The 56,018-nt window shown below is 70.5% G+C and carries 57 protein-coding genes (2 of these 57 running past the window's edge); 28 read left to right on the top strand and 29 right to left on the bottom strand.

The window, feature by feature from the left end; genetic code table 11:
- The 3 genes from OG456_RS14115 to OG456_RS14105 form a co-directional block, all read left to right on the top strand.
- Positions 1-479, top strand: partial view of an ABC transporter permease gene (locus tag OG456_RS14115; protein ID WP_266560855.1) — the end only. It extends 811 nt beyond the left edge of the window; only the last 479 of its 1,290 coding nucleotides appear in the window; its start codon lies off the left edge, out of view; the stop codon is at positions 477-479.
- A complete protein-coding gene (locus OG456_RS14110; protein ID WP_266560853.1) occupies positions 476-865 on the top strand; it encodes a cytidine deaminase in 390 nt (129 codons plus the stop codon). The genes OG456_RS14115 and OG456_RS14110 overlap by 4 nt, the downstream gene beginning before the upstream one ends.
- A 93-nt stretch (positions 866-958) precedes the next feature.
- On the top strand, positions 959-2,236 hold the full coding sequence (locus tag OG456_RS14105; protein WP_266560851.1) for a thymidine phosphorylase: 1,278 nt from the start codon (positions 959-961) through the stop codon (positions 2,234-2,236).
- Positions 2,237-2,295: 59 nt separating this feature from the next.
- Here OG456_RS14105 and OG456_RS14100 read toward each other — a convergent pair whose 3' ends face one another.
- A complete protein-coding gene (locus tag OG456_RS14100) occupies positions 2,296-3,219 on the bottom strand; it encodes an AEC family transporter (RefSeq protein WP_266560849.1) in 924 nt (307 codons plus the stop codon).
- Between the two features lie 187 nt (positions 3,220-3,406).
- On the opposite strand from OG456_RS14100, the gene OG456_RS14095 reads away from it, so the two are divergent.
- Positions 3,407-3,778, top strand: coding sequence for an STAS domain-containing protein (locus OG456_RS14095; RefSeq protein WP_266560847.1), 372 nt, complete (start codon positions 3,407-3,409; stop codon positions 3,776-3,778).
- Here the strand turns inward: OG456_RS14095 and OG456_RS14090 are convergent.
- On the bottom strand, positions 3,680-4,672 hold the full coding sequence (locus tag OG456_RS14090) for a sigma-70 family RNA polymerase sigma factor (RefSeq protein ID WP_266560846.1): 993 nt from the start codon (positions 4,670-4,672) through the stop codon (positions 3,680-3,682). The genes OG456_RS14095 and OG456_RS14090 overlap by 99 nt on opposite strands.
- Before the next feature lie 149 nt (positions 4,673-4,821).
- The gene (locus OG456_RS14085) at positions 4,822-6,111 is read right to left on the bottom strand and encodes an MFS transporter (protein WP_266560844.1); all 1,290 of its coding nucleotides are present in this window, start codon (positions 6,109-6,111) and stop codon (positions 4,822-4,824) included.
- A 62-nt stretch (positions 6,112-6,173) separates the two neighbouring features.
- Here OG456_RS14085 and OG456_RS14080 point away from each other — a divergent pair, with 62 nt between their 5' ends.
- Complete coding sequence (locus OG456_RS14080; RefSeq protein WP_266560842.1) at positions 6,174-7,145, top strand: LysR family transcriptional regulator; 972 nt, start codon at positions 6,174-6,176, stop codon at positions 7,143-7,145.
- On the opposite strand, the gene OG456_RS14075 is transcribed toward OG456_RS14080, so the two are convergent.
- Positions 7,146-7,904 carry an alpha/beta hydrolase gene (locus OG456_RS14075; protein ID WP_266560840.1) on the bottom strand — a complete coding sequence of 253 codons (759 nt, stop codon included), beginning with the start codon at positions 7,902-7,904 and terminating at the stop codon, positions 7,146-7,148. It abuts the gene before it with no gap.
- A 113-nt stretch (positions 7,905-8,017) separates the two neighbouring features.
- Here OG456_RS14075 and OG456_RS14070 point away from each other — a divergent pair, with 113 nt between their 5' ends.
- Together OG456_RS14070 and OG456_RS14065 are read left to right on the top strand one after the other, a co-directional pair.
- Positions 8,018-9,175 (top strand): adenosine deaminase, encoded by a 1,158-nt coding sequence (locus tag OG456_RS14070; protein WP_266560838.1) that lies wholly within the window; start codon positions 8,018-8,020, stop codon positions 9,173-9,175.
- Positions 9,176-9,317: 142 nt separating this feature from the next.
- Complete coding sequence (locus OG456_RS14065; protein ID WP_266560836.1) at positions 9,318-9,662, top strand: ATP-binding protein; 345 nt, start codon at positions 9,318-9,320, stop codon at positions 9,660-9,662.
- 98 nt (positions 9,663-9,760) lie between these two features.
- Here the strand turns inward: OG456_RS14065 and OG456_RS14060 are convergent, their stop codons facing one another.
- The 5 genes from OG456_RS14060 to afsQ1 form a co-directional block, all read right to left on the bottom strand.
- Positions 9,761-9,961, bottom strand: coding sequence for a PspC domain-containing protein (locus OG456_RS14060; RefSeq protein ID WP_266560834.1), 201 nt, complete (start codon positions 9,959-9,961; stop codon positions 9,761-9,763).
- A gap of 108 nt (positions 9,962-10,069) precedes the next feature.
- Positions 10,070-10,612, bottom strand: a complete 543-nt coding sequence (locus OG456_RS14055) for a VanZ family protein (RefSeq protein WP_266560832.1) — start codon at positions 10,610-10,612, stop codon at positions 10,070-10,072.
- Positions 10,613-10,689: 77 nt separating this feature from the next.
- Positions 10,690-11,301 (bottom strand): hypothetical protein, encoded by a 612-nt coding sequence (locus OG456_RS14050; protein WP_266560830.1) that lies wholly within the window; start codon positions 11,299-11,301, stop codon positions 10,690-10,692.
- A complete protein-coding gene (locus OG456_RS14045; protein WP_266560828.1) occupies positions 11,301-12,878 on the bottom strand; it encodes a HAMP domain-containing sensor histidine kinase in 1,578 nt (525 codons plus the stop codon). The genes OG456_RS14050 and OG456_RS14045 overlap by 1 nt, the downstream gene beginning before the upstream one ends.
- Positions 12,875-13,552, bottom strand: coding sequence for a two-component system response regulator AfsQ1 (afsQ1, locus tag OG456_RS14040; protein ID WP_030682803.1), 678 nt, complete (start codon positions 13,550-13,552; stop codon positions 12,875-12,877). The genes OG456_RS14045 and afsQ1 overlap by 4 nt, the downstream gene beginning before the upstream one ends.
- A 238-nt stretch (positions 13,553-13,790) precedes the next feature.
- On the opposite strand from afsQ1, the gene OG456_RS14035 reads away from it, so the two are divergent.
- Complete coding sequence (locus OG456_RS14035; RefSeq protein WP_266560825.1) at positions 13,791-14,564, top strand: SigE family RNA polymerase sigma factor; 774 nt, start codon at positions 13,791-13,793, stop codon at positions 14,562-14,564.
- Between the two features lie 161 nt (positions 14,565-14,725).
- Here OG456_RS14035 and OG456_RS14030 read toward each other — a convergent pair whose 3' ends face one another.
- The gene (locus OG456_RS14030; RefSeq protein ID WP_266560823.1) at positions 14,726-15,361 is read right to left on the bottom strand and encodes a uridine kinase; all 636 of its coding nucleotides are present in this window, start codon (positions 15,359-15,361) and stop codon (positions 14,726-14,728) included.
- A 155-nt stretch (positions 15,362-15,516) separates the two neighbouring features.
- On the opposite strand from OG456_RS14030, the gene OG456_RS14025 reads away from it, so the two are divergent.
- Positions 15,517-15,933 (top strand): hypothetical protein, encoded by a 417-nt coding sequence (locus tag OG456_RS14025; RefSeq protein ID WP_266560821.1) that lies wholly within the window; start codon positions 15,517-15,519, stop codon positions 15,931-15,933.
- A 268-nt stretch (positions 15,934-16,201) separates the two neighbouring features.
- Here the strand turns inward: OG456_RS14025 and OG456_RS14020 are convergent, their stop codons facing one another.
- The 3 genes from OG456_RS14020 to deoC are packed head-to-tail and all read right to left on the bottom strand — an operon-like array spanning position 16,202 to position 19,504.
- Positions 16,202-17,098, bottom strand: coding sequence for an aldehyde dehydrogenase family protein (locus OG456_RS14020; RefSeq protein WP_266560819.1), 897 nt, complete (start codon positions 17,096-17,098; stop codon positions 16,202-16,204).
- Positions 17,099-18,550, bottom strand: coding sequence for an aldehyde dehydrogenase family protein (locus tag OG456_RS14015; protein ID WP_266560817.1), 1,452 nt, complete (start codon positions 18,548-18,550; stop codon positions 17,099-17,101).
- A gap of 3 nt (positions 18,551-18,553) precedes the next feature.
- Positions 18,554-19,504: a deoxyribose-phosphate aldolase gene (deoC, locus tag OG456_RS14010; protein ID WP_116513451.1), complete on the bottom strand. Its 951-nt coding sequence runs from the start codon at positions 19,502-19,504 to the stop codon at positions 18,554-18,556.
- Positions 19,505-19,976: 472 nt separating this feature from the next.
- On the opposite strand from deoC, the gene OG456_RS14005 reads away from it, so the two are divergent.
- Entirely contained in the window at positions 19,977-20,600 is a 624-nt protein-coding gene (locus OG456_RS14005) for a PH domain-containing protein (protein ID WP_266560815.1), read from the top strand.
- Between the two features lie 58 nt (positions 20,601-20,658).
- Here OG456_RS14005 and OG456_RS14000 read toward each other — a convergent pair whose 3' ends face one another.
- From OG456_RS14000 to OG456_RS13990, 3 genes are all read right to left on the bottom strand, one after another.
- Positions 20,659-22,302 carry a phospho-sugar mutase gene (locus tag OG456_RS14000; RefSeq protein ID WP_266569217.1) on the bottom strand — a complete coding sequence of 548 codons (1,644 nt, stop codon included), beginning with the start codon at positions 22,300-22,302 and terminating at the stop codon, positions 20,659-20,661.
- A gap of 39 nt (positions 22,303-22,341) precedes the next feature.
- A complete protein-coding gene (locus OG456_RS13995; RefSeq protein ID WP_266560813.1) occupies positions 22,342-23,178 on the bottom strand; it encodes a purine-nucleoside phosphorylase in 837 nt (278 codons plus the stop codon).
- Between the two features lie 92 nt (positions 23,179-23,270).
- Positions 23,271-23,708 (bottom strand): gamma-glutamylcyclotransferase, encoded by a 438-nt coding sequence (locus tag OG456_RS13990; RefSeq protein WP_266560811.1) that lies wholly within the window; start codon positions 23,706-23,708, stop codon positions 23,271-23,273.
- A gap of 116 nt (positions 23,709-23,824) precedes the next feature.
- On the opposite strand from OG456_RS13990, the gene OG456_RS13985 reads away from it, so the two are divergent.
- Together OG456_RS13985 and OG456_RS13980 are read left to right on the top strand one after the other, a co-directional pair.
- Entirely contained in the window at positions 23,825-25,273 is a 1,449-nt protein-coding gene (locus tag OG456_RS13985; protein WP_266560809.1) for an NAD(P)H-quinone dehydrogenase, read from the top strand.
- Between the two features lie 182 nt (positions 25,274-25,455).
- Complete coding sequence (locus OG456_RS13980) at positions 25,456-26,421, top strand: DeoR/GlpR family DNA-binding transcription regulator (protein WP_116510650.1); 966 nt, start codon at positions 25,456-25,458, stop codon at positions 26,419-26,421.
- Positions 26,422-26,494: 73 nt separating this feature from the next.
- Here OG456_RS13980 and OG456_RS13975 read toward each other — a convergent pair whose 3' ends face one another.
- Positions 26,495-27,100, bottom strand: a complete 606-nt coding sequence (locus OG456_RS13975; RefSeq protein ID WP_266560805.1) for a TetR/AcrR family transcriptional regulator — start codon at positions 27,098-27,100, stop codon at positions 26,495-26,497.
- A 144-nt stretch (positions 27,101-27,244) separates the two neighbouring features.
- Positions 27,245-28,999, bottom strand: coding sequence for a biotin carboxylase N-terminal domain-containing protein (locus tag OG456_RS13970; RefSeq protein WP_266560803.1), 1,755 nt, complete (start codon positions 28,997-28,999; stop codon positions 27,245-27,247).
- 356 nt (positions 29,000-29,355) lie between these two features.
- On the opposite strand from OG456_RS13970, the gene OG456_RS13965 reads away from it, so the two are divergent.
- Positions 29,356-29,829, top strand: a complete 474-nt coding sequence (locus OG456_RS13965; RefSeq protein ID WP_266560801.1) for a hypothetical protein — start codon at positions 29,356-29,358, stop codon at positions 29,827-29,829.
- 30 nt (positions 29,830-29,859) lie between these two features.
- On the opposite strand, the gene OG456_RS13960 is transcribed toward OG456_RS13965, so the two are convergent.
- The 4 genes from OG456_RS13960 to OG456_RS13945 all read right to left on the bottom strand — a co-directional run bounded on the left by OG456_RS13960 (position 29,860) and on the right by OG456_RS13945 (position 32,678).
- The gene (locus tag OG456_RS13960; protein WP_266560799.1) at positions 29,860-30,483 is read right to left on the bottom strand and encodes a nucleoside triphosphate pyrophosphatase; all 624 of its coding nucleotides are present in this window, start codon (positions 30,481-30,483) and stop codon (positions 29,860-29,862) included.
- Positions 30,484-30,593: 110 nt separating this feature from the next.
- Complete coding sequence (gene mmpB, locus OG456_RS13955) at positions 30,594-30,722, bottom strand: morphogenic membrane protein MmpB (RefSeq protein WP_264484688.1); 129 nt, start codon at positions 30,720-30,722, stop codon at positions 30,594-30,596.
- 79 nt (positions 30,723-30,801) lie between these two features.
- Positions 30,802-31,011 (bottom strand): acyl-CoA carboxylase epsilon subunit, encoded by a 210-nt coding sequence (locus tag OG456_RS13950; RefSeq protein ID WP_266560794.1) that lies wholly within the window; start codon positions 31,009-31,011, stop codon positions 30,802-30,804.
- A gap of 59 nt (positions 31,012-31,070) precedes the next feature.
- On the bottom strand, positions 31,071-32,678 hold the full coding sequence (locus OG456_RS13945; protein WP_266560792.1) for an acyl-CoA carboxylase subunit beta: 1,608 nt from the start codon (positions 32,676-32,678) through the stop codon (positions 31,071-31,073).
- A 170-nt stretch (positions 32,679-32,848) separates the two neighbouring features.
- Between OG456_RS13945 and OG456_RS13940 the strand changes: the two genes are divergently transcribed.
- The 5 genes from OG456_RS13940 to hutH all read left to right on the top strand — a co-directional run bounded on the left by OG456_RS13940 (position 32,849) and on the right by hutH (position 38,982).
- Entirely contained in the window at positions 32,849-33,730 is an 882-nt protein-coding gene (locus tag OG456_RS13940; protein WP_266560790.1) for a biotin--[acetyl-CoA-carboxylase] ligase, read from the top strand.
- A 488-nt stretch (positions 33,731-34,218) separates the two neighbouring features.
- Positions 34,219-35,331, top strand: coding sequence for an adenylate/guanylate cyclase domain-containing protein (locus tag OG456_RS13935; RefSeq protein WP_266560788.1), 1,113 nt, complete (start codon positions 34,219-34,221; stop codon positions 35,329-35,331).
- A gap of 39 nt (positions 35,332-35,370) precedes the next feature.
- Complete coding sequence (locus OG456_RS13930; RefSeq protein WP_266560786.1) at positions 35,371-36,162, top strand: enoyl-CoA hydratase/isomerase family protein; 792 nt, start codon at positions 35,371-35,373, stop codon at positions 36,160-36,162.
- A gap of 65 nt (positions 36,163-36,227) precedes the next feature.
- On the top strand, positions 36,228-37,379 hold the full coding sequence (locus tag OG456_RS13925; RefSeq protein ID WP_266560784.1) for a GGDEF domain-containing protein: 1,152 nt from the start codon (positions 36,228-36,230) through the stop codon (positions 37,377-37,379).
- Positions 37,380-37,443: 64 nt separating this feature from the next.
- Complete coding sequence (gene hutH / locus OG456_RS13920; RefSeq protein WP_266569215.1) at positions 37,444-38,982, top strand: histidine ammonia-lyase; 1,539 nt, start codon at positions 37,444-37,446, stop codon at positions 38,980-38,982.
- A gap of 56 nt (positions 38,983-39,038) precedes the next feature.
- Here hutH and OG456_RS13915 read toward each other — a convergent pair whose 3' ends face one another.
- Positions 39,039-39,323 (bottom strand): hypothetical protein, encoded by a 285-nt coding sequence (locus OG456_RS13915; protein WP_116513449.1) that lies wholly within the window; start codon positions 39,321-39,323, stop codon positions 39,039-39,041.
- 109 nt (positions 39,324-39,432) lie between these two features.
- Here OG456_RS13915 and OG456_RS13910 point away from each other — a divergent pair, with 109 nt between their 5' ends.
- The 6 genes from OG456_RS13910 (at position 39,433) to OG456_RS13885 (ending at position 48,017) form a co-directional block, all read left to right on the top strand.
- The gene (locus tag OG456_RS13910) at positions 39,433-39,777 is read left to right on the top strand and encodes a hypothetical protein (protein WP_266560782.1); all 345 of its coding nucleotides are present in this window, start codon (positions 39,433-39,435) and stop codon (positions 39,775-39,777) included.
- A gap of 290 nt (positions 39,778-40,067) precedes the next feature.
- On the top strand, positions 40,068-41,324 hold the full coding sequence (locus OG456_RS13905) for an Ig-like domain-containing protein (RefSeq protein ID WP_266560780.1): 1,257 nt from the start codon (positions 40,068-40,070) through the stop codon (positions 41,322-41,324).
- Positions 41,325-41,464: 140 nt separating this feature from the next.
- Positions 41,465-42,922 carry an ABC transporter permease gene (locus OG456_RS13900; protein ID WP_266560778.1) on the top strand — a complete coding sequence of 486 codons (1,458 nt, stop codon included), beginning with the start codon at positions 41,465-41,467 and terminating at the stop codon, positions 42,920-42,922.
- 48 nt (positions 42,923-42,970) lie between these two features.
- Positions 42,971-43,657 (top strand): ABC transporter ATP-binding protein, encoded by a 687-nt coding sequence (locus OG456_RS13895; protein ID WP_266560776.1) that lies wholly within the window; start codon positions 42,971-42,973, stop codon positions 43,655-43,657.
- A 151-nt stretch (positions 43,658-43,808) separates the two neighbouring features.
- Entirely contained in the window at positions 43,809-47,111 is a 3,303-nt protein-coding gene (locus tag OG456_RS13890) for a S8 family peptidase (protein WP_266560774.1), read from the top strand.
- Positions 47,112-47,246: 135 nt separating this feature from the next.
- Positions 47,247-48,017, top strand: a complete 771-nt coding sequence (locus tag OG456_RS13885) for a group II truncated hemoglobin (protein ID WP_266560772.1) — start codon at positions 47,247-47,249, stop codon at positions 48,015-48,017.
- Positions 48,018-48,119: 102 nt separating this feature from the next.
- Here OG456_RS13885 and OG456_RS13880 read toward each other — a convergent pair whose 3' ends face one another.
- Positions 48,120-49,052: a helix-turn-helix domain-containing protein gene (locus OG456_RS13880; RefSeq protein ID WP_266560770.1), complete on the bottom strand. Its 933-nt coding sequence runs from the start codon at positions 49,050-49,052 to the stop codon at positions 48,120-48,122.
- A 148-nt stretch (positions 49,053-49,200) separates the two neighbouring features.
- Here OG456_RS13880 and OG456_RS13875 point away from each other — a divergent pair, with 148 nt between their 5' ends.
- From OG456_RS13875 to OG456_RS13865, 3 genes are all read left to right on the top strand, one after another.
- Positions 49,201-50,241, top strand: coding sequence for an NAD(P)-dependent alcohol dehydrogenase (locus OG456_RS13875; protein WP_323136405.1), 1,041 nt, complete (start codon positions 49,201-49,203; stop codon positions 50,239-50,241).
- A 124-nt stretch (positions 50,242-50,365) separates the two neighbouring features.
- Entirely contained in the window at positions 50,366-50,722 is a 357-nt protein-coding gene (locus OG456_RS13870; RefSeq protein WP_266560766.1) for a DUF1330 domain-containing protein, read from the top strand.
- Positions 50,723-50,797: 75 nt separating this feature from the next.
- Positions 50,798-51,229 carry a helix-turn-helix domain-containing protein gene (locus OG456_RS13865; protein WP_266560764.1) on the top strand — a complete coding sequence of 144 codons (432 nt, stop codon included), beginning with the start codon at positions 50,798-50,800 and terminating at the stop codon, positions 51,227-51,229.
- A gap of 52 nt (positions 51,230-51,281) precedes the next feature.
- Here OG456_RS13865 and OG456_RS13860 read toward each other — a convergent pair whose 3' ends face one another.
- A complete protein-coding gene (locus OG456_RS13860; RefSeq protein ID WP_266560762.1) occupies positions 51,282-52,496 on the bottom strand; it encodes an IS110 family transposase in 1,215 nt (404 codons plus the stop codon).
- Between the two features lie 319 nt (positions 52,497-52,815).
- Here OG456_RS13860 and OG456_RS13855 point away from each other — a divergent pair, with 319 nt between their 5' ends.
- Positions 52,816-53,754 carry a hypothetical protein gene (locus tag OG456_RS13855; RefSeq protein ID WP_266560760.1) on the top strand — a complete coding sequence of 313 codons (939 nt, stop codon included), beginning with the start codon at positions 52,816-52,818 and terminating at the stop codon, positions 53,752-53,754.
- A 60-nt stretch (positions 53,755-53,814) separates the two neighbouring features.
- Here the strand turns inward: OG456_RS13855 and OG456_RS13850 are convergent, their stop codons facing one another.
- The 4 genes from OG456_RS13850 to OG456_RS13835 all read right to left on the bottom strand — a co-directional run.
- Positions 53,815-54,279, bottom strand: coding sequence for a hypothetical protein (locus OG456_RS13850; RefSeq protein WP_266560758.1), 465 nt, complete (start codon positions 54,277-54,279; stop codon positions 53,815-53,817).
- A 49-nt stretch (positions 54,280-54,328) separates the two neighbouring features.
- Positions 54,329-54,640 carry a hypothetical protein gene (locus OG456_RS13845; protein WP_266560756.1) on the bottom strand — a complete coding sequence of 104 codons (312 nt, stop codon included), beginning with the start codon at positions 54,638-54,640 and terminating at the stop codon, positions 54,329-54,331.
- A gap of 186 nt (positions 54,641-54,826) precedes the next feature.
- Positions 54,827-55,243, bottom strand: coding sequence for a hypothetical protein (locus tag OG456_RS13840; protein ID WP_266560754.1), 417 nt, complete (start codon positions 55,241-55,243; stop codon positions 54,827-54,829).
- Positions 55,244-55,418: 175 nt separating this feature from the next.
- Positions 55,419-56,018 carry the 3' portion of a hypothetical protein gene (locus OG456_RS13835; protein WP_266560752.1) on the bottom strand. Its footprint extends 510 nt past the window's final position, so only the last 600 of its 1,110 coding nucleotides appear in the window; the start codon falls outside the window, past its right edge — the gene reads right to left on this strand; the stop codon is at positions 55,419-55,421.

Raw genomic sequence — 56,018 nt, 5'->3', positions numbered from 1 at the left:
CCGTCGCCATCTCCGGCGGACTCGCGGGTCTCGGCGGCGCGTTCCTCGCGCTGGTCACCTCGCACAGTTACCTGGAGGGCCAGACCGGCGGGCGCGGCTACATCGGCCTCGCCGCCATGATCTTCGGCAACTGGCGGCCGGGCGGACTCGCCATGGGCGCGGGCCTGTTCGGCTTCTCCGACGCGCTCCAGCTGCGCAACGGCGGCGAGACCGTCCACGCGCTCCTGCTCCTGCTGGTCGTCCTGCTCGCCCTGCTTGCGGGCTGGAAGGCGTACCGCAAGGCCATGATCCAGGCCACGATCAGCGCGGTGATTGCCGTGGTCGTCCTGGTCTGGTACCTCCTGACGGATGAGGTGCCCGGCGACTTCGTCGGCGCCACCCCGTATGTCGTCACCCTCCTGGTGCTCTCGCTGTCCGCGCAGCGGCTGCGGATGCCGAAGGCCGACGGCATGCGCTACCGGAAGGGTCAGGGCAAGTGACGGAAGCCGACTGGGAAGCACTCAAGGAGGCGGCCCGCGAGGCCATGTCCCGCGCGTACGTGCCGTACTCGGCCTTCCCGGTCGGCGCCGCGGCCCGCGTGGACGACGGCCGCACCGTGTCGGGCTGCAACGTCGAGAACGCGTCGTACGGGCTCGGCCTGTGCGCCGAGTGCGGGCTCGTCTCGCAGCTTCAGCTGACCGGCGGCGGCCGCCTGACGCACTTCACGTGCGTGGACGGCAAGGGCGAGATCCTGATGCCGTGCGGGCGCTGCCGCCAGCTCCTGTACGAGTTCGGGGGGCCCGAGCTGCTCCTGGAGACGACGTCGGGGATCCGCCCGCTCGGCGAGATGCTCCCCGACGCGTTCGGACCCCAGCACCTCAACTGACCGAAGGCCCCGCCCTGTTGGGCGGGGCCGCTTTCAACGGGTCGCTCTATGCGCGTAGAGTCGGCCTGCTGCCACCTGCGGAAGGACAACGCCATGGACGTCATCTCCGTCATCCGGACCAAGCGGGACCGGGGCGAACTCAGTGACGAGCAGATCGACTGGGTCATCGACGCGTACACGCGCGGCGTCGTCGCCGACGAGCAGATGTCGGCGCTCGCCATGGCGATCCTCCTCAACGGCATGAACCGTACGGAGATCGCCCGCTGGACCGCCGCGATGATCGCCTCCGGCGAGCGCATGGACTTCTCGTCCCTGTCCCGCCCGACCGCCGACAAGCACTCCACCGGAGGCGTCGGCGACAAGATCACGCTGCCGCTCGCCCCGCTGGTCGCCGCGTGCGGCGCCGCCGTCCCGCAGCTCTCCGGCCGCGGCCTCGGCCACACCGGCGGCACCCTCGACAAGCTGGAGTCCATTCCCGGCTGGCGCGCCCTGCTGTCCAACGACGAGATGCTGAACGTCCTCGACACCGTCGGCTCCGTGATCTGCGCGGCCGGTGACGGGCTCGCCCCCGCCGACAAGAAGCTCTACGCGCTGCGCGACGTCACCGGCACCGTCGAGGCGATCCCGCTCATCGCCTCCTCGATCATGTCGAAGAAGATCGCCGAGGGCACCGGCTCGCTCGTCCTCGACGTCAAGGTCGGCACCGGCGCGTTCATGAAGACGATCGAGGACGCCCGCGAACTCGCCTCCACCATGGTCGAGTTGGGCACCGACAGCGGCGTGCGCACCGTCGCACTGCTCACCGACATGTCGACGCCCCTCGGCCTTACCGCCGGCAACGCCCTCGAAGTCCGCGAGTCCGTCGAGGTGCTTGCGGGCGGCGGCCCCGCCGACGTCGTCGAGCTCACCCTCGCCCTGGCCCGCGAGATGCTCGACGCCGCGGGCATCAAGGACGCCGACCCGGCGAAGGCCCTCGCCGACGGCTCCGCGATGGACGTCTGGCGCCGCATGATCGCCGCGCAGGGCGGCGACCCGGACGCGGCGCTGCCCACGTCCCGCGAGCAGCACGTGGTGGTGGCCGGGAAGTCCGGCGTCCTGACCCGCCTCGACGCGTACGACATCGGCGTCGCCGCCTGGCGCCTCGGCGCGGGCCGCGCCCGCAAGGAGGACGTGGTGCAGGCCGCCGCCGGCGTCGAACTCCACGCCAAGCCGGGCGACTCGGTGACGGAGGGCCAGCCCCTCATGACCCTGCACACGGACACCCCGGAGCGCTTCGGGTACGCCCTTGAGTCCGTCGAGGGCTCGTACGACATCGCGGCCCCGGGGACGACGTTCGAGGCCACGCCGGTCGTGCGGGAACGCATCGGCTGACCTGGGGTTTCCTCATTCGGGTGAACGGGATCGGTGGACCTCCGCCGGTCCCGTTCGGCTCACCCCAGCAACGCCGCGACCACCACCAGCGCCGGCACCGACGCCAGCGTGGACAGCAGGATCGACTCCCTCGCCAGCCTCTCCGCGACGTTGTAGCGCGAGGCGTAGGTGAAGAGGTTCTGCGCGGCCGGGAGCGCCGACGTCACCACCACGTCCAGGAGTGACGCGCCCCGCAGGCCGAAGACGCCCGCCGCGAGTACCCACGCCACCGCGGGCTGGCCCACCGACTTCAGGGCCACCGACAGCAGCACCGGGACCCGGTCGGAACCGCGCCGGGCCGGCAGCGAACTCCCGCACAGCGAGATCCCGTACGCGAGCAGCACCACCGGCACGGACATCTTGCCGATCAGATCGACCGGGTTGAAGACCGGCCCCGGCACCGTCCACCCCGTCGCCGCCACGATCACGCCCGCGAGCGCGCCGACCGCGATCGGGTTGCGCAGCGGTGTGACGAGCCGCCGCCACAGCGACTGCCTCTCCCCGGCCTCGGACAGATCGAGGACCGTCATCGCTACCGGCGTCACCACGATCTGCTGGAAGAGCAGCACGGGCGCGACCAGCGAGGCGTCGCCGAGGACGTACACGGCGATGGGGATGCCGAGGTTCCCCGAATTGACGTAGCTGGAGCACAGGGCGCCGATCGTCGTCCGCCCCACGCCCCACCGGCGCGCGACGCCCACCGCGATGAACACGCCGGCGGCCGCCGCCGTGCTCAGCGCCGTCACCAGCAGCCGCGGCGACAGGATCACCGAGAGGTCGGCCTTCGCGAGCGTCGTGAACAGGAGCGCGGGCGTGGCGACATGGAAGGCGAGCTTGGTGAGGACCTCGCGGCCGTTGTCCCCGAGATAGCCGCGCTTGCCGATCAGGAAGCCGACGGCGATGACCACCGCGATGACGGCGAACCCGTTCAGCACCCCTGCCACGATGCCCCCTGCCGGCGTCGTGCGGACGGCTGAGCAGGTACGCGATCAAGGAGCATCCCCATAGCGTCGGAGGGCACCCGACGCGGGGTCAACGTGATGCGTGCGACACATGGGGAACGTGACGCACGGCACTGGGCGCGCGGCCGGACCGCCGATGAGTTCCCGCCGCCGGGCAGGTCTCCCCTGCGTGGCTGTTTCCCGACGTCCCGACCTGGCTCTCGCCGGCCCCCTGCGCCGCGGCGACGTGCCGCACCTGTGCGAGCAGGTGCGCACGGCGTGCACCCGCGTCCCCGCACGCGACGTCGTCTGCGACGTCGCGGCCGTCACCACGGCCGACCTCGCCACCGTGGACGCGCTCGCCCGGATGCAGCTCGCCGCCCGCAGGGCCGGGTCAGGACTGCGGCTGCGCGATCCGTCCCCGGCCCTGTGGGCCCTGCTTCAGCTGGTCGGCCTGCCCGGCCTAGGCGGGCTGGTCGTCGAGATGGAGCGGCAGACCGAACAGCGGGAAGTAGCGGGCCGTGTCCAGGAAGCAGTGGAGTCCGGTGATCCGGCCCTCTGAGATCTCCAGGACCTGGACGGCCCACGGCGCGAACCCGCCCTTGTCCGGGTCGGGCTTGTAGTGGGCGAACGCGGGCGAGCCGTTGGCCTCGACGGGCACCAGCCGGCTGTCGGCACATGAGGCGCCGATCGTCGTCATGAAGCCCGTGATGTCCGGCGTGCCGCGCAGCCACAGGTCGAACGGCGGCATGGTCATGATGGCGTCCTCGGCGAGCAGCGCCGTGAGGGCCTTCATGTCGTATCCCTCGAACGCCGCGACATAGCGCTCCAGGAGCGCCTGGTGCTCCTCGTCCAGCTCGCTGTCGGCGCCCTTCGTCTCGACCGGGGCCTCGGCGAGCGTGGCGCGGGCCCGCTGGAGCGCGCTGTTCACCGACGCCACCGACGTGTCGAGGAGCTCGGCGACCTCCTGCGCCTTCCAGGCCAGGACCTCGCGCAGGATGAGCACGGCCCGCTGCTTGGCGGGCAGCTGCTGGAGCGCCGCCACGAAGGCGAGGCGCACCGACTCCCGCGCCACCGCCGCCTCCGCGGGGTCGTGCACGGTCGGCAGCACGCGCGCGTCCGGCATCGGCTCCAGCCACACGTTGTCCGGCCGGGGTGTGAGCGCCGCCTGCGCCAGCGGCGCCGCCGCCGTCAGGTCCATCGGACGGGCCCGCTTGTTGCCCGCGTTCAGCATGTCCAGGCAGACGTTCGTCGCGATGCGGTACAGCCAGGACCGCAGGCTGGAGCGGCCCTCGAACTTGTCGAAGCTGCGCCAGGCGCGGACCATCGTGTCCTGCACCGCGTCCTCGGCCTCGAAGGCGGAGCCCAGCATCCGGTAGCAGTACCCGGTCAGCTCGACCCGGTACTTCTCGAGACGGACGTCCAGCTCGGTGGTCGTCCCTGCGATGTCACTCATGTCCACACCCCGCCCTGCGGCTTCTGGCAAGTCCCGAAAGTCCATGCAAGTCCCAGCACTTCGGAAGCTACCGCAGGGCACTGACAACGGCCCCCGGACCGGCGAAATACACCGGTCCGGGGGCCGTTGTCAGCAAGATCCGGGCAGCGTCAGTGCGCCGCAACGAGCGTCTGCCGCTGCTGCACGCGCGCCGCGTGCGAGCCCCACAGGGTCACCGACACGACGCCGAGCACCGCCACCAGGCCGAGGGCCACGGTCCCGGCCCAGCCGCCCGCGTGGAAGGCCACCGCGCCGAGCGTGCCGCCCACGCTGGAGCCGATGTAGTACACGGACTGGTACAGCGCGGACGCCTGCGCCCGCCCGTGCGTCGCCGTGTGGCTGACCGAGGACGAGGCCACCGCGTGCCCCGCGAAGAACCCGGCCGTGATCAGGAGGAGGCCGAGCAGCACCATGGCGATCGAGTCGCCGAGCGAGATGAGCAGCCCGGACGCCGTCGTGCCCACCGCCAGGTACAGCGCCCCGCGCCGCCCGAGCCGCGCGACGAGCTTGCCGGCCGCGGCCGAGGAGACCGTACCCACCAGGTACACCAGGAAGATCGAGCCGATGATGCCCTGCGGGAGCGAGAACGGCGCGGCCGTGAGCCGGTAGCCGATCACCGTGTACACGGCGCCGAAGACCGTCATGAACAGGGCGCCGATCACGTACAGACGGCACAGCAGCGGGTTCGCGAGGTGGCCGCGCACCGTGCGGGCCAGCACCCGAGGCCGCAGCGAGCCGGGGGTGAAGTGCCGCGGCTGGGGCAGCAGCAGCCGGAACGCGACCGCGCACGCCACGGCGATCACGCCGATCGTGCCGACCGCCGCGCGCCAGCCCCACTCCTGCGCGACCCACCCGGTGATGACCCGGCCGCTCATCCCGCCGATGGAGTTGCCCGCCACGAACAGGCCGATCGCGGCGACCAGCGCCTTGGGCCGCACCTCCTCCGCGAGATACGCCATCGCGGAGGCCGGCAGACCGGCGAGAGCGGCGCCCTGGAGCGCCCGCAGCGCGATCAGCGCCCCGAGCGAGGGCGCGAACGGCACGAGCAGGCCGACCGCGACCGCCACCGACAGGGACGCCGTCATCACGGTGCGCCGCCCGAACCGCTCCGACAGGGCGCTCAGCGGCAGGACACACAGGGCGAGCGCGCCCGTCGCGCCGGACACCGTCCAGCTCGCGGCGCTCGCGCTGACGCCGAAGTCCGCGGAGACGAGGGGGAGCAGGGCCTGCGTGGAGTAGAGCAGGGCGAAGGTCGCGACCCCGGCCAGGAAGAGGGCGAAACTCATCCGGCGGTAGCCGGGTCCGCCCGGGTTCAGACGGGTGTCGGTGGCTTCGGGGGACGACGGCTTACGGGCGGCGACCGCGTGGGTGACGGTCGCCCCGCTACTGGCAGGAGGCATGTCTCGAACGTAGGCCTGCGTCTTTCATGCGTCCAATGCATGAAAACGCCATAATCGATCCTATGGCGCATAAGCAGAGTTCAGAGGCTCGTCTGTCACCGTCCAGTGACACAGAAGACATCGTGACGACGCTCGCGCCACGCCTGTCGTACTTCGCCGCGGTCGCCCGCACCGAGCACGTCACGCGGGCCGCGCACGAGCTGGAGATCCCCCAGTCGACGCTGTCGCGCGCCCTGGTCCGCCTCGAACAGGACCTCGGCGTGGAGCTGTTCGCGCGCCACGGCCGCACCGTCTCGCTCACCCCGGCGGGCCGCACGTTCCTCACGTCCGTCGACAAGGCGCTCGCCGAGGTCGGCCGCGCCGCCGAGTCGGTACGGGCCGACGCCGACCCCGCGTCGGGCAAGGTCGCCTTCGGCTTCCTGCACACCATGGGCTCCGAGACCGTCCCCGGCCTGATCCGCGCCTTCCGCGCCGACCACCCCGGCATCCGCTTCAGCCTCGTCCAGAACTACGGCGAGGCGATGCTGGAGCGCCTGCGCGCCGGCGAACTCGACCTCTGTCTCACCTCTCCCATCCCCGACGCGCCCGGCCTCGTCGCGCGCCGCCTCGACGAGCAGCGCCTGCGTCTGGTCGTCCCCGACGAGCACCGCCTCGCGGGCCGCAAGCGCGTCCGTCTCGCGGAGGCGGCCGACGAGACGTTCGTGACCCTCGAACCCGGCTACGGACTGCGCCGCATCACCGACGGCCTGTGCACGGAGGCGGGGTTCAGGCCGCGCATCGCCTTCGAGGGCGAGGAGACGGAGACCCTGCGCGGCCTGGTCGCGGCGGGCCTCGGCGTGGCGCTCCTGCCGCCACCGGCCGTACCGCGCCCGGGAGTCGTGGAGCTGACGGTGACCGGCCAGCGGGCGGTACGCGAGATCGGCGTGGCCTGGCTCGACGGGCATCCGGACACCCCGCCGGTCGCCGCGTTCAAGAAGTTCCTTCTCTCCCGGCGCGGCAAACTGCTCTCCGAGTGGACCCGCGCGGAGGAGTAGTCACCGCCCCAGGGACCTGCCGAAGCCCGAGGCCAGCGGCATCCGCAGCCCCAGCGGCGGCGGCGCGGCGAGCGCGTCCTGCACCGGGCGCGAGAACGCCCGGTCGAAGAGCGAACCGAGGACGAAGTCGCGGGCCAGGGCGTGGACTTCGGTGCGGTGCTGGTGGAGCGCGTGGCCGTCGGAGTGCACCTCGAAACGGCAGGTGTCGCGGTTGGACTTCTTCGCGCGGGCGGCCAGGCGGAACGACAGCTCGGGATCCGTGCGCTCGTCGTTCGTGCCGTGCACGATCAGGACGCGGCGGCCCACGAGCTGTTTCACCGGTTCGGGGGGCGCGGCGACGTCCTCCTCGGGCAGCCAAGGGGCAAGCGCGAGCACCGAGTTGACCGCGCTGTGCCCGCCCGCGTGCAGCGCCGCCCGGGCGCCCATGTCGACCCCGACGAGGCAGACGGGGACGTCGCCGTAGCGCCGCACGGCCTCGTCCGCCGCCCAGTCGGCGTCGCGTGCGAGCTGCGCCTGCGCGCCGTTCCAGCCGCGACTGCGGTAGTGCACGACATGCGCCGCAAGGCCGTCCCGCCGCCCCTCGCGCGCGAGAGCGCGCCCCAGGGGCCGTACGGTCGCCGAGGCCAGCGGTGACGGTCTGCGCGCGGAGGTCTCCGCGCCCGCGGGAAGCAGCAGGACCACACCGCTCACCGTCGCGGGGACGGGCCCCACCGCCTTCCCGAGCCGGGCCTCACGGACCGTCGTCGCTTGCTGTCCCATGACAGAACAGTGTCAGAAGGCACGGTGTACGCCACCCGTCCGCAGGGTCACTGTTACGTATCGACAGGCGGACGCCACCCGGTATCTACGCGCGTAGGCGTTAGAGTGCCGAAATGACGAGCCAGACCAGCGGAAACTCGCAGATTCCGACCCCCGAGCAGATCGTTCGCGCCCCCAAGGTGCTGCTGCACGACCACCTCGACGGCGGGCTTCGCCCCGGCACCATCGTCGAACTCGCCCTGGAACAGGGCTACGAGAACCTCCCGGAGACCGACCCAGACAAGCTCGGCATCTGGTTCCGCGAGGCCGCCGACTCCGGCTCCCTCGAGCGCTACCTGGAGACCTTCGCCCACACCTGCGCCGTCATGCAGACCCGCGAGGCGCTGTTCCGGGTCGCCGCCGAGTGCGCCGAGGACCTCGCCGAGGACGGCGTCGCCTACGCCGAGATCCGCTACGCCCCCGAGCAGCACCTCGAACAGGGCCTCACCCTCGAAGAGGTCGTCGAGGCGGTCAACTCGGGCTTCCGGGAAGGCGAGCGGCGCGCCAAGGCCAACGGCCACCGCATCCGCGTGGGCGCCCTGCTCACCGCCATGCGGCACGCGGCCCGCGCCCTGGAGATCGCCGAACTCGCCAACCGCTACCGCGACACCGGAGTCGTCGGCTTCGACATCGCGGGCGCCGAGGCCGGTTTCCCTCCCACCCGCCACCTCGACGCCTTCGAGTACCTCAAGCGCGAGAACAACCACTTCACGATCCACGCGGGCGAGGCCTTCGGCCTGCCGTCCATCTGGCAGGCGCTCCAGTGGTGCGGCGCCGACCGCCTCGGCCACGGCGTGCGGATCATCGACGACATCAAGGTCGAGGACGACGGCATGGTCAAGCTCGGCCGCCTCGCCTCCTACGTACGCGACAAGCGCATCCCCCTGGAGATGTGCCCGAGCTCCAACCTCCAGACGGGCGCCGCCGACTCCTACGAGGCCCACCCCATCGGCCTGCTCCGTAAGCTGCACTTCCGCGCCACGGTGAACACGGACAACCGCCTCATGTCCGGCACCAGCATGAGCCGCGAGTTCGAGCACCTGGTCGACGCCTTCGGCTACACGCTCGACGACATGCAGTGGTTCACTGTCAATGCGATGAAATCAGCATTCATTCCTTTCGATGAACGACTGGCCATGATCAATGACGTCATCAAGCCGGGATATGCCGAGTTGAAATCCGAATGGCTGTTCCGTCAGACCGCCTCGACCAGGGGTTCTGTCGAGCAGTAGCGCCTGTTTGTGCGAATTTGAAGCGGCCGGGAACATTAACTCCCGGCCGCTTCCGCGCGTATTTCGCTGTTTGCAACGCGCCCTGACGCGTGTTTACGGTCGTGGACCGCTCAAGCCCCCGTTCACGAGGACTCATTTCATAATGAAGCAGTCTGCCGTCAAGACCCTCGGTGTCGCCGCCCTCGGTGCCGCCTTCGCCGCCGCGGGCGCCGGTGCCGCGTCCGCCGCCCCCGCCCTCCCGGACGCGGGCTCCGCCCTGGACACCGTGACCAGCACGCTCCCCGCCGAGCAGGTCGCGCAGGTGCTCCCCGCCGGTGGCACCGATTCCCTGACCGCCGGCAAGAACGCCGTCACCGGTGGCCTGAAGGCCGCCGCGCCCGCCGTCCACAAGGCCCTCCCCACCAAGGGCCACGACCCGGTCTCCGGGCTCCTCGGCGGCCTGCCCGTCAACTCGCTGCCCGCCGGCGGCGCCCTGCCCGTCGGCTGACCCACCCGACACGCCACACGCGCGGACACACGGGAGGGGCGCACCCGCTCGCGCGGGTGCGCCCCTCCTTGTCGTACATCAGCCTGCGGACCCCGTCGTCACCACGCCTGGCGGACCTTGCCCTCGCCCGGCAGCAGGATCCACAGCGCGATGTACAGCAGGAACTGGGGACCGGGAAGCAGACACGAGAGCACGAAGATCACGCGCATCGTGGTCGCGGAGGTGCCGAAGCGCCGTGCCAGCGCTGCGCACACTCCGCCGATCATCCGTCCGTTCGTGGGGCGGGCAAGGGCGGTCATGGTGGGCTCCTTCGCGAACCGTAGCGGTGAGGCGCCCCCTTGGCCGGGATGGCCGGGACGTCTCCGATGGCTTCAAAGCTACGGTGACGAACCGGGCGAAGCGTCAGCTCACGGGGCGATGCCGACCCTGGAAATCGTCGGGGTCCGCCCCTGAGAGGGCTCCTCCCGGGGGAGGGCCGTGACCTCGGTCCTGCGGCGGAGTCTGCCCCTGAGGGTCGGCACCACGGCCGCGTGCGCGAGGGCCACGCCCAGCGTGTTCAGGAACAGCGAGTCGATGTCCACGACCTGTCCCGGCACCCCGGTCTGCAGCAGCTCGATGCCGAGCGAGAGCAGCGCTCCGGCGGCGACCGTACGCACCAGCGAACCCAGCGGCGAGACGACGAGCCGCCCCCCGGCGATCGGCAGGAGCACCCCCAGCGGGGCGAGCAGCAGCAGTTCCTTGCCGATCCGCCGCACCGCCTCCGCCGGGCCGAGCGCGAGATCCGCCCTGATCCCCGCGAACGGGTGCAGGTTCGCGGCGCTGACCCACGGCACGTCCAGTGGTCGCAGCGTGATCCAGCAGACGAGAAGCAGATGCGCGGCAAGGAGGACTATCCCTGCCGTACGGAAGCGGATGGCGGCCTTGGAGCCGCCCGGGCGATGGCGCTGCACGCCCCCCAAGACGCGGACGGCGGGACGATCGGTTCCGCGTCGCCGGCGTCCGCCCGCGACAACCGCGCCCGCCCCCGTCAGCCGACCGTCTCGGCGGGCGCCGGAACGAGCCCCGGCCGCGTCCGCATCTCCGGAGAACAGTCGTACGCGCGCAGAGCGTCGTTCCCCGGCCCGCCGAGCACGACCTTGTCGTCCTTTGCCGCGGCCCCGCCGTTCGCATACGTACACACGATCTGGGCCAGCGCGTATGGCGAGAGGTCGTCCGGCGGGACGCTCAGCCGCAGCGCGTTGTCCGGGTCACCCTTGCCCGGCCCCGAGACGGTCATCCCGGGCCGGACGTCCGTCGTGTACCCCGCCTGCCGCTCGGCGCCGCCCGGAGACTGCTCCAGCTCGTCGAGCAGCGCCTGCGCGAGCCGCACCCGGTCCGAGGCGCCCTGCCCCTTCGGCAGGGTCACCGACCGGTCGACGCTCACCAGCTGCGACGTACAGACCAGATACACCTGCACGGCGAACTCGCCGCCCGAGCGCGACTCCAGATCGGGCCCCGACAGCGTGCACGGCACCCGTGACGGCGCGGCCCCGAAGTCCGTCGGTACCTCCGTCGGCCTGATCCCGCACCCGGCGAGCAGCACGGCGAGAACCGCCGCGCCCAGCACCGCGTAACGCTGTCTTGTCTTGCGTGGGGTCATCACGCACCGCCCTCCTCACCGGAACCGCCACCGACAGCGCCCTCGTCATCGGGCGGCAGCGTCAGCGGTGACGCGTCGAGCGGCAGCCGGAACGTGAACACGGCGCCGCCCTCAGGGGAGTTGGCGGCCGTGATCTCGCCGCCGTGGATGTGTGCGTTCTCCAGGGCGATCGAGAGCCCGAGCCCGCTGCCCTCCGAACGCGGCCGCGACGCGCTCGCCTTGTAGAACCGGTCGAAGACATGCGGGAGCACGTCCTGCGGAATGCCGGGCCCGTGGTCACGCACCTCGATCACCAGCGCCGAGTCCGCAAGCCGCACGGACACCCGCACCGGCGAGCCGCCGTGCTTGAGCGCGTTCCCGATCAGGTTCGCCATGATGACGTCGAGGCGGCGCGGGTCGATGCGGGCCATGATGCCGCGCTCCGCGTCCAGGTCCACCGCGTCGAGCCAGGCGCGGGCGTCGATGCAGGCCGTGATCTGGTCGGCGATGTCGACGTGGTCGAGGACGAGCCGGGCGGTGCCGGCGTCGAAGCGGGTCACCTCCATCAGGTTCTCCACCAGGTCGTTCAGCCGGCGCGTCTCGCTCACCACGAGACGCACGGCCGGCTCGATCATCGGGTCGACCGAACCGGTCTCCGCGTCGAGCTCCTCCTCAAGGACCTCCGTCACCGCGGTGATCGCGGTCAGCGGCGTACGCAGCTCGTGCGACATGTCGGCGACGAAGCGCCGCGACGCCTCCTCGCGCGCACTCATGTCGGCGACCTTCTTCTCCAGATTCTCCGCGGTCCGGTTGAACGTCCGGGAAAGATCGGCCAGTTCATCCGTACCGGACACCCGCAGACGCGTGTCCAGCTTCCCTTCCCCGAGCCGCCGGGCCGCCCGCCCGAGCCGGTGCACCGGCTTGAGCACCGTCGTCGCCGCGGCCTGCGCGAGCAGCGCCGAACCGATCAGCGCGAGCGCCGTCGCGATCCCGAGCGACCAGGCAAGGGAGTTGAGATCCTTCGCCTCCGGCTCCAGGGACTTGAGCATGTAGCCCGTCGGCCCCCCGTCGATCACCCGCGCCCCGCCGACCAGATACGGCGTGTCATTGCTGACGATCCGCTGCCAGTACAGGTGGTACGGGTGCTTGTTGCCGTCCGTGAGGGGCTGCTCCCTGTTCACCGCGTCCCGCAGCGAACTAGGCACCTCGGCCAGCGTGATCGCGTCCAGGTCGGAGTTGCCCGCGATCCGCCGGCCGTCCTTGTCGTCGCTGATCAGCAGCACACTGAAGTGCTGACTGCTGCTCGCCATCAGGTTCGCGGCATGCTGCAACTCGCCCTGCGTCGGATGCTCGGGCAGCGCCGCGGCGCGGTTCTGCATCTCCTGCTGGAAGTCGCTGAGCGCCGCGTCCTGCGCCCGGGTCAGCACCGCCTCACGGTTCAGCCAGTACGCGATCCCCGACGCCGACACCGCCGCGGTCAGCGCCACCAGGGCGAAGACGACGACGAGCCGCAGCCGCAGGCTCGTGAAGCGCAGGCCGGCAAGTATCGCCTTCTTCGCCGCGGCCCACCCCCGCAGCCGGTCGTGCGCATCACTCACTGAGGCGTGTCCAGCCGGTAGCCGACCCCGCGCACCGTACGGATCAGCGTCGGCGAGGACGGCACGTCCTCGACCTTCGCGCGCAGCCGCTGCACACACGCGTCGACGAGCCGCGAGTCGCCGAGGTAGTCGTGCTCCCACACCAGGCGCAGCAACTGCTGCCGCGACAGCGCCTGGCCCGGCCTACGGCTCAGTTCGAGGAGCAACCGCAGCTCCGTGGGCGTCAGTTGGAGGTCCTCACCGTTCTTCGTGACCGTCATCGCGGCCCGGTCGATGACGAGACTGCCGAACGACGCCGCGTCGTTCGCCTCCCGCTCGCCCCGCCGGAGCACCGCGCGGATCCGGGCGTCGAGCACCCGCCCCTGCACCGGCTTCACGACGTAGTCGTCGGCGCCGGACTCCAGCCCGACCACCACATCGATGTCGTCGCTGCGCGCCGTGAGCAGGATGATCGGCAACTGGTCCGTGCGCCGGATGCGCCGGCACACCTCGAACCCGTCGATGCCGGGCAGCATCACATCCAGCACGATCAGGTCCGGCCGCTGCTCACGCAACAGCTTCAGACCGTCCTCGCCGGTGGCAGCGGTGGCAACCCGATGGCCCTGGCGCGTAAGGGACAGCTCCAGGGCCGTTCGGATGGCGTCGTCGTCCTCGATCAGCAACAGGGAAGGCACAGACGTCATTCTGTCCCATGGCACGGCTCAAGTTCGACCGTTGGAGCGCTCCCAAGCTCGTAATGAGGGGGCATCGGGCCCCATCCACACACGACTCGCACACGCCCGGGCCCTGTGACAGGTCTGTGACAGTCGACGGACACCGTCATGAAGTGGCCCGGGCAAGCTTTTGGACATCGCAAGGACGCAAGTCCTTACGAGCCACGGGAAACCGAGACTCCACGACGGGGGGCGCGAGATGAACACGCTGCACAGCACCACCACTGGCGCAGTTGTCACACGTCTTCATGACGCTCTGGTGCGGAGTCCCGGTTCCGGGAAGCACGAGTTGTCCGGTGCCGTGAGCGGGCGGGGGTGCGCTCGCGGCACCGGGCGTCAGCACACCACGTACATGACGGTGGTTGACGCGAACCAGGCGGTGTCCGACGGGGGAGCCGCGTACGGGGAGGAATCGGGGGAGCGGAAGAAGTCCCTGTCGGAGACCGCGGATGCCGAAGCGGCGTTCACGGCCTACGTCCAGGAACGCCGCGCCTCCCTGTACGCAACCGCCTACCACCTGACCGGTGACCGGTTCGAGGCCGAGGACCTGCTCCAGAGCGCTCTCTTCTCGACGTACCGCGCCTGGGACAGGATCAGCGACAAGGCGGCGGTAGGGGGCTACCTCCGCCGCACCATGACCAATCTGCACATCAGCGCGTGGCGCCGCCGCAAGCTGAACGAGTACCCGACCGAGGAACTGCCGGAGACGGCGGGCGACACGGACGCGATGCGCGGCACGGAGCTGCGCGCGGTTCTCTGGCAGGCCCTGGCCCGCCTCCCCGAACTGCAGCGCACGATGCTCGTCCTGCGGTACTACGAGGGTCGTACGGACCCCGAGATCGCGGACATCCTCGACATCAGTGTCGGCACGGTGAAGTCCAGCATCTGGCGCTCCCTGCGCCGGCTGCGCGAGGACGAGGTCCTCAGCTTCGGCCGTGACCTGGAGGAGTCCTTCGGCGAGCTGGTGGCCTGAAGGCAGGGGGCGGGCCGTCGCTCCGGGGGGACGCGACGGTGGTACGGGGGAAGCGGTACCGGGGGGATCACGGGGGATCTTCACGGGGGAATGAAGCGGGACCGGAGGGCCGGGGGGTCTCTCCGGTCCCGTTTCTCATGCGTACGGGGTGTGCGGGCCGCTCACGCCTGGGCGCGGGCCTTCACGCGGCGGCCCGCGGCGGCCGCGGCGAGGCGGCCGAGGGCTTCCTCCTTGCCGCACGCGTGCGCGCCGAGCGCCGTCTGGCGAGCCACGATGCCGCGCTCCGCGCGCATCAGGCGCCAGCCGCGGCGCAGCAGGAACGGCACGGACTTGCGGCCCTCCCTGAGGTCCCGCAGCAGCCGGCGGCGGAACGTCGTGGACGGGCGGCCGCGCAGGCACAGCGCGTCGGCGAGCAGGCCGAGGTCCCGGCAGCGCTCCACGATGTCCGCGGCGAAGATGCCCTCCGCGATGAACAGCGGTGTGCGCTCGATGTCGAACGTCTCCTCGCCCACCCGCGAGCTGGTCGCGATGTCGTAGACGGGAACGCGGGTGCGGCCCGTCCGGCACAGCTCCGCGATCGCGGCGACGGCCGTCTCCGTGTCCCAGGAGCGGGGCGAGTCCCAGTCGATGTCCGAGCTGCCCGGCACCTGCGGCAGTGTCGGGTCGTCACTCTCCTTGTAGAAGTCGTCCAGGCACAGCACGGGAAGCCCGGAGCGGGACGCGAAGGACGACTTGCCGGAGCCGGAAGGGCCTGCCAGCAGGACGACCCGGGTCGGTATCGAGGGATGGGAACTCACGAGACACCAGTGTGCTGCATCCTCCGCCCCCGGTGGACCCTGCGGGTCGGCCTTTGTGGCACAGTCACGTCTCAACTACTCTGCGTACGCGTACGATTACTCGATCTGCGGCGGCGGACCAACCGGCCGCCGGTACCGGAAACGGGCGGCACTTCATGGCACGACACTCAGCGAAGAAGTCCTCGGCGGCCCAGCGTGCGCTGCTGCGCGCGGGGCTCACCCTCACCGCCGCAGGGGCGGCGCTCGGCGGGGGTGCGGTGAGCGCCGGTGCGGCGGAGCCCGCCGCCGCGCCTCTCGCCTCGCCGGTCGGCGACCTCGACACGGCGGCGGCCGGGGGAGCGGTGGCGGGGGCGCTCGAGACCGCCGCGAACGGGGGCCTCGCCCCGGTCAAGCACCTGAAGCTCAACCCGCTCTCCGGTACCGGGGTCGATCCGCTCGACAACGCGGTCGGCACCCAGGTCGCCGACTTCAAGCCGGTGACCACGGCCACCGCGACCGGTCCCGTCGCCAAGGGCGGCGCCCTCGGCGACCTCCCCCTGGTCGGACCGGCCAGCTCTCTGCTCCCGGGCTAGGGCCTCTCGTCCGGCTCAGGCCGGGCCCGCCCGATCCGAACGAAGCCCCGATCGGCGGGCGCAGAGATCCGGCAGGCCCACCCTCGCCCCGCAGATGAACTGCCTGATGAGCAGGGGTCGTTATCCAGTTCGAGCTCGCCTCGACGGGATCGCTGCGCGGCTCGGGGTCTGAATCGTGCCGCCGACGGCATGACGAAACCCCGGCCCTCCTGGACGGAGGAGAGCCGGGGTCCCGGGTTTCGGGTTGGGTCCGGCTTCGGGTTCGGGCCTAGTACGAAGAGCCCGACGCGCCGAGTGAACCCGTCGGGTGCCACACCGTCTTCGTTTCCAGGAACGACGTGAGCCGGTCCGTGCCCGGGTCCGTCGTCCAGTCCGTGTCCACAGCCTGGGGACGGCGTACGCGCTTCAGGTTGTCCGCTGCCGCGATCTCCAGGTCACGGGCCAGGTCGGCGTCCGCCCCCGTCAGGTCGATCGCGTTCACGTCCTGGTGCGCGGCCAGCGGCGCGGCGATCTCCGCCGTCCTGCCGGACAGGACGTTCACGACGCCGCCCGGCACGTCGGACGTGGCGAGTACCTCGCCGAGCGACAGCGCGGGCAGCGGGGACGTCTCGCTCGCGATCACCACGGCCGTGTTGCCCGTCGCGATCACCGGGGCGATCACCGAGACCAGGCCCAGGAACGACGACTTCTGCGGCGCCAGCACGGCAACCACTCCGGTCGGCTCGGGCGTGGACAGGTTGAAGAACGGGCCCGCGACCGGGTTCGCCCCGCCCACGACCTGGCCGATCTTGTCCGTCCAGCCCGCGTACCAGACCCACCTGTCGATCGCCGCGTCCACGACGGCCGCCGCCTTGGACTTCGACAGGCCCTCGGCGTCCGCCACCTCCCGCACGAACTGGTCGCGGCGGCCCTCCAGCATCTCCGCCACGCGGTAGAGCACCTGCCCGCGGTTGTACGCCGTCGCGCCCGCCCAGCCGCCGAACGCCTTGCGCGCGGCCACCACCGCGTCACGCGCGTCCTTGCGGGACGACAGCGGGGCGTTCGCCAGCCACTTGCCCTTCGAGTCCGACACCTCGTACACCCGGCCGCTCTCGGAACGCGGGAACTTCCCGCCCACGTACAGCTTGTAGGTCTTCAGGACTGTGAGTCGCTCAACCGTGCTCATTTATCGCGTGCCCTCCGGGCTCGACGGGGCGAGGTATGCCTCCAGGCCGTGGCGGCCGCCCTCGCGGCCGTGACCCGACTCCTTGTAGCCGCCGAACGGCGAGGTCGGATCGAACTTGTTGAACGTGTTGGCCCAGACGACGCCCGCCCGGAGCTTGTTCGCGACCGCGAGGATGCGCGAGCCCTTCTCCGTCCAGATACCGGCCGAGAGCCCGTACTGCGTGTTGTTCGCCTTCGCCACCGCCTCCTCCGGAGTGCGGAACGTGAGGACGGACAGCACCGGGCCGAAGATCTCGTCCCGCGCGATCGTGTGCGCCTGCGTGACGTTCGTGAAGAGCGTCGGCGCGAACCAGTAGCCGCTGTCCGGGAGTTCGCACGGCGCCGACCAGCGCTCCGCGCCCTCGGCCTCGCCCGTGTCCGCGAGCGCCTTGATCCTCGCGAGCTGCTCCGCGGAGTTGATCGCGCCGATGTCGGTGTTCTTGTCCAGCGGGTCGCCCAGGCGGAGGGTGGTGAGGCGGCGCTTCAGCGCGTCCAGCACCTCGTCGGCCACCGACTCCTGGACCAGGAGGCGCGATCCCGCGCAGCAGACCTGGCCCTGGTTGAAGAAGATGCCCGTGACGATGCCCTCGACCGCCTGGTCGACGGGCGCGTCGTCGAAGACGATGTTCGCGCCCTTGCCGCCCAGTTCGAGCGTGACCTTCTTGTCCGTGCCGGCCACCTGGCGGGCGATCGCCTTGCCCACCGCGGTGGAGCCGGTGAACGCCACCTTGTTCACGTCGGGGTGCGCCGTGAGCGCCGCGCCCGCGTCGCCGTAGCCCGGAAGGATGTTCACCACACCCCTGGGCAGGCCCGCCTGGCGGCAGATGTCCGCGAAGAAGAGCGCGGAGAGAGGGGTCGTCTCGGCCGGCTTCAGGACGACCGTGTTGCCCGTCGCCAGCGCCGGGGCGATCTTCCACGCCAGCATCAGCAGCGGGAAGTTCCACGGGATGACCTGGCCCGCGACGCCCAGCGGCGCCGGGTTCGGGCCGAAGCCCGCGTGGCCGAGCTTGTCCGCCCAGCCCGCGTAGTAGAAGAAGTGCGCCGCCACCAGCGGGAGGTCCGCGTCGCGCGTCTCCCTGATCGGCTTGCCGTTGTCCAGCGTCTCCAGGACCGCGAGCTCGCGGCTGCGCTCCTGGATGATCCGCGCGATCCGGAACAGGTACTTCGCGCGCTCCGCGCCCGGCAGCGCCGACCACTTCTCGAACGCCTTGCGGGCCGCCTTCACCGCGCGGTCCACGTCCGCCTCGCCCGCCTGGGCGATCTCGGAGAGGACCTCCTCCGTGGACGGGCTGACCGTCTTGAAGACCTTGCCGTCGGCCGCCTCGGCGAACTCGCCGTCGATGAACAGGCCGTAGCTGGGGGCGATGTCGACGACGGAGCGGGACTCCGGCGCGGGTGCGTACTCAAAAGTCATGGGTCAGTCCACCGTGACGTAGTCGGGGCCGGAGTAGCGGCCGGTGCTCAGCTTCTGGCGCTGCATCAGCAGGTCGTTGAGCAGGCTCGAAGCACCGAAGCGGAACCAGTGGTTGTCCAGCCAGTCACTGCCGGCGGTCTCGTTGACCAGCACCAGGAACTTGATCGCGTCCTTGGTCGTACGGATGCCTCCGGCGGGCTTCACGCCTACCTGTACGCCCGTCTGGGCACGGAAGTCACGCACCGCCTCCAGCATGAGCAGGGTGTTCGCCGGGGTGGCGTTCACTCCGACCTTGCCGGTCGACGTCTTGATGAAGTCCGCCCCGGCCATCATGCCCAGCCAGCTCGCACGCCGGATGTTGTCGTACGTCGACAGCTCGCCCGTCTCGAAGATGACCTTGAGGCGCGCGGCGCCCGAGGCCTCCTTCACGGCGACGATCTCCTCGTACACCTTCAGGTAGTGGCCCGCGAGGAACGCTCCGCGGTCGATGACCATGTCGATCTCGTCGGCTCCGGCGGCGACCGCCTCGCGGACGTCCCCGAGCTTCACCTCCAGGGCGGCGCGGCCCGCCGGGAAGGCGGTGGCCACGGAGGCGACCTTCACGTCGCTCCCGGCCACGGCCTCCTTGGCCGTCGCCACCATGTCCGGATAGACGCAGACGGCGGCTGTGCGCGGAGTCGTACGGTCGGTGGGGTCCGGGTGCACGGCCTTCGCGCCGAGCGCGCGGACCTTGCCGGCGGTGTCGGCGCCTTCGAGGGTCGTCAGGTCGATCATAGAGATCGCCAGGTCGATGGCGTACGCCTTGGCCGTGGTCTTGATCGACCGCGTGCCGAGGGACGCGGCGCGAGCCTCCAGGCCGACCGTGTCGACCCCGGGCAGCCCGTGAAGGAAGCGACGCAGTGAACGGTCCGAGGCGACCGCGTCGGCGAATGCGGGTGCGGGTGCAGTGGGCATGGTCACGAGGGGAGCATATCTACGCGCGTAGCTGCTGTACAGGGGGAGGGGTGAGTGGTGGGTCTCTGTGACGGGTTCCGGTGGTGGCCCCTCGGGTGTGTTTTCCGGTGCGGCTGCGTGGCGCTGCGTGGGGGCGTTGTGATTTCGGGTGCGGGCTGCTGTGGCTTGTTTTTGGGTGCGGGCTCGGTGCGGGCTGCTGCGGCTTGTTTTTGGGTGCGGGGCCGCGGGGGCATGTACGTGCTCGCTGTTCTACGGGTGCTCGTCGGCTGGTTAATTGCCTGTACGTGGTGCTGGTGACTGCGCGCGCACATGCCCCCGCGTCCCCTCCCGTCTCGTCGGCGTCTTGCGGCCGGTGGGACTCGCCGTCTTCCGGGCCGCGTCTCGTATACGGCCAGTCGGTGGGGCTTTCGGCCTCTGTGGTTGTTCTCAGGCCGTAATCAACGTTCTTCCCTGCTTCAGGCATCATCGGGGTATGAAGACCCCGGACTCCCAGCCCTCCGTCACGGCACCCGTGGCGGCGGAGCGCGCCTACCGTTCTCCCGCCGGTATCGCAGGTGGCGTCCTGCTGCTCGTGATGGGGGCCTGGCTCGGTTTCGACGCCCTGGTCAACGGCGACGCCCGCACCGCCTGGCTGGCCGTCGCGGGGCTGCTTCTCGCCGTGCCGCTCGTCGTCGCGTTCACGATCCGGCCCGCGGTGTACGCGAATGAGGACCGGCTGCGCGTCCGTAATCCGTTCCGTGCGATCACCCTGCCCTGGGCGTCCGTCGCCGATCTGCGCGCCGGCTACTCCAGCGAGGTCTTCACCGAGGGTGGGGACAAATACCAGCTCTGGGCCATCCCGGTCTCCATGCGCGCCCGTAAGAAGGCCGATCGGCGTCCGGGTGGACGTAAGGACAAGGGGCTGAGTGGGGCCGCCGATTTCGTGCCCCGTAAGGCCGCCGGCGATCAGTCGTTGGACGAGATTCGCGAGCTGGCCCGGGACCGCGCCGACAAGCCGTCAGCGCAGGGCGAGCCTTCGATCCGCTGGGCCTACGAGATTATTGCGCCCGCGGTTGTGGGAGCGGTTCTGATGGCCGTTCTGCTTGTGACCGGTTGAGTTCGGAGACGGGAAAGGCCGGGGTCGGTTTCGACCCCGGCCTTTTGCTTGCCCTTTTTCAGATGCCCGCCGCCGTCGACAGGTCCCGCTTGATCGCGTTCAGTACCCGTGTGCCCTCTGCTCGGGCCGAGGCGAGGTCCGCGTGCGCCTCCACCGGGATCACTGCCTCCAAGTAGCACTTGAGCTTGGGCTCCGTGCCGCTCGGGCGGACGATGACCCGGGCCCGGTACTCGCCGTCGAGCGTGTAGCGCAGGCCGTCCGTCGGCGGGAGCGTGGTCGTGCCTTGGGTGAGGTCCTCTGCCCGCGCCACCCGGAGGCCTGCCAGTTCGGCCGGCGGTGCTTCGCGGAGTGCGGCCATCGCCTTGGCGATGATCGTGAGGTCCTCCACCCGTACCGACAGCTGGTCCGTCGCGTGCAGGCCGTGGGCCACCGCCAGGTCGTCCAGCGCGTCAAGCAGGGTGCGGCCCTGTTCCTTGAGCGTCGACGCCAGTTCCGTGACCAGCAGCGCCGCCGTGATGCCGTCCTTGTCCCGTACGCCCTCGGGGTCCACGCAGTAGCCGAGCGCCTCCTCGTAGCCGTAGCGCAGACCGTCCACCCGGGCGATCCACTTGAAGCCCGTCAGGGTCTCCTCGTAGGGGAGGCCGGCCTTTTCGGCGATCCGGCCCAGGAGCGAGGACGACACGATCGACTCTGCGAAGACGCCCCTTGCTCCGCGGGCCACCAGGTGGGCCGCCAGCAGCGCGCCCACCTCGTCGCCTCGCAGCATTCGCCAGTCCTCGCCGTCCTTCACGGCGACTGCGCAGCGGTCCGCGTCCGGGTCGTTCGCGATGATCAGATCGGGGTCCGCGGTCCGGGCCGCCGCGAAGGACAGGTCCATCGCGCCCGGTTCTTCCGGGTTCGGGAACGCCACCGTCGGGAAGTCCGGGTCCGGGTCCGCCTGCTCGGTCACGAGGACGGGCTCGGGGAAGCCCGCTCGTGCGAACGCGGCGAGCAGGGTGTCCTTGCCGACGCCGTGCATCGCCGTGTAGACCGTGCGCGCCGTGCGGGGGGAGTCCGGGGCCAGGACCGCGTCCGTGCGGGCCAGGTAGGCCTCCAGGACGTCCTCGCCGAGCGTTTCCCAGCCGGAGTCCGGGCGGGGTACGTCGTGGAGGGTGCGGATCGCTGCGATCTCGGCCGCGATCTCGGCGTCCGCGGGCGGCACGATCTGCGAGCCGTCGCCGAGGTAGACCTTGTAGCCGTTGTCGCGGGGCGGGTTGTGGCTGGCCGTGACCTCCACGCCCGCGACCGCGCCCAGGTGCCGTATGGCGAAGGCGAGGACCGGGGTGGGCAGCGGGCGCGGCAGCACCGCGGCGCGCAGGCCGGCGCCCGTCATGACGGCCGCCGTGTCCCGCGCGAAGTCCGCCGACTTGTGGCGCGCGTCGTACCCGACGACGACGAGCCCGCCCGCCTCGCCCTTGCTCTTGAGATACGCGGCGAGGCCCGCCGCCGCGCGGACGACCACGGAGCGGTTCATCCGCATGGGGCCCGCGCCGAGCTCGCCGCGCAGACCCGCGGTGCCGAACTGGAGCGTGCCGGCGAAGCGCTCGGCGAGCGCCTTGGTGTCGGCGCTCTCGATGAGCTTCGCCAGCTCCTCGCGGGTCTCCGGGTCGGGGTCCTCGGCCAGCCAGGCCTCGGCCCTGGCGAGCAGTTCGGTGTCCTGCAAGGTCACGGTTCGTCCAGCCTCTCGCGTGTCTCTACGGGATCAGATGCGGCCCAGGACCTTGCCCAGGAGCTCGCCCATGCGGGTGGCGGAGTCGCGGCCGGCCTGGAGCACCTCTTCGTGGTTGAGGGGCTCGCCCGTCATGCCCGCCGCCAGGTTCGTGACGAGGGAGATGCCGAGCACCTCGGCGCCCGCCTCGCGGGCCGCGATGGCCTCGAGGACCGTCGACATGCCGACGAGGTCCGCGCCGATCGTGCGGGCCATGCGGATCTCGGCCGGGGTCTCGTAGTGCGGGCCGGGGAACTGCGCGTAGACGCCCTCCTCGAGGGAGGGGTCGATCTCCTTGCACAGGGTGCGCAGGCGCGGGGAGTACAGGTCGGTGAGGTCGACGAAGTTCGCGCCGACGATCGGCGACGTCGCCGTCAGGTTCAGGTGGTCGCTGATCAGGACCGGCTGACCGGGGCGCATGCCCTCGCGCAGACCGCCGCAGCCGTTGGTCAGGACGATGGTCTTGCAGCCGGCGGCGACGGCGGTACGGACGCCGTGCGCGACGGACGCGACACCGCGGCCCTCGTAGTAGTGCGTGCGCCCGAGGAAGACCAGGGTGCGCTTGTCACCGATCTTGTACGAGCGGATCTTTCCGCCGTGGCCCTCGACGGCCGGCGGCGGGAAACCGGGCAGCTCGGTGACGGAGAACTCGGCCTCGGGGGTGCCGAGGGCGTCCACGGCCGGTGCCCAGCCGGAGCCCATCACGAGGGCGACGTCGTGGGTGTCGGCGCCGGTGAGCTCGCGCAGGCGCGTGGCGGCGGCGTCGGCGGCGACTCGGGGATTGAATCCGGCGGCGCCCTGGATGTTGTCCGGAGTAACAGATGCGTTCACGCGATCGAGGGTAGCCGCTTCGGTCCTACGCGCGTAGATGACAGACCTCACGGGAATGGGATCGTTGTCTTGTCGTTTCCGACGAAGCCTGCTCAGCAGGGGCGCTTGCGCAGTTCCATCACGTAGTCGTGCGGGGCTCCGGCCGACTCCGCCGCGTCCGCCAGCTCGCCGAGATAGCGGGCCGAGGGGAACCCGCCCTCGTACCCGTTGAGCACGTACACCCAGGCGGGCTCCTCGCCCTCCAGCGTGTCCACGCGCACGCGCATGCGCCGGTAGATGTCGAGCCCCACGCCCTCCCAGCGGTCCATGGAGTCCTCGTCCATCGGCGCGATGTCGTACAGCGCGACGAAGACCTGCGAGCGGGGCGCCTCGACGAGGGTCGCGAGCGCGCCTTCCCAGCCCATGTGCTCGCCCCCGAACGTCAGCCGCCAGCCGCTGAGCCAGCCCGTCGAGCGCATCGGCGAGTGCGGTGCGCGGCGCGTCATCAGCCGCGCGTCGAGATTGCCGGCGTATGCGGCGTAGAGCGACATGTGGTCGAGGGTACGGCAGGTGTGGCCGGGGTCTCTCCTGTAACAGAAGCCGCTCCGACGTGGGACGCGCACGGACGGAGGCCCCCGGGGCGAAAGCACTTGAAGCGTGCGGGACAATGGAGTACGTGACTCGGATCGTGATCATCGGTGGCGGACCTGGCGGATATGAGGCGGCCCTCGTGGCTGCCCAGCTCGGCGCGGAGGTGACCGTCGTCGACTGCGACGGCCTGGGCGGGGCGTCGGTGCTCACCGACTGCGTCCCGTCCAAGACCCTGATCGCGACGGCCGAGGTGATGACCACCTTCGACTCGTCGTACGAGGAGCTGGGGATCATCGTCGCCGATGACACCCCGCACATCGACAGCCCCGCGCGGGTCGTCGGTGTCGACCTCGGCAAGGTCAACCGGCGTGTGAAGCGCCTCGCGCTCGCCCAGTCCCACGACATCACCGCGTCCGTCACCCGGGCCGGCGCCCGCGTGATGCGCGGCCGCGGCCGCCTGGAGGGCCAGCAGGCCGCCGACGGCTCCCGCAAGGTCGTCGTGCGCACCGCCGACGGCACCGAGGAGACCCTCACCGCCGACGCCGTCCTGATCGCCACCGGCGGTCACCCGCGCGAGGTGCCCGACGCCCAGCCGGACGGCGAGCGCATCCTCAACTGGACCCAGGTCTACGACCTCGACGAGCTCCCCGAAGAGCTCATCGTGGTCGGTTCCGGTGTCACCGGAGCCGAGTTCGCCGGCGCCTACCAGGCCCTCGGCTCCCGCGTCACACTCGTGTCCAGCCGCGACCGCGTCCTGCCAGGTGAGGACCCGGACGCCGCCGCCGTCCTGGAGGACGTCTTCCGGCGCCGCGGCATGAACGTCATGGCCCGCTCGCGCGCCCAGTCGGCCAAGCGCGTCGGCGACCGCGTCGAGGTCACCCTCTCCGACGGCCGCGTCATCTCCGGCACCCACTGCCTGATGGCCGTCGGCGCCATCCCGAACAGCAGCGGGATGGGCCTTGAGGAGGCCGGGGTCAGGCTCAAGGACTCCGGGCACATCTGGACCGACAAGGTCTCCAGGACCACCGCTCCCGGCGTGTACGCCGCCGGTGACGTGACCGGCGTCTTCGCGCTCGCCTCCGTGGCCGCCATGCAGGGCCGCATCGCCGTCTACCACTTCCTCGGCGACGCGGTGGCGCCGCTGAACCTCAAGACGGTCTCCTCGAACGTCTTCACCGACCCCGAGATCGCCACGGTCGGCTACACGCAGGCCGACGTCGACGCCGGGAAGATCGACGCCCGCGGGGTGAAGCTGCCGCTGCTGCGCAACCCGCGCGCCAAGATGCAGGGCATCCGCGACGGCTTCGTCAAGATCTTCTGCCGTCCCGGTACGGGCATCGTGGTGGGCGGCGTGGTCGTCGCCCCGCGCGCGAGCGAACTGATCCATCCCATCTCGATCGCGGTCGACAACAACCTGACGGTCGAGCAGATCGCGAAGGCGTTCACCGTGTACCCGTCACTTTCGGGCTCGATCGCCGAGGTGGCGCGTCAGCTGCACACGCGGAAGACGGCCGACGAAGCCTGACGGCGGCGATTTCGCCGGACACGATCAACTTCCCGCAGGTCACAGCCTGTTGCCTGCCATGCGGCGGGCATAGGCGCGGGAGATAGGCGTCTATACCACTTCCTGCCGTTCCGTGCGAACAACTTCTGTTATTCGGCGCAAACTGCTGAAAGCAGACGGTCGTTGGGGTTACTGTCAGTTTCGTGTTCGCTGCAGAACGTCGTCAATTGATCCTCGAAATGGTGCGGGCCAATGGAGCGGTATCGCTCCGGGAGCTCGCCCGCGTCGTCCAGACCTCCGAAGTGACCGTACGGCGGGACGTGCGCGCACTGGAGGCAGAAGGACTCCTCGACCGCCGACATGGCGGTGCGGTATTGCCGGGCGGATTCACGCGGGAGTCCGGCTTTCCGCAGAAATCACATCTCGCGACCGCAGAGAAGACGGCCATCGCCGATCTCGCCGCGGGCCTCGTCGAAGAAGGCGAAGCCATTGTGGTGGGGGCGGGTACGACCACGCAGGAGCTGGCACGCCGGCTCGCGCGGGTGCCCGGGCTGACCGTCGTCACCAACTCCCTTCTGGTGGCGCAGGCGTTGGCCCATGCCAACAGGGTCGAGGTCGTCATGACGGGCGGCACTCTGCGCGGTTCCAACTACGCACTCGTGGGCAGCGGGGCCGAGCAGTCCCTCCAGGGACTCAGAGTCTCCCGCGCCTTCCTCTCCGGCAGTGGTCTGACCGCCGAACGCGGCCTCTCCACGTCCAACATGCTGTCGGCCTCCGTCGACCGCGCGCTGGTGCAGGCCGCCGCTGAGGTCGTCGTCCTCGCCGACCACTCCAAACTCGGCACCGACACGATGTTCCAGACGGTGCCGACCGATGTGATCACGCGCCTCGTGACGGACGAACCGCCCGCCCACGACGACCGCGCCGTCACCGAACTCCAGGCACTCGCCGACCAGGGGGTGCAGATCGCGATCGCCGGAGCCTCGGCGACCGGAACGGGGCCGGCGGGGGGAGATCCCGTCCCGACGCGGCAGACGCGCCGGGACGTACCTCTGCCGGGCCAGCGCCGCACCCAGCTCCCGGGCGGCCCCCAGCTGCGCAGCGCTTCCGCCCTCGACCAGGCACCCCCTGAGCGCGCGGCGAGGGTGGCCGACCTCCGGCGGCGCTGAGCAGCACGCCGGGCGGGGCCGAACCCGGTGCGGAGCTTTCTCCGTACGGCTGCGGGTTGCCGTAGGACGGTCGCTAGCCCGCGGTGATGCCTCGCAGCGTCAGCCGGAGCAAACGATCCGCCAGTTCCGGCTCGTCCGGGGTCTCCTCCGCGGCCAGCGCGATCGCGTTGGTCAGCTGAAGCAGATCGCCGATCGACACGTCCGCGCGCACGGCACCCGCCCGCTGCGCCCTGGACAGCAGGGCCTGGCCCGCCTCGCGCATCGGCGTACTGCACCGCGACAGGGCCGAACTGGCGTCGTGCGACGCCGACATGAGAGCCCGTGAGAGCCCGCGGTACTCACCCGCATGAGTGATGATGTCGCGCAGCCATGCCACCAGCGCCGAGCATGGCTGCGGGTCCGCGAGCAGCGCCCGCGAGCGCGCCAGCAGTTCGTTCACCGCGTCCTCGAAGACCGCGCTCATCAGCGCGTGCCGGTTCGGGAAGTGCCGGTAGAGCGTCCCGATGCCGACGCCCGCGCGCCGCGCCACGTCCTCCAGGGACGCGCCCGTGCCGTGCTCGGCGAACGCCGTACGCGCCTCGGCGAGCAGCCGCTCGTAGTTCCGGCGTGCGTCGGCCCGCATGGGGCGTACGAAAGGGGCCGGGCGGGGCCGGTCCGTCTGGTCCGTGCCGGTCGTCATCGGTCCTCCCTGGTCGTGCGCGCGCTCTCCAGGATGCCTGATCGCGCGACAGCCGGACCGCGGACCGGAACAACGCGAGCGCCCGGTGGACCGTCTTCCGGTCCGCCGGGCGCTCGTGTCAGGCCCTCTGAGAGCAGGTCAGGCTCAGTCCTTGATCTCGCAGATGGTGGCGCCGGAGGTGATGGAGGCGCCGATTTCGGCGTTGAGGCCCTTGATAATGCCGGTGCGGTGGGCGTTGAGGGGCTGTTCCATCTTCATGGCTTCGAGGACGACGACGAGGTCGCCTTCCTTGACTTCCTGGCCTTCCTCGACGGCGACCTTGACGATGGTGCCCTGCATGGGGGAGGCGAGGGTGTCGCCGGAGGCGGCCGGTCCGGACTTCTTGGCGGCGCGTCGTTTGGGCTTGGCGCCGGCGGCGAGGCCGGTGCGGGCCAGGGACATGCCGAGTGAGACGGGGAGGGACACCTCGAGGCGTTTGCCGCCGACCTCGACGACGACGGTCTCGCGGCCGGCTTCCTCGTCGGTGTCGGTGTCGGGGGTGGCGGCGAAGGGTTTGATCTCGTTGACGAACTCGGTCTCGATCCAGCGGGTGTGGATGGTGAACGGGTCGCTGGTGAAGGCGGGGTCGACGACGACGGCGCGGTGGAAGGGGATGGCGGTGGCCATGCCTTCGACCTCGAACTCGGCCAGGGCGCGGGCGGCGCGTTGCAGGGCCTGTTCGCGGGTGGCGCCGGTGACGATCAGTTTGGCGAGCAGGGAGTCCCAGGCGGGGCCGATGACGCTGCCGGTCTCGACGCCGGCGTCCAGGCGCACGCCGGGGCCGGTGGGCGGGGCGAAGCGGGTGACGGTGCCGGGGGCGGGCAGGAAGCCGCGGCCGGGGTCCTCGCCGTTGATGCGGAACTCGAAGGAGTGGCCGCGCAGGGTGGGGTCGTCGTAGCCGAGTGCTTCGCCGTCGGCGATGCGGAACATCTCGCGTACGAGGTCGATGCCGGCGACCTCTTCGGTGACGGGGTGTTCGACCTGGAGGCGGGTGTTGACCTCGAGGAAGGAGATGGTGCCGTCGAGGCCGACGAGGAACTCGACGGTGCCGGCGCCGACGTAGCCGGCTTCCTTGAGGATGGCCTTGGAGGCGGTGTAGAGCTGCTCGTTCTGCGCCGGTGTCAGGAAGGGGGCGGGGGCCTCTTCCACGAGCTTTTGGTGGCGGCGCTGCAGGGAGCAGTCGCGGGTGGAGACGACGACCACGTTGCCGTGGGTGTCGGCCAGGCACTGGGTCTCCACGTGGCGGGGCTTGTCGAGGTAGCGCTCGACGAAGCATTCGCCGCGGCCGAACGCTGCGACGGCTTCGCGCACGGCGGAGTCGTAGAGCTCGGGGACCTCTTCGAGGGTGCGGGCGACCTTGAGGCCGCGGCCGCCGCCGCCGAAGGCGGCCTTGATGGCGATGGGCAGGCCGTGTTCGCGGGCGAACGCGACGACCTCGTCGGACCCGGACACGGGGTCCGGGGTGCCGGCGACCAGCGGGGCGCCGGCGCGCTGGGCGATGTGCCGGGCGGCGACCTTGTCGCCCAGGTCGCGGATGGCCTGCGGGGGCGGGCCGATCCAGATCAGACCGGCGTCCAGGACGGCCTGGGCGAACTCCGCGTTCTCCGACAGGAATCCGTAGCCGGGGTGGATGGCGTCCGCGCCCGAGTCCTTGGCGGCCTGCAGCACCTTCGCCATGTCGAGATAGCTGGTGGCCGGGGTGTCACCGCCCAACGCGAACGCCTCGTCCGCCGCCCGGACATGCGAAGCGTCCCGGTCCGGTTCCGCGTAAACGGCAACGCTCGCGATACCGGCATCCCGGCACGCCCGGGCCACGCGGACAGCGATTTCGCCACGGTTGGCGATGAGCACCTTGCGCACGATGGCTCCCTCCTTGAAACAAGCCGAGTTTAGGGACTGCCGACACGGGCTTACGACCCGTCCCCATGAGTGAGCTTGCCCACACGGAGCGCTATTCGAGGCGCGCTCAAGTGGTGAATCCCCTTGTTGCGCCCGGGTACGCAGCCTTCCCTCTTGGAACCCTAGCCCGCCGATGTGGGCTAGGTCTCTGTGAGACGGTGCTGCGGCACTCCGGGATTCTTTGTGGAGTCCCTACGAATGGCCCAACGATTCTTTGCCTTGGGCAGACCCCTTGTCCCGAGGTTTACCCGTTAGTAGCGTTCGCGTTGTCTCGAACGTACTTGGGGTAACAGCAGTCGAAAGTGGGTGGGGTTCCGGTGGCACGCAGACCGGTGGCGTGGGTGGCCGCGATCGTGCTCTTCGCGGAGGCGATCGGTATCGCCCTGCTCAACTGGTTCCTGGGGCTGGTCGTCGACCGCCAGGACATGTCCCTGGCCGGGCTCGACCCCCGCGCCATGTCCGTCTCCGCCTGGATAGCCGGCGCGCTCTTCGGGCTCTATCTCGCGCTGTGCGCGATCGTCCTCGTACGCGTAGCCGTGCGCGACCGCGGGCCGGCCGGCTTCGGCCGCATCCTGCTGATCAGCGCGGCCGTCGTGCACGGGCTGCTCGGGGCGTTCAGCATCGGCCTGGTCGGCTGGCTCGCGTTCGTCTTCATGATGGTCGTGCTCGGGCTCATCGTGCTCACGCTGGTCGCCTACGACCGGAAGGAGCAGACGGACGGAGCGGAAGCGGGTGCGGGAGACGCCCCGGCGGGACCGGCCGAGGGGGGCGGGGCGCCTCAGCCCGTCTGATCGGCCCGGTCCGGGTGAGGCGAGCCGCGTTCAGTCCGCCCACAAGTCCGTGATGTTCACGCCCAGTTGGGCCAGCAGGCGGCGCAGCAGCGGCATCGACAGGCCGATCACGTTCCCGTGGTCGCCGTCGATGCCGTCGATGAACGGTGCCGAGCGGCCGTCCAGCGTGAACGCGCCCGCCACGTGGAGCGGCTCGCCCGACGCCACGTACGTGGCGATCTCCGCGTCGCTCGGCTCGCCGAACCGGACCACCGTCGAAGCCGTCGCCGACGCGTAGCGGTTCACCGCCGTGTCGTACACGCAGTGGCCCGTCTGCAGGGTGCCCGCGCGGCCCCGCATCGACTTCCAGCGCGCCGTCGCCTCCTCGGCGTCCGCCGGCTTGCCGAGAGCCTGACCGTCGATGTCCAGGACCGAGTCGCAGCCGATCACGAGCGCGCCGTGCACCTCAGGCTTCGCCGCGACCACGGACGCCTTCGCCTCCGCCAGCGCCAGGGCCAGTTCGGCCGGGGTGGGCGCGGACACGGCGTCCTCGTCGACCCCGCTGACCAGCACCTCGGGGGCGAGGCCCGCCTGGCGCAACAGGGCCAGCCTGGCCGGGGACTGGGAAGCGAGGACGAGGCGGCGGCGCGGGGTGCTCACGTGGGGATCACTCATGCGGTCAGGGTTCCACATGTGGGCCGCTGGGGGTGCCTCGTCGTGGAGGGTGCGGTGTTCGGCGTGGAGGGCTCGGAATGGAGGGTGCGGTGCTGGGGGCGGGGATCGGTTCAGACGATTCCCAGAACCAGCATCGCTATCACCATCGCCACCGCGAGCACGAAGCCCGCTCGGCGGAGCATCGCCTGGGTTTCGCGCAGCTCCTCGGGGGGCTCGTTCTCGGGGTCTGACCACAGCATGGATTCGATACTGCTGCCCCGGTAGGCGGTGCGCCTGAGTACGCGTACTCAGGCGCACCCCCACGTAGGGACCAGGGCCCTAGACCGGCCAGTACGTGCGCGCCCAGCTCGTGGGCCCCGGGATCGGGCGGCGCGCCTGCGCCACCCTTGCCGGGTCGGCCCATGCGTCGCGGGTGCCTGCCGCGCCGGGCGGGGTGGTGGCCACCGCCGCGGCGCGGGCCTGGACCACCGCCAGTGCGGCGGCCAGCTCCTCGGGGGTGGGGTTGCCCCTTACGACCTTGATCATCATCGGTCGGGTCCTTTCGGGCGGCTCTTTCGGCGGCTCGTTCTCGGCGGTTCGGTCCTGGGCTAGAGCGGGATGTTGCCGTGCTTCTTGGGCGGGAGGCTTTCGCGCTTGGTGCGGAGCTGGCGCAGGCCGCGGACGATGTGGGCGCGGGTGTCGGAGGGCATGATCACGGCGTCGATGTAGCCGCGTTCGGCCGCGGTGTAGGGGTTGAGGAGGGTGTCCTCGTACTCCTGGATGAGGCGGGTGCGGGTGGCTTCCTGCTCGGTTTCGGGGGCGGCGGCGATGGTGCGGCGGTGCAGGATGTTGACGGCTCCCTGGGCGCCCATGACGGCGATCTGGGAGGTGGGCCAGGCGAGGTTGAGGTCGGCGCCCAGGTGCTTGGAGCCCATCACGTCGTAGGCGCCGCCGAACGCCTTGCGGGTGATGACCGTGATCAGGGGGACCGTCGCTTCGGCGTAGGCGTAGATCAGTTTCGCGCCGCGGCGGATGATGCCGGTGTGTTCCTGGTCCACGCCGGGCAGGAAGCCGGGCACGTCGACGAAGGTGAGGACGGGGACGTTGAACGCGTCGCAGGTCCGCACGAAGCGGGCGGCCTTCTCGGAGGCGTCGATGTCGAGGCAGCCGGCGAACTGCATGGGCTGGTTGGCGACGATGCCGACGGGGTGGCCCTCGACGCGGCCGAAGCCGGTGAGGATGTTCGGCGCGAACAGCGGCTGTGTCTCGAAGAACTCCGTGTCGTCCAGGACGTGCTCGATCACGGTGTGCATGTCGTAGGGCTGGTTCGCGCTGTCCGGGACGAGGGTGTCGAGCTCGTCGTCCTCCGGGGTGCGGGCCAGGTCCGCGTCCTCGGGGAAGGCGGGGGGCTCGGACAGGTTGTTCGAGGGGAGGTAGGACAGGAGTGTCTTGACGTATTCGATGGCGTCTTTTTCGTCGCCGGCCATGTGGTGCGCGACGCCGGAGGTGGTGTTGTGGGTGCGGGCGCCGCCGAGTTCTTCGAAGCCGACGTCCTCGCCGGTGACGGTCTTGATGACGTCGGGGCCGGTGATGAACATGTGGGAGGTCTGGTCGACCATGATCGTGAAGTCGGTGATGGCGGGGGAGTAGACCGCGCCGCCCGCGCAGGGGCCGACCACGAGGCTGATCTGGGGGATGACGCCGGAGGCGTGGGTGTTGCGGCGGAAGATCTCGCCGTACATGCCGAGCGCCATGACGCCTTCCTGGATGCGGGCGCCGCCGGAGTCGTTGATGCCGATGACGGGGCACCCGGTTTTGAGGGCGAAGTCCATCACCTTGATGATTTTCTGGCCGTAGACCTCGCCGAGGGCTCCGCCGAAGACGGTGAAGTCCTGGGAGAAGACGGCTACCGGGCGTCCTTCGACGGTGCCGTAGCCGGTGACCACGCCGTCGCCGTAGGGCTTGTTGTCCTGCAGGCCGAACGCGGTGGAGCGGTGGCGGGCGAACTCGTCGAGTTCTACGAACGAGCCGTCGTCCAGGAGCAGTTCGATGCGTTCACGGGCCGTCAGTTTGCCCTTCGCGTGCTGCTTCTCCACCGCGCGTGCGGAGCCGGCGTGCGTGGCCTCGTCGATCCGGCGCTGCAGATCCGCGAGCTTTCCCGCGGTCGTGTGGATGTCGATGGCGCTGGACACGTTGGGCTCTTCCGGAACGGACATCGGGATGCGGCTCCCTGGCTGCTCAATGGGGACGTGAGGACGGGACGGGGCGATGTGGCGCGGCGGGGTTCGGGGCTGGTTGAGGCCTCGCCCCGTTGCTACTGGCTCGTAGCGTAGTGGCGTGGATACCGTTCGGCAGTGCGGCGTTTACCACACCTAGGGTGGGTTGCATGACGCCCCGAAATGCTTCAGACGATCCTTCCGACGCGAACGACGGTCAGCAGTGGTCGGACCTGGACCGGCCCCCGCTGAACGCCGCCGCCCTGCGGCGCGCCCTCGTGCGCGGAGGCCTTTGGTCCTCCGTCGACGTTGTTCCCGCCACCGGGTCCACCAACTCCGATCTCGTTGCCCTCGCCTTGAGCGGCAAGGCCGAGGAAGGGGCCGTCCTGGTCGCCGAGTCGCAGAGCGCCGGGCGCGGGCGGCTCGACCGACAGTGGACCGCTCCTGCGCGGTCCGGGCTCTTCTTCTCCGTCTTCCTCAAGCCCGGCGCCGAAGTGCCCGTGGAGCGCTGGGGGTGGCTGCCCCTGCTCACCGGGGTGGCCGTCGCCACGGGGCTCGCGCGGGCCGCCGGGGTCGACACCGCCCTCAAGTGGCCCAACGACCTGCTGGTGAATGTGGGCGGCGAGGAGCGCAAGGCCGGAGGCATCCTCGCCGAGCGCGCCGGGGACGGGGTGGTCGTCGGGATCGGGCTCAACGTTTCGCTGCGCGCCGACGAGCTGCCTGTGCCGGGGGCCGGGTCGCTCGCCCTGGCCGGGGCTGTCTCCACCGACCGGGATCCGCTGCTGCGGGCCGTTCTCCGGTCGCTGGAGGAGCGGTTCGTCGAGTGGCGGGCCGCGGGTGGGGATCCTGCGGTGTCGCGGCTTCAGGAGACCTATGCGGCGGGGTGCGCGACGCTCGGGCGGAATGTGCGGGCCGAGCTTCCTGGGGGGCTGGAGCTTGTGGGGGAGGCGGTTGCCGTGGACGGGGACGGGCGGCTTGTCATCGCCTCTGAGGACGGGGTGCAGCAGCCTGTGGGGGCGGGCGACATCGTTCATCTGCGGGCGGGGGGCTGACGGGGTTCCGGTGCGGGCCGGGGGCAGCGCTGGGGTTCGCTCTCGGGTGCGCCGTCGTCGGTCCGGGTTGTCTTTTGGGTGCGCCGTCGTTGCGCCGGGTTTTCTTTCGGGTGCGGGGCCGCGGGGGCATGTACGTGCTCGCTGTTCTACGGGTGGACGTCAGCTAGCTGATCACCTGAACGCGGTGCTGGTGGCTGCGCGCGCACATGCCCCCGCGTCCCCTCCCGTCTCGTACGCGGCTGATCGCCGGTGGGACTCGCTGTTTTCCGGGCCGCGTCTCGTGCGCGGCCGGTCGTTCGGTGGGCTGTCCCTTCCCCGTCGCGGGCCTTGTTCCGGACGCGGCTGGTCGTCGGTGGCGTTTTCGTTTCGGTTTGTACTTGGCCGGGGGCTCGGGACTCGTGTGTGCTGGGGGAGTGAGCTGCGGCACACCTGCCGTAAAGTTGAGGCCGGTCGATACATGACCGTGGCAGATCGGAAGGGCAGCAGGCGTGACCGTCGACGACTCGGGCTCCGGCGCGGGCACCCCAACCGACATCGGGTCTGTCGAGGAAGGTGCCGGCGGTGAGGATCCGCTTGCCCTCCGTCTCGAGCAGCTCATTCTCGGCGCGGAGCGGCGGTACACGCCTTTCCAGGCCGCGCGCAGCGCCGGTGTTTCCATGGAGCTCGCCTCCCGGTTCTGGCGGGCCATGGGGTTCGCCGACATCGGGCAGGCCAAGGCGCTGACCGAGGCCGATGTGCTGGCCCTGCGGCGGCTTGCCGGTCTTGTCGAGGCCGGGCTGCTCAGCGAGGCCATGGCCGTGCAGGTCGCCCGGTCCACGGGCCAGACCACCGCCCGGCTTGCCGAGTGGCAGATCGATTCCTTCCTGGAAGGGCTTACCGAGCCTCCCGAGCCCGGGATGACCCGTACCGAAGTCACGTATCCCCTGATGGAGCTGCTCCTGCCCGAGCTGGAGGAGTTTCTCGTCTATGTGTGGCGGCGGCAGTTGGCCGCGGCCACGGGGCGTGTGGTGCAGGCCGCCGATGACGAGGAGATGGTGGACCGGCGGCTTGCCGTCGGGTTTGCCGACCTTGTCGGCTTTACGCGGCTCACTCGGCGTATGGAGGAAGAGGAGCTCGGGGAGCTCGTCGAGGCCTTTGAGACCACTGCCGCCGATCTCGTGGCCGCCAACGGCGGTCGGTTGATCAAGACCCTGGGTGACGAGGTGCTGTACGCCGCCGACGACTCGGGGGTCGCGGCCGAGATCGCCCTGCGGCTCATCGAGACCATGGCCAATGACGAGACCATGCCCGAGGTGCGGGTGGGGATGGCCTTCGGGACCGTCACGACCCGGATGGGCGATGTCTTCGGGACCACCGTGAATCTCGCCAGCCGGCTCACGTCGATAGCTCCTCGGGATGCCGTGCTCGTCGACGGTGCGTTCGCCGAGGAGCTGCAGCGGGCCGGTGAGGCGCCCGCTTCCGAGGCCGAGGCCGCCGCTCTCGCCGAGAAGGAGGGCGAGGACGCGCCCTCGTACCGCTTTGCCCTTCAGCCCATGTGGCAGCGGCCCGTGCGTGGGCTCGGTGTCGTCGAGCCCTGGCTTCTGACGCGGCGGCCGCTCTAGGATTCTGCCGTTGTTAACTGTCGTTAACCGGGAGGGTCTGTGAGCGAGCGGTTCGGAGAGTTCGTCGAGGTGCGGCGGCACGGCTTTGTCGCCGAGCTCGTTCTCGATCGGCCCAAGGCCATGAACGCCGTGTCCAGCGCCATGGCCGTGAGTGTCGGGGAGGCCTGTGCCTCTCTTGCGCTCGATGGCGGCGCTCGGGTTGTTGTTGTTTCTTCCTCTGCCTCTCGTGCCTTTTGTGTGGGGGCCGACCTCAAGGAGCGGAACTCCTTTTCCGATGCCGAGCTTCTTCGGCAGCGGCCTGTGACGCGGGGGGCCTACGGGGGCGTGCTTGAGCTTCCTATGCCTGTCATCGCCGCTGTGCACGGGTTCGCCCTCGGTGGCGGGTTCGAGCTTGCTCTCGCCTGCGATCTCATCGTGGCCGACGAGACCGCCGTCGTGGGGCTGCCCGAGGTGTCGGTGGGGGTGATTCCCGGTGGCGGCGGTACGCAGTTGCTGCCCCGGCGCGTGGGGGCTGCGAGAGCTGCTGAGCTGATCTTCTCCGCGCGGCGTGTCGAGGCACGGGAGGCCCTGGAGATGGGGCTTGTCGATCAGGTGGTGGGGGTGGGTGATGATCGTGAGGCTGCGCTTGAGCTGGCGGGGCGCATCGCCGCCAATTCGCCGGTGGGGCTTCGGGCCGCCAAGCGCGCTCTGAGGGTGGGGTACGGGCTCGATCTGCGCGCCGGGCTCGAGGTCGAGGACGCCGCCTGGCGGTCCGTCGCCTTCTCCGGCGATCGGGCGGAGGGTGTCGCCGCCTTCAATGAGAAGCGGGCGCCTCAGTGGCCCGGTGAATGACTATTCCTGGCCTCGTATGGGTCTTGAATGTATCGAATTGGGCTTTTCTTTCCTAATCTTGGCCTATGGGAGAGGAAGTCCGGTTGCGGGCCGTGGTCGCGATGGCGCAGGGGATGGCCGCGGCGCAGTCTCCGCGTGAGTCCTGGCGGGCCGCCGCCCTCGGCGCCTGTCGCGCCCTGTCCGGCACCTTCGCGGCGCTGTCCGTGTGGGAGCGGGAGCGCGGGCGGCTGCGCGTCCTCGTGAACGTGGGGGAGCGCTCCGAGGGTGAGGTCGAGTTCCCCGAGGACGAGGCCTATCCCGTTCACCAGTTCCCCGAGATCACCGAGTTCCTGCACGAGCAGTGGGTGGGCGGGGGCGCTCCGCGCGCCTGGGTCGAGACCGCCGCCGGGACGGTGGAGGGCGGCGGCTACTGCCATCAGCGCGTCGCCGCCCTGCGCCGGCGCGGGCGCGGTTGCTGTGTCGTCGCGCCGATCGTGCTCCATGGGCGCGCCTGGGGCGAGTTGTACGTCGCCCGGCCCGAGGGTGCCGAGGTCTTCGGCGCGCAGGATGCGGCCTTCGCCACCGTGCTCGCCGCTGTTGCCGCCGCGGGCATCGCTCAGACCGAGCGGCTCGAGGAGGCGCGGCGGCTCGCCTTCACCGACGCGCTGACCGGGCTCGCGAACCGGCGTGCCGTTGATATGCGCCTTGATGAGGCCATCGAGCGGCATCGCGTCGGGGGCGATGTCGTCTCTCTTGTCGTGTGTGATCTGAACGGGCTCAAGCGCGTCAACGACTCGTTGGGGCACGCGGTCGGGGACCGGTTGCTGGAGCGGTTCGGGTCCGTTCTCTCGTTGTGCGGCGCGATGTTGCCGGGGACCCTGGCCGCGCGGCTGGGGGGTGACGAGTTCTGTCTTGTGGCGGTGGGGCCCGGCGCCGATGACGTGGTGCGGGCGGGCGAGGAACTGTGTTTGCGCGCCTCCGAGTTGGAGCTGGGGGAGGGGGTTGCCTGCGGGATCGCCTCGACCGGTGACCCGATCGGCGAGGTGCTCAGTGCGCGGCGGCTCTTCCGGCTTGCCGATGCCGCCCAGTACCGGGCCAAGGCGCTGCGGGCCGTGAAACCCGTTGTCGCCGGCCGGGATGGGCCCGACGATCCCGTCGTGCGTCTTGCCGACTCGCCGCCGCCCGCCGTCGGCGACAGTGAGCGGCGCCGGCTCCGGGGGCGGGACGTGGGGGCGTAAGGGGTCCATCCCGGACTCGGTCGTGACATTGGGCTCTTCACCTCGTACGCTCCTGAATATGGATATGCACACTGTGGTGGTGGGGACGTCCGGCGTCAGCGCGGCGGATGTCGTCGCCGTGGCGCGGGCGAATGCCCGGATCGAGCTCTCCGAAGAGGCGGTGGCCGCCCTCGCCTCGGCCCGCGCGATCGTGGACGCGCTGGCCGCGAAGCCCGAGCCCGTGTACGGGGTCTCCACCGGGTTCGGCGCGCTCGCCACCCGGCACATCGGCCAGGAGCTGCGGGCTCAGCTGCAGCGGAACATCGTCCGCTCGCACGCGGCGGGAATGGGACCGCGCGTCGAGCGGGAAGTCGTACGCGCGCTCATGTTCCTGCGCCTGAAGACCGTCTGCTCCGGGCGCACCGGTGTGCGGCCCGAGGTCGCGCAGACCATGGCTGACGTGCTCAACGCCGGGATCACGCCCGTCGTGCACGAGTACGGGTCCCTCGGGTGCTCCGGCGACCTCGCGCCGCTCAGCCACTGCGCCCTGACGCTGATGGGCGAAGGCGACGCCGAAGGGCCCGACGGGGTCGTAGCCCCCGCCGGCGAGCTGCTCGCCGCCCACGGCATCGCGCCCGTCGAGCTGCGCGAGAAGGAGGGCCTCGCCCTCCTGAACGGCACCGACGGCATGCTCGGCATGCTCGTCATGGCGCTCGCCGACCTCGAGAACCTGTACAAGTCCGCCGACATCACTGCCGCCTTGTCGCTCGAGGCGCTCCTCGGCACGGAGAAGGTCCTCGCGCCCGAGCTGCACGCCATCCGACCGCACCCCGGCCAGGGTGCCAGCGCCGCCAACATGCTGGCCGTGCTGAAGGGTTCGGAGCTCACCGGGCACCACCAGGACGACGCGCCGCGCGTGCAGGACGCGTACTCCGTGCGCTGCGCCCCGCAGGTCGCCGGGGCCGGGCGGGACACCATGGCCCACGCGCGGCTCGTGGCCGAGCGCGAGCTGGCGTCCGCCGTGGACAACCCCGTCGTGCTGCCGGACGGGCGTGTGGAGTCGAACGGCAACTTCCATGGCGCGCCCGTGGCTTACGTGCTCGACTTCCTCGCCATCGCCGCCGCCGACCTCGGGTCCATCGCCGAGCGGCGCACCGACCGCCTGCTCGACAAGAACCGGTCCCACGGGCTGCCGCCGTTCCTCGCCGACGACGCGGGCGTCGACTCCGGCCTGATGATCGCCCAGTACACGCAGGCCGCCCTGGTCAGCGAGATGAAGCGGCTCGCCGTGCCCGCCTCCGCGGACTCCATCCCGTCCTCCGCCATGCAGGAGGACCACGTGTCCATGGGCTGGTCCGCCGCCCGCAAGCTGCGTACCGCGATCGACAACCTGACGCGGATCGTCGCCGTCGAGCTGTACGCGGCCACGCGCGGCATCGAGCTGCGGGAGGGCCTCACGCCCGCTCCCGCCTCGCGCGCCGTGATCGATGCCGTACGGGCCGCGGGAGTTCAGGGTCCCGGCCCCGACCGGTTCCTCGCGCCCGACCTCGCTGCCGCCGACGCCTTCGTGCGCGGCGGGCACCTCGTCGCGGCCGTGGAGCCCGTCACGGGGCCGCTGGCCTAGGGGTTACGGAAACACGGGCGGGCCGCACCCTCGGGGTGCGGCCCGCCCTTCGTTGCTCAGAAGGCCGACTCGCGGCTCTTCCTGGCCGAGTACGTCAGGAAGCCCGCGCCGATCCCGAGGAACGCCGAGCCGCCGATCACGTACGGCGTCGTGTCGACCGTTCCCGTGTCGGCCAGGCGCAGTTGGTCCTCGGACTGCGCGTGTACCGCTGTCGCGGTCTGCTGCTGATCTGCCTCCGCCGTCTTCTCGGGCGTCGCGGTGGCGGACGGAACGAACCACAGGGCAGCCAGGAGTGTCCCGGCGGCAGTGGCGGTGAGCAGCGATCGTCGTGCGACGGACACGGAATCGATCCCCCTTGTGGAGCTGGCGAATTGGCCGTGTGAGGCGATGTTAGTGAAAGGTGCGGGTCACAGGAAAGTCGCGGGTGGGGTGAGGCATACGCTCCGTCGTATGACCACCTCTGAGACATCACGATTTGTTCGGCTCCGCGTGGAATTGGTCCTGGAGATCGAGGACTCCGCCGCCATCACCGGGGCCGCGTTGCAGCGCATCGCCGAGGACGACGACATGGCGGGCGACGAGCGGGCCCACGCCGAGGCCGCCGTCAACGAGGACGAGGCGGAGGCACTCGCCTATCTCGTCGATCCGTTCGACCTGGTCAGCGAGGTGCCCGGGGCGGACCTCGTGCAGGCTTCCTGGTCCAGCGAGCAGGTCGACTACGATCCCGATTCGCCCGACTGGGACCTCGACGTGGATGATGACGAATCCGGCGACGCTCTCGACGCGGACGACTAGGGCGGGATGCGGGGCCGGGTCGGACCGCGCGGACTCGGGACCCTGGGTGGCAACCGCCGGCCGGGGTTTCCTCGTCCCACAGGGGGTACCAGGAGGGTTCTGTTACCACTGGTGCATGCCTGGTCACGGCAGTTCCGACGTGTCGTCCCCCACATCGGGGGCGAAATAGGAACGGGACGAACCGGTCATGGCGTTACATGGGCCATTGGGGATTCCCGCCATGCGGGGAACGAGGCCTGCAGGGCCTTCGGGGTTGTTAGGGGGAATCGGCGACGATGGAGATGCGTGTGATGACGGACAGTAAGCGGCGCAAGGGTCTGATGGCCGCGTCCGCTCTGGTCGGAGGAGTGCTGGTGCTCTCCGCGTGCAGCGGAGGCGGCAGTCAGGCGAGCGGTGCCGAGGGCGGCGGCGGGAAGTCGCCACAGGCCCAGGTCGACGAGGCCGCAGCCAAGAAGACGTCGGAGGCGCTGATCAAGATCGCGCCGAAGGACGGCTCCGACAATGCCGGCATCAACAACTCCGCCGCCGTCACCGTGAGCAAGGGTTCGCTCACGAACGTGAAGATGACGACCGCCGAGGGCGCGGCCGTCCAGGGGCAGATATCCGCTGACAAGAAGAGCTGGAAGCCCGCGGGCCAGCTCCAGCGCGCCACCGTCTACAAGATCGCCGCCGAGGCCAAGGACTCCAGCGGCCGCGCGGCCCACGAGAACGCCTCGTTCACCACGGTCTCGCAGGCCAACAGCTTCATCGGCAACTTCACGCCCGAGGACGGCTCCACCGTCGGCGTCGGCATGCCGGTCTCGATCAACTTCGACAAGGCGATCACGAACAAGGCCGATGTCCAGAAGGGCATCACCGTCTCCTCCAGCAGCGGCCAGGAGGTCGTCGGCCACTGGTTCGGCAACCAGCGCCTCGACCTGCGCCCCCAGGACTACTGGACGGGCGGCTCCACGGTCACGCTGAAGCTGAACCTCGACGGCGTCGAGGGTGCGAACGGCGTCTACGGCGTGCAGCAGAAGACGGTCACCTTCAAGGTCGGCCGCAACCAGGTCTCGACCGTCGACGCGGAGACCAAGACCATGACGGTCACGCGGGACGGCAAGGTCGTCAAGACCATCCCGATCTCCGCCGGTTCGCCGGAGAACAAGACGTACCAGGGCCAGATGGTGATCTCCGAGAAGTTCAAGGAGACCCGCATGGACGGCTCGACGGTCGGCTTCAAGGGCACCGACGGCAAGGGCGAGTACGACATCAAGGACGTGCCGCACGCGATGCGTCTGTCGAACTCCGGCACCTTCATCCACGGCAACTACTGGGGCGCCAAGTCGATCTTCGGTGGCGCCAACACGAGCCACGGCTGCGTCGGCCTGGCCGACGCCAAGGGTGCCGACGACCCGAACACCCCGGGCGCCTGGTTCTACGACAACTCCATGGTCGGTGACGTCGTCGTCGTGAAGAACACCGGCGACAAGACCATCCAGCCGGACAACGGCCTCAACGGCTGGAACCTGGACTGGGCGCAGTGGCAGGCCGGTTCGGCCGTCTGACGGACCTCGGCCCGACAGTCCACGCGGAAGGCCCGCACCCCGGCGACGGGGGGCGGGCCTTCGGGCGTTTCCGGAGAGTTCTCATCGGTCTCTTATCCCGGGCTTATCCGATCATCACGGTGTGTCCCTAGCTTCACGGCATGTTCTTCACCTACCTGAGGCGCGAACTGCGCCGCCGCAGAAAGGCGGCCCTCGTCGTCGCCTCCGGGCTCGCGCTCGGCATCGCGCTGGTCATCGTGGTCAACTCGGTGTCCTCCGGCATGAACCAGGCCCAGGACAAGGTCCTCCAGTCCCTGTACGGCCTCGGCACCGACATGACCGTCACCAAGGCCGCCGAGGCCCCCAAGAGCGGGGAGACCGGCCGGCCGCGGTTCGAGTTCGGCGCCAAGGACGACGGCGAGGAGCAGAGCAGCGACCGCGTCATGGTGCAGGGCTTCCAGACCCTCGCCTCGTCGACCGTCGCGAAGGTCGCCGGGCAGAAGGGCGTCGCCGACTCGGTGGGCGGCCTCAGCCTCCAGGTGATGAAGGTCAGCGGCGAGTTCAAGCGCGGCCAGTTCAAGCAGGGCCAGAGCGGCGGCGCCACGCGCCAGGGCGGCCCGGGCGGCTCCGGCGGCCAGCCGCAGGGCCAGGTCGAGGGCGGCGGTGCCTCCTTCGACGTCAACTCCTACAGCGTGTACGGCACCGACGTGGCCAAGCAGGGCCTCGGCCCCCTCACCTCCTCCAAGGTCACCAAGGGCCGTACGTTCAAGACGTCCGAGGCCGACGCCAAGGTCGCCGTGGCCGACACGTCGTACGCCAAGGAGAAGAAGCTCGCCCTCGGCGGCACCGTCAAGATCAAGGGCGTCAAGTACAAGCTCATCGGCATCGCGACGCCCGACAGCGGTGACGCGGCCGCCAATCTGTACGTGCCGCTGAAGCAGGCGCAGACCCTCGCCGGCGCCAAGAACAAGATCACCACGGTCTATGTGAAGGCGACCGACTCGCAGCAGATCTCCGCGGTCAAGGCCACCATCCAGAAGAACATCTCCGGTACGACGGTGACCACGTCGGCCGACCTCGCCGACACCGTCTCCGGCTCCCTGTCCACCGCGTCCGACCTCGCGGCGAACGTCGGCAAGTGGCTCTCCATCGCCGTGCTCGTCGCCGCGTTCCTCGTCGCGGGGCTGCTCACCTCGTCGGCGGTCTCCCGCCGCGTACGGGAGTTCGGCACGCTCAAGGCGCTCGGCTGGAAGTCCGGCCGCGTCACCCGCCAGGTCGTCGGCGAGGCCGTCGTCAACGGGCTCGTCGGCGGCGCACTCGGCATAGCCGTCGGCCTCGCGGGCGCCTACGCCGTCACCGCGATCAGCCCCACCCTCACCGCCGAACTCGGCTCCGGCGCGGGCGGCGGAGCCAGGGGCGGCGGCATGGCCATGGGCGGCCCCGGCATGCGCCAGAGCGCCGGCAAGACCCTCGACATCGCCCTCAGCGCGCCCGTCAGCGCCACCACCATCACGCTCGCCGTCGGCCTCGCCGTCGCCGGAGGCCTGATCGCCGGCGCCTTCGGCGGCTGGCGCGCCTCCCGGCTGCGCCCGGCCGACGCCCTGCGCCGCGTCGAGTAGCCGCACCGCGGCCTCCCGAACACCTCTACGTACCGCAGGAGTTGCACCATGTATCAGCTGAGAGGCGTCACCAAGCAGTACCGGCGCGGCAAGGACACCGTCGACGCGCTCGCCGGGGTGGACCTGACCATCGGCGACGGCGACCGGCTCGTCATCCAGGGCCCCACCGGCGGCGGCAAGTCCACCCTCCTCCAGATGCTCGGAGGGCTCGACCGGCCGACCGCGGGCAGCATCGAGCTCGACGGCGTCGACCTGGCGAAGCTCCCGGAGGCGCGGCTCACCAAGTTCCGCGCCGAGTCCATCGGGTTCGTGTTCCAGAGCTTCAACCTGATCCCGACGCTGAACGCCCAGGAGAACGTCGAGACAGCCCTCGTGCCGCTCGGCCTCAAGGCCGCCGACCGCCGCGAACGCGCCGCGCAGGCCCTGAACTCGGTCGGTCTCGGCGAGCGGCTCGGCCATCTGCCCTCGGAGATGTCCGGCGGCCAGCAGCAGCGCGTCGCCATCGCCCGCGCGCTCGTCAAGAACCCCAAGGTGCTGCTCGCCGACGAGCCCACCGGAAACCTCGACGAGTCCATGCGCGACGAGATCATGGACGTGCTCGAGACCATGTGGAAGGAGCTCGGACTGACCTTCATCATGGTCACCCACGATTCGTCGATCGCCCGCAGGGCGCCGCGGCTCGTCACCATCCGCAAGGGCCGGATCACCATCACCGAAAACTCAAAAGCTGTCTGATTTCGATCGCTTCCGTGCACAACCCGTGGCTCCCCTGCATCATCTCTCTGCAGGGGGGCCACTTGGGTCTCCCGCCGGTGAACTACCGTCACCAGGGGGAAAGTTGCACAGACAGGCACGAATAACCTCAAAGAGACTGAGCGCCACGACTGTGGCCGCCGCGGCAGCCGTCGTCCTCACCGCGGGTCTGACCGCCCCGGCCGTGGCCGCCGCCCCTGCGGCGCAGTCCGGCGAGGCCGCGAAGGCCGCGCCCAAGCAGCACGTCACGCTCATCACCGGCGACCGCGTCACCCTCGACGCGAAGGGGAAGCCGGTCGGCTACCAGCACGCCAAGGGCCGTGAGCACATCCCCGCGCAGACGCGCACCGTCGGCGGCCACACCCTCGTGGTGCCGGCCGACGCGCAGCGCCTGGTCGCGAGCGGCAAGCTCGACCAGCGGCTCTTCGACGTCACCGAGCTCTCCAAGTCGGCCAACCGCAAGGCCCAGAAGCACGGCCTCAAGGTGATCGTCGGCTACCGGGGCGCCGCGACCGCCGCCCGCGCCGACGTGCGCGACGCGGGTGACACGACGGTCCGCAGGACCCTCAAGTCCCTGAACGCGGACGCCGTCACGACGCCCAAGCAGGACGCCACCCGCCTCTGGGACGCCGTCACGACCTCCCAGGGCTCTGCCGCCTCCGGCATCAGCCGCATCTGGCTCGACGGCGTGCGCAAGGCAAGCCTCGACAAGTCGGTCCCGCAGATCGGCGCCCCCAAGGCGTGGGCGGCCGGCTACGACGGCAAGGGCGTCAAGATCGCCGTCCTGGACACCGGCGTCGACGCGACCCACCCCGACCTCAAGGGCCAGGTCGTCGGCGAGAAGAACTTCTCCACCTCCGCCGACGCGGTGGACCGTTTCGGCCACGGCACGCACGTCGCGTCGATCGCCGCCGGTACGGGCGCCAAGTCGGGCGGCAAGTTCAAGGGCGTAGCCCCGGGAGCCAAGCTGCTCAACGGCAAGGTCCTCAGCGACGACGGCTACGGCGACGACTCCGGCATCCTCGCCGGCATGGAGTGGGCGGCCGACCAGGGCGCCGACGTCGTCAACCTCAGCCTCGGCGGCGGCGACACCCCCGAGATCGACCCGCTCGAGGCCGAGGTCAACAAGCTGTCCGCCGAGAAGGGCATCCTGTTCGCCATCGCCGCGGGCAACGAAGGCGAGTTCGGTGACTCGACCATCGGCTCCCCGGGCAGCGCGGACGCCGCCCTGACCGTCGGCGCGGTCGACGACCACGACAAGCTGGCCGACTTCTCCAGCCGCGGCCCGCGCATCGGCGACGGCGCCGTCAAACCGGACGTCACCGCCCCCGGCGTCGACATCACGGCCGCGGCCGCACCGGGCAGCGTCATCGACAAGGAGGTCGGCGAGAACCCCGCCGGCTACCTCACGATCTCCGGTACGTCGATGGCGACCCCGCACGTAGCGGGCGCCGCGGCGATCCTCAAGCAGGAGCACCCGGACTGGAAGTCCACCGAGCTCAAGGGCGCCCTCACCGGCTCCACCAAGGGCGGCGCGTACACGCCGTTCGAGCAGGGTTCGGGCCGCATCCAGGTCGACAAGGCCATCGAGCAGACCGTGTTCGCCGAGCCCGTCTCGGTGAGCTTCGGCGTCGCGCAGTGGCCGCACACCGACGATGCCGCGATCACCAAGAAGGTGACGTACAGGAACACCGGTGACAAGGACGTCACCCTCGACCTGACGGCCACCGGCACCAACCCGAAGGGCCAGGCCGCCCCGGCCGGCTTCTTCAAGCTCGGTGCGACGAAGGTGACCGTCCCCGCGGGCGGCACCGCCTCCGTGGACCTGACCGCGAACACGAAGCTCGGCGGCACGGTCGACGGCGCGTACTCCGCGTACGTCGTGGCGACGGGCGGCGGCCAGTCCGTGCGCACCGCGGCCGCCGTGCAGCGCGAGGTCGAGTCGTACGACGTGACGCTCAAGCACATCGGGCGCGACGGCAAGGACGCCCAGGGCTACGAGACCTCCCTGGCCGGCATCGGCACCGACGCGTACTTCGACGCCTACGACCCGAACTCGGGCACCGTCAAGGTCCGTGTCCCCAAGGGCAGTTACATCCTGAACGAGTACCTGGCGGCCGACCCCGAGGACTTCTCCAAGGGCGCCGACTGGCTGGTGCAGCCGAAGCTGGACGTCACCAGGAACACGACGGTCACCCTCGACGCCCGCACCACCAAGCCCGTCGACGTCACCGTCCCGGACGCCGCCGCCAAGAGCATCCTGGCCGTGCCCGAGTTCACGCTCGACACCGCCGACTCCTCGTCCGGTTACGGCTGGATCCTGGACTCGTACACCAACTTCCGCACCGCCGGACTCGGCCCGGAGCCGACCGGCGTCAAGCTCCAGCAGCAGTGGACCGGTGTGTGGGCGAAGGGCACCGACACCGAGTACGACACCGTCGCCGGCGGCGCCGTCAAGAAGCTCGCCACCGGCTACACCAAGCACTACAAGGCGAGCGACCTGGCCACGGTCAAGGTCGGCCTCGGCGGTGCGGCCAAGGACAAGACCGGCTCGGTCGGCGCGATCGGCATGCTGCCCGTGAGCTCCGGCGGCTGGTCCGTCGCCGTCGACCAGAAGCTCCCCGGCACCCGCACCCTGCACCTGTCCACCACCGACAAGGCGAAGTGGGGCCTGGACTTCTCGCAGAACGGCCCCGAGGACAGCGACGGCTTCCCGACGGAGGAGACCTCCTACACGCTGGGCACACCCCAGTCGTTCCAGGGCGGCAAGGCGTACGAGAAGACGTTCAATACGGGCGTCTTCGGCCCCCGTATCGGCGGTGACTACGGCGTCTACCGCGACGGCAACGAGATCTACGGCAACCTGCCGATGTACGCCGACGGCAAGACCCACGCCGGCTACTCGCAGTACCTCTCGGTGAAGACCACCCTCTACAAGGGCAGCACCAAGGTCGGCGAGAACGACGACCCGCTGGTCGGCGAGAAGCCCTTCAAGGTCACCTCCGGCGACGCCGAGTACAGGCTGTCGACGTCCATCAAGCGCAGCGTCAAGATCGCCGCGGCCTCCACCCGCGTCGACGCCAGCTGGACGTTCCGCTCGAAGAAGCCGGCCTCGTCGGCCGAGGCGGCCAGGCTGCCGCTGTCCACGGCGCGCTTCAACGCGGCCGTCGGCCTCGACAGCACCGCCCCCGCCGGCAAGACCCAGTCGGTCCCGGTCACCGTCCAGGGCGCGGCCGCGGGCAGCAACCTCAAGTCGCTGGCCGTGTACGTCTCCTACGACTACGGCCAGACGTGGAAGAAGCTGGACGTCAAGAACGGCAAGGTCACGGTGAAGAACCCGGCCAAGGGCAAGGCCGTCTCCTTCCACGCCAAGATCGCCGACAAGAAGGGCAACAAGTCGACGATCTCGGTCTACAACGCGTACTACGGCAAGTAGCCGCGACGCGTGGCGTAGGCGCGCTACGCCCGCCGGCGTAGTGACGGGCATGGCCCGTTACGCCCAGCGCTGACAGCCCGGCTGGCCCGTCCCGACCTCATGGCCGGGGCGGGCCACCCGTGTTTTGCTGAGGTCATGACCACGCAGACAGTCGAGTACATCCGTTATCGGATCCCCGGGGACCGGTCCGCCGAGTTCCTCGCGGCCTACACGCGCGCCGCCGCCCGGCTCGCCGCGGCGCCCCAGTGCGTCGACTACGAACTGGCTCGCTGCGAGGAGGACTTCGAGCACTTCATCCTGCGCATCACCTGGACCTCGACCGAGGACCACATCGAGGGCTTCCGCAAGTCCGACCTCTTCCAGGACTTCCTCGCCGAGATCAGGCCGTACGTCGGGAACATCGACGAGATGCGCCACTACAAGCCCACATCGGTACGCGGCACCGGCGCGTCCGTGCCGAGCCTGTACGACTGGGCAGGCGGCGCCGACGCCTTCGCACGGCTCACCGACGTCTTCTACGACAAGGTTCTCAAGGACGATCTCCTCGGCCCCCTGTTCGCCGACCTCCCGCCCGAGCACGCCGGGCACGTCGCCCTGTGGATCGGCGAGGTCTTCGGCGGCCCCGCCGCCTACTCCGAACAGCAGGGCGGCCACAGCCACATGGTCGCCAAGCACGTCGGCAAGCACATCACGGAGCCGCAGCGCCGCCGCTGGGTCAATCTGATGCACGACGCGGCGGACGAGGCGGGCCTCCCTGCCGACGCCGAGTTCCGCTCGGCGTTCAGCGCCTACATCGAGTGGGGCACCCGGCTCGCCGTCTACTTCTCGGGCCCCGACGCGGCCCGGCCCGCCGAACAGCCCGTACCGCTCTGGAACTGGGGGGCGGCGCCGCCCTACCAGCCGTAGAGCGCCCTTTCGCCACCGGTCGGGTGTGCCTTCCGCCACCGGTCGGGTGGGGCTGTCGTCACGGTCCGGGGGCTGTCGTCACGGATCCGGGTGAGCCTGTCGTCACCGGTCCGGGTGGGCCCGGAGGTTCTCGCCCAGGCCCGCCCGGACCGCGTCCGTGCCCCAGCTCGCGAGGAGGCGCAGGGCCTCGGCCGACGGGGAGCCCGGCTCCGCGTGGTAGACCACGAGATGCTGCTCCTCGTCGTCGGGCAGGGTCATGGTCTCGTAACTCAGGCTCAGCTCACCCACCAGCGGATGCCGCAGCCGCTTCACGCCGTGGCCCTTCTCCTTGACGTCGTGCGTCGCCCACAGCCGCCTGAACTCCTCGCTCTTGACGGAGAGTTCACCGACCAGCGCCGACAGCTCCGGGTCGTCCGGGTGGCAGCCCGCGTACAGCCGCAGATAGCTGACCATGTCGGACGCCTTCGCATCCCACTCCACGAACAGGTCGCGGTAGGCCGGGGCGAGGAACACCATCCGCGCCCAGTTCCGCTCCCGCGGCGGCAGCTCGCTCCAGTCGCCGAAGACCGCAGCGGCCATCCGGTTCCAGGCGAGCACCTCGGAGCGCCGGCCGGACACGTACGCGGGCACGCCCTCCAGGCTGTCGAGCAGATGCCGCAGCGCCCCGCGCACCTGCTGCTGCTCCCGCGAGGCCCGCTTCTTCTTGTGCTGCTTCGGCTTCGCGAGATGCGTCAGATGCGCGTGCTCCGCGTCCGTGAGGCGCAGGGCGCGCGCGATCGCGTCGAGCACCTCCGCCGACACGTTCCGCCCGTTCCCCTGCTCCAGGCGCGTGTAGTACGCCACCGACACGCCGGCCAGCTGCGCCAGCTCCTCGCGGCGCAGGCCCGGCACGCGCCGGTGCCTGCCGAAGTCCGGCAGCCCCACGTCCTGCGGCTTCAGCCGGGCCCGCCGGGTGCGCAGGAACTCGCTCAGCTCGGCACGCCGGTCCAGCGGCTCGCCGGCCGCCGGGGCGGCGCGGGTCCCGTCATCGTCCATGCCTCCAGTATCGCCGGGCCGCCACAGTCGTACGAAGGTGTTCCTGACCCCGCCAGTAGTAGGACCAGTGGGCGTACGCAAAGCGGGGCAAGGCCCTGAGCCCGGGGGATGCCTCCGGCTGGGGCAGGCTGTACGCATGACCGCACAGATCACCACCGTCAGCGCCTACGCCGCACCCTCCGCAAAGGCTCCGCTGGAGCGCACCACCATTCCGCGCCGCCCGGTGGGCGAGTTCGACGTCCTGATCGACATCAAGTTCGCCGGCATCTGCCACTCCGACATCCACCAGGCCCGCGACGGCTGGGGCGAGGGCATCTTCCCGATGGTCCCCGGCCACGAGATCGCCGGCATCGTCACCGAGGTGGGCCCCGGCGTCACCAAGTTCGCCGTCGGCGACCGTGCCGGCGTCGGCTGCATGGTCGACTCCTGCCGCGAGTGCGACAACTGCAAGGCGGGCCTGGAGCAGTACTGCGCCAAGGGCAACGTCGGCACGTACAACGCCCTCGACAAGAACGGCGAGCCCACCTACGGCGGCTACTCCACCCACATCGTCGTCGACGAGAACTACACCGTCGGCATCCCCGAGGGCCTGGCCCTCGACGAGGCCGCGCCGCTGCTGTGCGCGGGCATCACCACGTACTCCCCGCTCAAGCACTGGAACGCGGGCCCCGGCAAGAAGGTCGCCGTCCTCGGCATGGGCGGCCTCGGCCACATGGGCGTCAAGATCGCGCACGCGCTCGGCGCCGAGGTGACCGTCCTGTCGCAGTCCCTGCGCAAGCGGGAGGACGGCCTCAAGCTGGGCGCCGACCACTACTACACGACCAGCGACCCGAAGACCTTCGAGGAGCTGGCCGGCACCTTCGACATCATCCTGTCGACGGTCTCGGCCCCGCTCGACTTCGGCGCGTTCCTCTCGCTCCTGAAGACGGACGGCGCCCTGGTGAACGTGGGCGCCCCCGAGGAGCCCATCTCCCTCAACCTGTTCTCCGTGATCGCGGGCCGTAAGTCCCTCTCCGGCTCCGGCATCGGCGGCATCCAGGAGACCCAGGAGATGCTCGACTTCTGCGCCGAGCACGGCCTCGGCGCCGAGATCGAGTTGATCGAGGCGAGCCAGATCAACGAGGCGTACGAGCGCGTGCTCGCGAGCGACGTGCGGTACCGCTTCGTGATCGACACGGCGACAATCTGACCCTCGCCGTTGCCCGACGCATTACCCAGGGCATCACCCGGGGCATTACCTGAGGCGTAATCGACGGTCCGTCCGTCCCCCGGCAGGATCGGGTCATCGAACCGATCCTGCCGGGGAGGACCTCATGACCGCCTACGCCATCGCCGCCCTCCGCAACACCACCGTGCCGAACGAAGAGGTCTTCGACTACATGGAGCGCATCCAGTCGACCCTCGACCCGTTCGGCGGCCGCTTCCTTGTGCACGGCGCCCAGCCGGAGGACATCGAGGGGTCGTGGCCGGGGGGCGTCGTCGTCATCTCGTTCCCTGACAAGGCTGCGGCCCACGGCTGGTACGACTCCGACGCCTACCAGGAGCTCATCCCGCTCCGGACACGGAACCTGGACGGCGAGGTGATCTTCGTGGAGGGGGTTCCGCAGGGGTACGACCCGTCGACTACGGCTGCGCGGATGCGGGCCGAGGTGGGACGGGGGCGCGTGTGACGGGTGCTACGCCCACCGTTATGCCGGGGGCAGAACGGTGGGCCGCACCGCGTGGGCCGCTCCTACGCTGAACCCGTGAGCAGCCACGCGTCGAACCACGCCCGCGTCATCCCTCTGCACCCGGACCTGCGCCCGGATCTGCGCTCGGAGTCGCGCCCGGAGTGGCGTCCCGCCCCGGCGGAGCCTGCCGGGCCCCCGTCCAAGGAGCCGCTCTGGCGCGACATCGTGGGGGACGTCCTGCGCCGTGAGCGCCTCGCCCAGGAACGCACGCTGAAGGACGTGGCCGACGCCGCCCGAATCTCCCTGCCGTACCTCTCCGAGATCGAGCGCGGCCTCAAGGAGGCGTCGTCGGAGGTCCTGGCGGCCGCCGCCCACGCCCTGGGCCTCGGCCTCGCTGACGTCCTGGCTCTCGGTCGGTCCGAACTGCTCCGCCTCGCGACTCCGACCTCACGGCCTGCCGCCCGCCGGGCGCCCGCGCGCCAGGGCGAGGTACGTCTCGCGGCGTGAGGACACCGTCCCGGACACCGCGAGCACAGCCCGTTGATGCTCCTATTGGCTGTCAAGCGGCAGTGAGCCACTCGCGGTAGGCGTGGGCGAGGTTGTCGTCTCGGCGGGTTCCGCGTTCGAGGGTGGAGATGGTGGCGGGCCAGACTCCGAGGTGTTGGGCTGCGGCGGTGAGGGTGAGGTTCTTCGATTGCCTCAGGGGGCGTAGGTCTGCGATGCCGGGGACGGCGACTTTGGTGGTCAGGCAGCGGAATATCTCCCGGGCGATGGCTCGCTTCAGGAGTCGGATGGTCTCCTTCTTCGTGCGGCCGGCGGCGATTTGTCGCTCCACGTAGGCGCGGGTGCGGGTGTCGCTGGCCATGCGGACCAGAGCGATGCGGTAGAGAGCCGCGTTGGCTGCCCGGTCACCGCCTCGTGACAGGCGGTGCCGGTTGGTCTTGCCGCTGGAGGCGGGGACGGGTGCGGCTCCGCAGAGGGCGGCGAATGCCGCCTCGGTGCGCATCCGGTCGGGATTGCCTCCGGCGCTGACCAGGAGCTGGGCGGCGGTGTCGGGGCCGACTCCGTGGGTGGCTCGCAGGCCGGGATTGTGGTCGGTGACCTCCTTGTCCAGGGTGCGGGTCAGGGCCTCGTGTTCGGCGGTGAGGTCCTTGACACGTCGGGCGAGGCTTTTGAGCGCGGTGAGGACCGCGACGTGGACCGTGTCACCGGTCGGCCGTATCCGGGCCAGGGTCTCGGTGCGGTTGGTTCCCTTGAGCTGCCCGTATTTGGCGCGGATGCCTTCGGGCGCGGTGACGAGAATCTGCCCGATCTGGTTGAGGGCCGCGGTGCGTGCCTTGATGGCGGAGCGGGCGGCGTTGTGCAGGGCACGTATGCCGGCGACGGTGTCGTCTTTGGGTGCGCTGGAGGCCCGGCCGGACAGGGCGGCCCTGGCGGCCGCGTAGGCGTCGATGGGGTCGGACTTGCCGGTGCGGCGGCGTTCGGCCCGGTCCGGCCGGTTCACCTCGAAGACCCGGTGTCCGTGTGAGCGGGCGGCGCGGGTGAAGCCCGCTCCGTAGGAAGCGGTGCCTTCCACGCCGAGGGCGAGTACGCGGCCGTGGGCGTCGAGATAGGCCAGGGCCGCGGCGTATCCGGCGCCTGTGGTGGTGAACTCGGCGTCCGCGAGGTGGCTGCCGTTACTGCTGATGACTGCGACGTGGAGGGTGTCGGCATGGGAGTCGACCCCTCCGAAGACCTCCTGGACCGCCGCGTCCTGCGTGCCCGCTGATGTCATGCTGATGGTGCCTTCCCAGCCGAAGGTGGGCGCCGGCCGGGTGGCGCAGACAAGACATTGAGGGGGCTTCTGACCAAGCTCCTATGAGGTCATGTTCCACCCGGCCGGAGCCATGAGAACAGGTCCCGATGGCCGGACAGAACAACTTGAGGACAGTCCAGCAGGACGTCAGTCAGTGGCAGAGTCACGACCATCGGAACCTGAGTACCACCATCAATGTCAGTGGTCGCACCTACGCTGCGAGAGCGGCTTGTGACGGCTGCCGGACGTAGGGGCTCATGACGTTCGGGCGGGGCGGGGAGCGGGGGCGGGGAGCGCGATGCTGGTTGCGGTCATGGGGGTCGTCGGGGGAATCGCGGCGGCGGCCGTCGGCGCGGTCATCGCGGCGTGGGCGACGCTGCGGGCGCGGCGGAAGCAGGACGGGGCGATCAGCTTCGTCGACGTCACGGTGAAGGACGCGGAGTCGGTGCTCGCGGAGCCGGACGCGGACGCGCGTGTTCTGGGCGAACTGGTCCCGGAGCGCCCGGTCCTGGACATCGCCGTCTGCAACGAGGGCGACCTGGACGGCATCGTGCGACGCGTGCAGGTGGACGTGGAGGGCCTGCTTCACGTCCCCCCGATCGAGCCGCCGTTCGTCCTCGTCCTGCCCGGGGCGTCGATCACCGCACCTCTGCCGGCGCAGCAGAGACGAATGGGCCCGAGCGCCGCGTACGCCGTCAACTTCCCGCTCAGGGAAGGGAGTTACCGCCACTCCGTCAGTCAGCTGATCCCTGCGGGCACCGTGGACAGATTCACCGTGTCCCTGGTGGCGACGGAGGCGGAGCGGGGGAGGGACTTCTACGGGGTGAACCTGTCCCTCGACTGCGGAAGGACGAAGAAGGGCCGGGCGAGCGCGACATGGGAATCCGTCCGGGTGCTGGCCTACGGGCCTCCGGCCTGGGAAAGCCCCGACGAGATCAGGGAGCGCCTGTCCCGGATGGCCGGCCGCGTGCGCGAACTGGCCCCGTCCGGCGGCGAGAGCGTCGGCGTGCTCTTCAACTCCACGGTCCACCCCGCCCGCACGGCTATGGACGACTACATCACGGTCTACGAGAACAAGCTCAAGGTCCTCACCGCGGCACTCGGCGAGTGCCTGAAGCACGCCGCGGACGACACCCGGATACGGACCTGGCTGACTGAACTGGAGCGCGCCACCGAGGAGATCGAGCCCCTGCGCCGCCACGCGACGGCGCTGCGCGCCTCGGGCGGCCACCCTTGACCTCGCACGCCCGCCTATACGCCCGCCGATACGCCCTCTCACGCGGCGAGCCCACCCCGCCTACCCCTGCATCGCCCGCCGCGCGCCGACCTCGGTCGGATACTCGCGCACGGTGAGCGCGGCGACGCTCCAGCCCACGCAGAACGCGGCGAACGCCGGCATGACGGGAGCCGCGATCACCACGAGGCCACGGCCGAGGACGGCCAGACCGGTGGAGCGCCGGACGGAAGCACGCCGCGCGGCACGCGTCCGCCCGGGACCGGGCGGGTCCAGCAGGTCCCTGCGGTGCGCCCGCCGCTGCACGATCCAACCCCAGACGGCGCCCACACAGGCCGCGACGACCTGCACCACGTCCCACACGCTGCGCACGCCCGACGGCAGCGCCTCACGGAACCCCGAGTAGAGGCTCAGCGAGACGAAACAGAAGAACGCCAGCACGACCAGCCACAGCACGCCGGTCCCGGTACGCCGCATCCAGTACCGCGCCCCGCGCTCGTACCAACTGGTCCCGAGCCCGGGCAGCACGGGAATCCGTCCACCGCCCGGCACGGGCGAGGCCCCCGCAGCGGGAACCTCAGAAGATGCTCTTGATGCCACCCCAGACGTCCTTCCCAAGTCGCTTGAAGTCGTCCCCGGTCTGGGAGAGGACATGACCGCTGCCGTGCAGCACACCGCCCACCACGCCGTCCTTGTGGATGTCCTCGCTCCAGTGCTCGTGGAAGGCGTGATCGATGACGCCGGTCGCGCCGATCACGACCGGTACGTACACGGCCGTGTGGTAGGCGGGAACACCGGGCTTCGGGCCCGCCCCGTCATCGTGCGCGAGCGCCCCCGCGTCGACGCCGCCCACGTAGTCGAGGAGCCGCGAACGTATCGGCACCTCCACCGCTGTCTCCCCTTCGGCGCGGACGCTTTCGTTCCGTCACATTAGCCAGCGAAGGAAAGGGCAAATCCTGCTATGTCACCCGCCGCCGGGGCCACATGCCGAACGCATACGGCGCCTTGGCCACGACCTGGCCACCCCTTGACCACCCGATGGCCGGGACGGCGACGGAGGAGGGAGCGGGTGCCGTCATGTGACGATCACGCCGGGGACCAGAGCGGCCAGACCCGAGATGAAGCTGCCCACGCCGGCCAGTGTGACGATCGCCGCCTTGCCGTCCGAGAACAGACCGGAGCAGAAAGCGCGCACCTGTCGCCGGAAGATCAGCATCTTCAGTTTCTGCCACCGGTGCTGGTGGATGTGGCACCCCAGCAGCAGTCCCGAGGCGTTGTTGCGGCAGCCGTCCGCTCGTCCTCGCACGGGTGCACCGCACGTCACGGGCGCTTGGAAGAAGCACCACACGAGCACGGCCGCGGAGAGCGTGATGACAACCGCCGGACCGGCGGCGGAGTTGATCCATGCGGCGACCAGAAGGGCGCCGGCCAGGACGCCCCACCACTGGTCCAGTCCGCCGAAACGCCTGCTCTTTGCCCCCGAAGTCGCCATGAGGGAAATCGTGGCGACAGAGCGGTGCTGTCATGCGGCCCGGGAGAACCTTGACCGAAAACGATCACCGATCGGCTGACGGGTGACGCCTGCTCGTCGGGCCGCACCGCCTGCTCGGCGCTCCTCGCCGACGTACGCGAAGGGACCGGAATTCCGTCCCATCGCACGGGCAGGGTCAGTGGCGCAGCGTCGCCGGGCTCCCGCCGTTCGCCTCGTAGCCCGCGACCGCCAGCGCCCGGTACACCGCGTAGTCCGCGGCCGGGTCCGCGCCCGTCGTCCAGGGGAGCGCGCCGACATGGCCGTCGACGTGGAGCAGCTGCTCCATCGCCTCGGCCCACCGCTCGCAGCGGACCAGGAAGAACACCAGGAGGTGGCGGACGTGGGCGAGCATCGGGTCGTCCGGACGGGCGGCCTGGACGGCGAAGAGCGCGCCGTGGATCGACTTGGTGACGACCTCGCTCTGGTAGAAGCTGCGCACCAGATTGACCTCGGGCAGGTGCTCGTAGAGCGCGAAGAGGGGGAGCGCGGCGAGGAGCGAACCGCGCGGGGCGCGCGCGGCGGCGGCCTCGGCGAAGGCGAAGGCGAGCTCGCGCGAGCCGTGCCACTTCTCGCACCAGTACCGCAGGCCCGCGAGGTGGGCGCCCATGTGGCCCGGCGCCGTGTCGAGGATCTTGAGCCAGAGCTGCTCGAAGTCGTGCTGGGAGTACCCGAGGCCGCGGGCCACGGCGAGATGCGTGATGTGGGGGACCGGGTCCCCGGGGGCCAGGAGCGCCGC

Source organism: Streptomyces sp. NBC_01446 (assembly GCF_026340095.1).
GTDB classification, from domain to species: domain Bacteria; phylum Actinomycetota; class Actinomycetes; order Streptomycetales; family Streptomycetaceae; genus Streptomyces; species Streptomyces aureus.
The sequence above is the reverse complement of the archived record's forward strand: the minus strand, read 5'-3'. Positions and strand labels throughout refer to the sequence as shown.

Coding starts and splice junctions, on each gene's coding strand:
- OG456_RS14105 (WP_266560851.1), top strand. CDS start 959: ATGGACGTCATCTCCGTCATCCGGACCAAGCGGGACCGGGGCGAACTC.
- OG456_RS14090 (WP_266560846.1), bottom strand. CDS start 4,672: ATGAGTGACATCGCAGGGACGACCACCGAGCTGGACGTCCGTCTCGAG.
- OG456_RS14085 (WP_266560844.1), bottom strand. CDS start 6,111: ATGCCTCCTGCCAGTAGCGGGGCGACCGTCACCCACGCGGTCGCCGCC.
- OG456_RS14080 (WP_266560842.1), top strand. CDS start 6,174: ATGGCGCATAAGCAGAGTTCAGAGGCTCGTCTGTCACCGTCCAGTGAC.
- OG456_RS14075 (WP_266560840.1), bottom strand. CDS start 7,904: ATGGGACAGCAAGCGACGACGGTCCGTGAGGCCCGGCTCGGGAAGGCG.
- OG456_RS14070 (WP_266560838.1), top strand. CDS start 8,018: ATGACGAGCCAGACCAGCGGAAACTCGCAGATTCCGACCCCCGAGCAG.
- OG456_RS14065 (WP_266560836.1), top strand. CDS start 9,318: ATGAAGCAGTCTGCCGTCAAGACCCTCGGTGTCGCCGCCCTCGGTGCC.
- OG456_RS14060 (WP_266560834.1), bottom strand. CDS start 9,961: ATGACCGCCCTTGCCCGCCCCACGAACGGACGGATGATCGGCGGAGTG.
- OG456_RS14050 (WP_266560830.1), bottom strand. CDS start 11,301: ATGACCCCACGCAAGACAAGACAGCGTTACGCGGTGCTGGGCGCGGCG.
- OG456_RS14035 (WP_266560825.1), top strand. CDS start 13,791: ATGAACACGCTGCACAGCACCACCACTGGCGCAGTTGTCACACGTCTT.
- OG456_RS14025 (WP_266560821.1), top strand. CDS start 15,517: ATGGCACGACACTCAGCGAAGAAGTCCTCGGCGGCCCAGCGTGCGCTG.
- OG456_RS14020 (WP_266560819.1), bottom strand. CDS start 17,098: ATGAGCACGGTTGAGCGACTCACAGTCCTGAAGACCTACAAGCTGTAC.
- OG456_RS14015 (WP_266560817.1), bottom strand. CDS start 18,550: ATGACTTTTGAGTACGCACCCGCGCCGGAGTCCCGCTCCGTCGTCGAC.
- deoC (WP_116513451.1), bottom strand. CDS start 19,504: ATGCCCACTGCACCCGCACCCGCATTCGCCGACGCGGTCGCCTCGGAC.
- OG456_RS14005 (WP_266560815.1), top strand. CDS start 19,977: ATGAAGACCCCGGACTCCCAGCCCTCCGTCACGGCACCCGTGGCGGCG.
- OG456_RS13990 (WP_266560811.1), bottom strand. CDS start 23,708: ATGTCGCTCTACGCCGCATACGCCGGCAATCTCGACGCGCGGCTGATG.
- OG456_RS13985 (WP_266560809.1), top strand. CDS start 23,825: ATGGAGTACGTGACTCGGATCGTGATCATCGGTGGCGGACCTGGCGGA.
- OG456_RS13975 (WP_266560805.1), bottom strand. CDS start 27,100: ATGACGACCGGCACGGACCAGACGGACCGGCCCCGCCCGGCCCCTTTC.
- OG456_RS13960 (WP_266560799.1), bottom strand. CDS start 30,483: ATGAGTGATCCCCACGTGAGCACCCCGCGCCGCCGCCTCGTCCTCGCT.
- mmpB (WP_264484688.1), bottom strand. CDS start 30,722: ATGCTGTGGTCAGACCCCGAGAACGAGCCCCCCGAGGAGCTGCGCGAA.
- OG456_RS13950 (WP_266560794.1), bottom strand. CDS start 31,011: ATGATGATCAAGGTCGTAAGGGGCAACCCCACCCCCGAGGAGCTGGCC.
- OG456_RS13945 (WP_266560792.1), bottom strand. CDS start 32,678: ATGTCCGTTCCGGAAGAGCCCAACGTGTCCAGCGCCATCGACATCCAC.
- OG456_RS13940 (WP_266560790.1), top strand. CDS start 32,849: ATGACGCCCCGAAATGCTTCAGACGATCCTTCCGACGCGAACGACGGT.
- OG456_RS13925 (WP_266560784.1), top strand. CDS start 36,228: ATGGGAGAGGAAGTCCGGTTGCGGGCCGTGGTCGCGATGGCGCAGGGG.
- hutH (WP_266569215.1), top strand. CDS start 37,444: ATGCACACTGTGGTGGTGGGGACGTCCGGCGTCAGCGCGGCGGATGTC.
- OG456_RS13910 (WP_266560782.1), top strand. CDS start 39,433: ATGACCACCTCTGAGACATCACGATTTGTTCGGCTCCGCGTGGAATTG.
- OG456_RS13905 (WP_266560780.1), top strand. CDS start 40,068: ATGACGGACAGTAAGCGGCGCAAGGGTCTGATGGCCGCGTCCGCTCTG.
- OG456_RS13900 (WP_266560778.1), top strand. CDS start 41,465: ATGTTCTTCACCTACCTGAGGCGCGAACTGCGCCGCCGCAGAAAGGCG.
- OG456_RS13895 (WP_266560776.1), top strand. CDS start 42,971: ATGTATCAGCTGAGAGGCGTCACCAAGCAGTACCGGCGCGGCAAGGAC.
- OG456_RS13885 (WP_266560772.1), top strand. CDS start 47,247: ATGACCACGCAGACAGTCGAGTACATCCGTTATCGGATCCCCGGGGAC.
- OG456_RS13880 (WP_266560770.1), bottom strand. CDS start 49,052: ATGGACGATGACGGGACCCGCGCCGCCCCGGCGGCCGGCGAGCCGCTG.
- OG456_RS13870 (WP_266560766.1), top strand. CDS start 50,366: ATGACCGCCTACGCCATCGCCGCCCTCCGCAACACCACCGTGCCGAAC.
- OG456_RS13860 (WP_266560762.1), bottom strand. CDS start 52,496: ATGACATCAGCGGGCACGCAGGACGCGGCGGTCCAGGAGGTCTTCGGA.
- OG456_RS13855 (WP_266560760.1), top strand. CDS start 52,816: ATGCTGGTTGCGGTCATGGGGGTCGTCGGGGGAATCGCGGCGGCGGCC.
- OG456_RS13840 (WP_266560754.1), bottom strand. CDS start 55,243: ATGGCGACTTCGGGGGCAAAGAGCAGGCGTTTCGGCGGACTGGACCAG.